We start from the raw sequence: 56,929 nt of genomic DNA, 5'->3' as shown, positions 1-56,929 counted from the left end.
GTCGTGCGCATGGGCATTCCCGGTGTGGAGTATTTCGCGCACGCCTATGAGTTGAATCCGCGCATCGCCAAGGAGTTTCTGTTCCTTGGCGAGCGCATGAACGCACAGCGCGCCCAGCAGATGGGCATGGTCAACCGCGTCGTGCCGCGCGAGTCGTTGCATGAGAGTGTTCAGGAAATCGCCGCGAAGATTGCAGCGATGCCGCGCCTCGGCCTCACGCTCACCAAGCAGGCGATCAATCACGTGGAAGAGCTGCAAGGCAAGCGCGCGGCGATGGATGCCGCATTCGCCTGGCATCACTTTGCGCATGCGCACAACGAACTCGTGAGCGGCGACCGCCTGGGCGGCTATGACGCGCGAAAGATGGCGCAGTCGCAGCGCGCGCCGGGTTCGGAGGCGAAGGAACCTACGCCGGAGAGCACGTCATGAGCGCGCTTCTGGCTGAAGTTCCAGGCACACTGCGCACGCCGCTCACGGACCTGCTCGGTTGCCGTTACCCAATCGTGCAGACCGCAATGGGCTGGGTGGCCGATGCACGCCTCGTCGCGGCCACCTGCAATGCGGGCGGTTTCGGTTTTCTGGCGGGCGCGACGCTGGAGCCGGATCGCGTGGAGGCCGAGATCCTGCGCGTGAAATCGCTCACCGACCGGCCCTTCGGCATCAACTTCCATATGTTCCAGCCCAACGCGGCGCAGGTCGTGGATCTTGCGATCCGCCACCGGCTGCGCGCGGTGAGCTACGGGCGCGGCCCCGATGCCAAGACGATTCGCCGCTTCAAGGACGCGGGCGTGCTCTGCATCCCCACGGTGGGCGCGCCCAAGCACGCGGCCAAGGCCGTCGAACTCGGCGCGGACGCGGTAACGGTGCAGGGCGCCGAAGGCGGCGGCCACACCGGCTCGGTGCCGACCACGCTGCTGCTGCCGCGTGTGCTCGACGCCGTGCAGGTGCCGGTGATCGCGGCGGGCGGCTTCTTCGACGGACGCGGCCTTGCTGCCGCGCTCGGCTACGGCGCGGCGGGCATCGCGATGGGCACGCGCTTTCTCATGACCGAGGAATCGCCCGTGCCGCGCGAAACGCTCTCGCGCTACGTGGCCGTGAAAGATCCGGCGCAGATCCGCGTTTCGGCGGCGCTCGACGGCCTGCCGCAACGCATGATCGACAACCCGTATCTGCTGCACCTGGAATCGCTCGGGCCGCTGCGCCGCACGCTTTTCGCGCTGCGCACCGCGCAGGCCTGGCGCAAGCAGAACGGCTTGTCGCTCGCGCAGATGGCGTCCATCGGCATGAAGGCGCTGCGCGAGCACGGCTACACCGCGAGTCAGACGCTCATGGCCGCGAACGCGCCGTACCTGATCCAGCGCGCGATTGTCGAGGGTCAGCCCGACGAAGGCGTGCTGCCGGGCGGGCAGGCTGCCGCGATGATCGGCGCAATCGAGCCTTGCGAGACGGTGATTCTGCGCATCGTGCGCGAGGCTTGCGAGCGGCTCGATGCGCTTGCGGCGCTGCGCGGCGAGCGCGCGCAAGCAGAAGCCGCCACGGTGCGTGCGTAACGAATATTCACCCATTCACGAGATGAGGGACGGGGACATGACACAAGCAAGCCATAACGGAACAACACAGGGGGCGACCCCGGCCACCGCCGCCCAAAATGGACGGCAGCCGGCTTTCTCGATCGCACGCGTGGGCAAGGAGGGTGCGGTAGCCGAGCTCGCGCTCGACCGCCCGCCCGTCAACGCGCTCGACAGTGAGGACTGGTACGCGCTCGCCGCCGCCATCGACGCGCTTGGCCGCGACGAGAGCGTGCGCGTGATCGTGCTGCGCGGCGAAGGCCGGGGTTTTTGCGCGGGCGTCGACATCAAGGAATTGTCGGCGCATCCCGAGCGCATCGTCGCGGTGAACGCGGGCAACTACGCCACGTTTCGCGCGGTGCACCGCAGCCCGAAGCCGGTGATCGCGGCGGTGCACGGCTTCGTGCTGGGCGGCGGCATCGGCATTTGCGGCGCGGCCGATATCGTGGTGGCCTCGCAATGCGCGCGCTTTGGCGTGCCCGAGATCGACCGTGGCGCGATGGGCGGCGGCGCGCATCTGCAAAGAATGTTCGGTGTGCAGAAGGTTCGCGCGATGTACTTCACCGGCGACATGGTGGGCGCCGACGAGGCATGGCGGCTGGGCGCGGTGGAGCGTGTCGTGCCGCGCGAGCAGTTGCGCGAGGCGGCGCTCGAACTCGCGCAGCGCATTGCCGAGAAGAGCGGCACCATGCTCGCGCTCGCAAAGGAAGCGCTCAACGGCGTGGAAGACGGCGACCTCGAAGACAAATACCGCTGGGAGCAGGGCTTCACGCTGCAGGCGTATATGTCGAACGATTCGACCGAGGCGCGCAGCGCCTTCGTGGAAAAGCGCGAGGCGCGCTTTGATGCGACCCAATCGGGGACACAATCGGGCGAGGGCCGCGCATGAAGCTCGACTACACACCGCAACAGCGCGCGTTTCGCGAGGAAATCCGCACGTGGCTCGCCGAGCACGTGCCGCGCAAGCCACTGCCGAGCTTCGACACCGAAGCGGGTTTCGCCGCGCACCGCGAATGGGAGCGCACGCTGCATTCGGGCCGCTGGAGCATGGTCACGTGGCCGCGTGAGCTGGGCGGGCGCGGCTGCGACTTGATCGAGTGGCTGATCTTCGAAGAAGAATACTGGCGCGCCGATGCACCGATGCGCGTGAACCAGAATGGCATCTTCCTGCTCGGCCCCACGCTGATGGACTTCGGCACCGACGAGCAGAAGGCGCGCTTCCTGCCCGCGATGGCCTCGGGCGAGCATGTGTGGGCGCAGGGCTGGTCCGAACCGAACGCGGGTTCGGACATGGCGGCGATCCGCTCGAGCGCGTTCCTCGACGGCGACGACTACGTGCTCAACGGCCAGAAGATCTGGTCGACGCGCGCGGTCTGGGCCGACTGGCTGTTCGGCCTGTTCCGTAGCGACTCGCAGTCCACGCGCCACCACGGCCTCACGTTCCTGATGGTGCCGCTCAATGCGCCGGGCGTGACGGTGCGGCCGATCCGGCAATTGAACGGGCAGACCGGCTTTGCCGAAATCTTCTTCGACGACGTGCGCGTGCCGGTGGCGAACCGCATCGCGGGCGAAGGCATGGGCTGGCACGTGGCGATGGCGACGGCAGGCTTCGAGCGTGGCCTGATGCTGCGTTCGCCGGCACGCTTCCAGCGCACGGCCGAGGCGCTGCGCGAATTGCTGCTCGCGCATCCCGAGGCGGCGCGGCGCGACCCGTCGCTGCGCCAGCGCGTGGCCGCCGCGTGGATGGACGCGCAGGCGTATGCGCTCTCCACCTACATGACGGCGAGCCGCTTGCAGAAGGGCGGGCATATCGGCCCGGAATCGAGCACCAACAAGGTGTTCTGGTCGGAGCTGGACCTACGGATGCACCAGACCGCGCTCGACATCCTGGGCGCGCAGGCGGAGGTGATGCCGCACGGCGACGAAGCCCACGCGCGACTGGGCAACTGGCTCGACGGATTCCTGTTCGCACAGGCCGGTCCGATTTACGCGGGCACTAACGAAATCCAGCGCAACATCGTCGCCGAACGCATGCTGGGCATGCCGCGCGGGTAGCGAAAACAACGACGCAGCCATTCGCTGCCGCATGCCGTTCGATTCGGAATGCTGATGAATCGAAAAAGGGAGACATATGGACTTTTCATTCGACGAAGATCAGGAAGCGCTGGCCGATTCCGCGCGCCGCTTCTTGATGACCGAGCTCACGCCGGAATTGCTCCGCGAACTGTGGGAGACCGAAAGCGGACGCTCGGAGCCCCTCTGGGCGCAATTGGCGGCGCAGGGCATGACCGCTGTATCGGTGCCGGAGGAGCAGGGCGGCCTGGCCATGTCGGCCGCCGAATGGGCGTTGCTCGCGCAGACCTGGGGGTATTTCGGCGGCGCCGACACGCTCATGGACACCGCGTTCGTGACGGTGGCGATGCTCGCACGGCTCCCCGCGAGTGACTGGCGCGACACGCTGCTTGCGCAGATCGCGGCGGGCAATGCGCGGGTGGCGCTCGGGCATCCGGTGAATCCGCACGTTGCCGACGCGCACGTCGCCCACGTGCTGCTGTGCGAGCGCGACGGCGAGTTGCATCGCGTGGCGCCCTCGGCTTGCACGCGCAAGGCCGTGCAAAGCATCGATCCGTCGCGGCGCATCTTCGAGCTTCAATGGACGCCCGGCCCGTCGACGCGCATCGCAACCGCAGCCGAAGCCGCGCCGATTCTCGACGCCGCGCTCGATCACGGCGCGTTCGCGGTGGCCGCGCAATTGCTCGGCCTCACCCAGCGCGTGCTCGACGCCGCCATCGACTACACCTCGCAGCGCAAGCAGTTCGGCAAGCCCATTGGCGGGTATCAGGCCGTCAAGCACCTGCTCGCCGATGTCGCGATCCGCTATGAGTTCGCGCGCCCCGTGGTCTACCGCGCAGCGTGCGCGCTGGCGACCGACGACCCGCAGCGCGCGCTCTACGTCTCGCACGCGAAGCTCGCCGCGCTGGAAGCCGCGCAACTGGCCGCGCGCAACGCCATCCAGGTGCACGGCGCGATGGGCTACACGTGGGAGCTCGACCTGCAAATCTTCGTCAAGCGCATCTGGGCGCTCGCGGGCAACTGGGGCGACGCCACGTTCCATCGCGAGCGCGTCGCCAGCACGCTCATCGACGCGCATACGCCCATCGGCCCCGCGCGCACCTTCGAACTGGAGTGACCATGAAACAAGCCTATATCGTCGACGCGCTGCGCACGCCCACGGGCCGTCGCAAGGGCACGCTCGCGCCGGTGCACGCCGCCGACCTGGGCGGCTTCGTGCTGCAGGAACTCGTCAAGCGCAACGCGATTCCCGCCGAGGACTACGACGACGTCGTGTTCGGCTGCGTGGATACCATCGGCCCGCTCGCCGGCAATATCGCGCGCACCTGCTGGCTGGCCGCAGGCCTGCCGCTCACGGTGCCGGGCGTGACCGTGGACCGCCAGTGCGGCTCCTCGCAGCAGGCCGTGCACTTCGCGGCGCAGGCCATCATGAGCGGCACGCAGGACGTGGTGATTGCGGGCGGCGTGCAGACCATGACGCAAATCCCCATCTCCTCGGCGATGACGGCGGCGGTGCCGCTCGGCTTCACCGACCCGTTCTCGGGCAGCAAGGGCTGGCGCGCGCGCTTTGGCGATGCGCCGGTCTCGCAGTTCGACGCGGCCCAGCGCATCGCCGATCACTGGAACCTCTCGCGCGAAACGATGGAGCGCTACGCGCTGGAAAGCCATCGCCGCGCGGTGGCCGCGATCGAGGAAAAGCGCTTCGAGCTCGAGGTCGTGCCGTGCTTCGGCCTCTCGCGCGACGAAACTCCGCGCCCCGACACCACGCTCGAAAAAATGGCCTCGCTCGAACCGCTGATGCCGGGCGGCTCGCTCACGGCGGCCGTGTCGAGCCAGACCTGCGATGCGGCGGCGGCGTTGCTGATCGTCTCGGAAGATGCACTGAAGCGTTACGGCCTCACGCCGCGCGCGCGCATCCATCACCTGAGCGTGCTGGGCGACGACCCGCTCTGGATGCTGACTGCGCCCATTCCCGCCACGCGCCACGCCCTGAAAAAAACGGGCCTCGCGATGAAGGACATCGACGCAGTGGAGATCAACGAGGCGTTCGCTTCGGTCGCGCTCGCCTGGCTTGCCGAAACGGGCTACGACGCGGCGCGCACCAACCCGAATGGCGGCGCGATTGCGTTGGGGCATCCGCTGGGCGCGACGGGCGCGCGTCTCATGACGACGCTGCTGCACGAACTCGAACGCACCGGCGGTCGATACGGACTCCAGACGATGTGCGAAGGCGGCGGTCTCGCGAACGTGACCATCATCGAACGCCTTTGAACGCGGCATAGCAAGAGCAACACTACGAGAGGTCAGGTATGGGAATCTGCAAGGGACGGACCGTGATTGTCACGGGCGCGGGCGGCGGGCTGGGGCGCGCGTACGCGCTGGCGCTGGCGGAGCAAGGCGCGGCGGTGGTGGTCAACGACGTGCGCGAAGACGCGGCGCGCGCCGTGTGCGAGGAGATCGCGCAGGCCGGCGGCCGCGCGCTCGCGAACGCCGACGACATCACCCGCATGGACACGGCGCAGCGCATCGTCGATGCCGCGCAGGAAGCCTTCGGCACGGTGCACGCGCTGGTGAACAACGCGGGCATCTGCCGCGACCGCATGTTCACGAGTATGACCGAGGACGATTGGGACGCCGTCATGCGCGTGCATCTGCGCGGCCACTTCTGCCTCGCGCAGATTCTCGCGCGCGGCTGGCGCGACGCTGCCAAGGCGGGCACGCCGGTGGCGGCGCGCATCGTCAACACGAGTTCGGGTGCGGGGCTGCAAGGCTCGATCGGGCAATCCAACTATGGCGCGGCCAAGGCCGGCATTGCGGCGCTCACGCTGATGCAGTCCGCCGAGCTCCAGCGCTACGGCGTGTGCGTGAACGCGCTCGCGCCGGCGGCGCGCACCGCGATGACCGAGGCCGTGTTCGCCGACGTCATGAAGAAGCCCGAGGATGGCGGCTTCGACGCCTTCGATCCGGCCAACGTCGCGCCGCTCGTGGTGTGGCTCGCGAGCGAGGCATCGGGCGAGGTGACGGGGCAGGTGTTCGAGGTCTCGGGCGGCATGATCGCGGTGGCCGAGGGCTGGCGCACGGGCCCGAGCGTGGACCGTGGCGCACGCTGGCCCGCGCACGAAGTGGGCGCGGCAGTGGCGGCGCTGGTCGAGCAGGCGCGGCCCGCACAGCGCGTGTACGGAAGCTGACGCCATGGACCTGGTACTCACCGAAGAGCAGGTCATGATTCGCGACAGCGCGGCCGAGGTGCTCGCGCAGCAGAGCGCATCCGCCGACGTGCGCCGCGCGATCGCGCGTCATGCGGGCTACGACGCGGCGCTCTGGCAAACCGTGGCGGCGGAACTCGGCTGGTGCGGCCTGAGTGTGCCGGAGCACGCGGGCGGCGCGGGGCTGGGCGCGACGGCACTCGTGCTGCTGATGGAGCAGCTCGGGGCAAGGCTTGCGTGCGTACCGTACTTCGGCACGGCGGTGCTGGCCGCGCAGGCGCTCGCGCGTTGCACGGGCGACCCGGCCGAAGCCGATGCGGATGAGGGTTCCGAGGAAGCCGTGCGCTGGCTCGCGCGCATCGCGGCGGGCGAGACGCGCGCCGCGCTGGCGATTGGGCATGCCGCGCCGTCCGACGCGGGTGAATGCCAGGCCGTGAGCGTCGAAGCGCATGAAACGCCCGACGGCTTCCGCCTGAGCGGCACGCTCGCTGCCGTGTTGGACGGCGTGATGGCCGACCTGCTGCTCGTGCCCGCGCGCCTGGCCAATAACGATAGCGGCGAGATCGCGCTGTTCGCCGTCGAAACGGCGCAAGCGGGCGTCGCGCGCACGCCGCTCGCGACGCTGGACACCACACGTGCCTTTGCCGGCATCGTGCTGGACGACGTGCAGGTCATGCCCGCCGCGTGCCTCGCGCGCGGTGTTGCGGTGCGGCGCGCGCTCACGGAAACGGCATGGCTTGCGGCGCTCGGGCTTGCGGCCGAGCAGTTGGGCGGCGCGCAGCAATGCCTCGACCTTACGCTGGCCTACACGGCGGAGCGCGTGCAGTTCGGACGCGCCATCGCCTCGTTCCAGGCGGTCAAGCACCGCTGCGCCGAAATGCTCGTGGCCGTGGAGGCGGCGCGCTCTGCGGTGCTCGGCGCGGCGGCTGCGTGGGATGCCGCGCAAGGCGTGCCCACGGCTGCGCTGTACGCCGATATTGCGGTCGCCAAGGCGAGTGCGAACGACGCGTTCCGCTTCTGCGCCCAGGAAGCCATTCAACTGCACGGCGGGGTGGGATTTACCTGGGAGTACGATCCACAGCTTTATTTCAAGCGCGCACAGGCTAGCGGTGCGCTGTTCGGCTCGACGTCGCAACTCTATGGCTGGCTCGCAGGTCACGTGATCGACGGCGCGAGCGGCAACGCTGCGGTCGAACCCACGAGCGCAGCGGCTCTTGCAGGAGCGAACGCATGAACGCACGCATCGATGCGAATTTCAACGCGAATTTCAACGACCAGAGCGGTAACCGCGAAGCGCGCCTGCGCGCCGGGATTGCCGCCTGGATGGCCACGCACCTCACGGGCGAATTCGCGTGCCTGCGCTACCGTGGCGGCCCCGGCGACGAGGACGCATTCCCCGAGCTGCGCAAGGCATGGGAGCGCGAGCTTGCCGAGGGTGGCTGGACCGGCCTTGGCTGGCCCGTGGAAGCAGGCGGGCGCGGCTGGAGCATTGCCGACCAGGTGATCTTCCACGAGGAATACGCGCGCGCGGGCGGCCCGGGCCGCATGGGCCACATTGGCGAAGGGCTGCTCGGCCCCACGCTGATCGCCTGCGGCAACGCCGATCAGCGCGCCCGCTTCCTGCCCGGCATCCTCGCGGGCTCGCAGTTCTGGTGCCAGGGCTATTCGGAGCCCGGCGCGGGCTCGGACCTCGCGAACGTGCGCACGCGCGCCGAGCGTCAAGCCGACGGCGCGTGGCGCATCGACGGCCAGAAAGTCTGGACCTCGCTCGCGCACGACTCCGAGTGGATTTTCGTGCTCGCGCGCAGTGACCCGCAATCGCGCGGCAACAAGGGCCTCTCGTTCTTCCTCGTGCCGCTCGACCAGCCCGGTGTGGAAATCCGCCCGATCCAGCAGATGAACGGCGGCGCGGAGTTCAACGAGGTCTTCTTCGACGGCGCCCGCGCCGAAGCCGCCGACCTCGTGGGCGAGCCCGGCGACGGCTGGCGCATCGCCATGACGCTGCTCGGCTTCGAGCGCGGCATCTCCACGCTCGGCCAGCAGATGCAGTTCATCCGCGAGCTCGACTGGGTGATCGAGGCCGCGCGCGAGGCGGGCGTGGCCGACGATCCGGCCATTCGCGCGCGCATTGCGAAGGCGTGGGCCGGGCTGCGCACGATGCGCTACAACGCGCTGCGCATGCTCGCGAGCGCGGGCGAAGGGGGCGCGGGCGAAGGGGGCGCGGCGTCGGGTGTGCTCGACAAGTCCTCGCTCATCTACAAGTACTACTGGTCGAACTGGCACCGCGATCTGGGCCAGCTCGCCATGGACGTGCTCGGCGAACGCGCGAACCTCGTCGATGCCAACGACGCGAAGCGCAGCCGCCTGCAGGGCGTGTTCCTGTTCTCGCGGGCCGACACCATCTACGCCGGCACCAACGAAATCCAGCTCAACATCATGGCCGAGCGCGGGCTCGGCATGCCGAAAGAACCCAGAGGTCAAGCATGAACGTTTCTCAAGGTCTCGCCATTGCGCCGCCCTATGTGGCGGGTCATCAACTGCTCGCGGGCAAGTCGGTGCTCATCACCGCCGCCGCCGGTGCCGGCATCGGCTTCGCGGCGGCCCGGCGCAGCGCCGAGGAAGGCTGCCGCGCGCTGTTCATCTCCGATATCCACGAAAAGCGCCTGACCGAAGCCGTGGCCAGGCTGCGCGATGAAACCGGTCTGGACGCCGTTTATGGCCGCCTGTGCGACGTCTCCAACGAGGAACAGGTGAGGGCGCTGGTGGCCGAAGCCGAGGACAAAACCGGCGGCGTGGACGTGCTCGTGAACAACGCGGGTCTGGGCGGCTCGTGCCGTCTAGTCGATATGGACGATGCGCAATGGTCGCGCGTGCTCGACATTAGCCTTACCGGCACGTTCCGCATGATGCGTGCGATGTTGCCCCACATGCAGGCGCGCGGGCGCGGCACGATCGTCAACAACGCGTCGGTGCTGGGCTGGCGGGCGCAGGCGGAGCAGGCGCATTACGCGGCTGCCAAGGCCGGTGTGATGGCGCTCACGCGCTGTGCGGCGCTGGAGGCCGCGCCGCATGGGGTGCGCATCAACGCGGTGGCGCCGAGCATTGCGCTGCACGATTTTCTGAAGAAATCGGCTCCGGCCGAATTGCTCGAACAACTGGCCTCGCGCGAAGCATTTGGGCGCGCAGCCGAAGTCTGGGAGGTGGCAAACGTGATGGTGTTTCTTGCAAGCGACTACGCGTCGTATATGACTGGCGAAGTGCTCTCCGTGAGCAGCCAGCAGGCATGATGAGCACGCTCGACGTTTCCGCCGAAGCCACGCCCGTGCGCGTGTTCGCGCAGCCGGGCGAGCTGCTCGATGCGGTGGGCGAGCGCCTTGGCGCGAGCCCGTGGTTCGACATCGACCAGGCGCGCATCAACCAGTTCGCCGACGCCACGCTCGACCATCAGTGGGTCCACGTGGACCCGGCGCGCGCCGCAAGCGGCCCGTTCGGCGGCTGCATCGCGCACGGTTATCTCACGCTCTCGCTCGTCAACTATTTCCTGCCGCAAATTGTGCGCATCGACGGCGCGAGCATGGGCGTGAACTACGGCTGCGAGCGCGTGCGCTTTCCGGCGCCGGTGCGCGTGGGCGCACGGGTGCGCGGCGTGGGCGAGCTGCTGCGCGCCGAAGCGCTGGAAGGCGGCGTGCAGGCATGGATCCGCGTGAGCGTGGAGATCGAGGGCGAGGCGAAGCCTGGCTGCGTGGTCGACACCATCAGCCGCTATTACTTCTGACTCCGTATTTATCTGATCCGAAACAGGAATGCATTCGATGAACGAAGCCGTGATTGTCTCCGTGGCGCGCACGCCCATCGGCAAGGCCTACCGGGGTGTTTTCAACGATACCGAGGCGCCCGCGCTGGGCGGCCACGTGGTGCGCGCGGCGGTAGAGCGCGCGGGCCTGGAAGGCCGTGAGATCGACGACGTCATCATGGGCTGCGCCGCGCAGCAGGGCACCCAGGGCTATAACATCGGCCGTCTTTCGGCGATTGCCGCCGGGCTGCCCGCGAGCGTGCCGGGCATGGCGCTCGATCGCATGTGCTCGTCGGGGCTCATGTCGATCGCGGTGGCCGCGCGCAGCATCGCATGCGGTGACGCCGACATCGTCGTGGCGGGCGGCGTGGAGTCGATCACGCTCACGCAGAACCGTCACAAGAACAGCTACCGCGCGCGCGCCGAAAGCGTGCTCGCGCAACAGCCCGCGGCCTATATGGCGATGATCGAAACGGCGGAGGTGGTGTCGCGCCGCTACGGCATCAGCCGCGCCGACCAGGATGCGTACTCGCTCGTGAGCCAGCAGCGCACGGCGGCGGCGCAGGCCGCAGGGCGCTTCGACGCCGAGATCGTGCCGCTCGACGTGCGCCGCGCGCTCTTCGATAAAGAGGGCAATGTCACCGGCCACGAAAACGTGCGCGCCGAACGCGACGAATGCAACCGCGCCGAAACCAGCGCCGAAAGTCTTGCCGCGCTCAAGCCGGTATGGAGCGGCGGCGAAGCCGTTGCCCAGGGCGAATTCATTACCGCAGGCAATGCCTCGCAGCTTTCGGACGGCGCGGCGGCGGTCGTGGTGATGAGCGCGCAAAGCGCCCGCGCGCGCGGCCTCACGCCGCTGGGCACGTTTCGCGGCCTCGCGGTGGCGGGCTGCGAAGCCGACGAGATGGGCATCGGCCCGGTCTTCGCGGTGCCGCGACTGCTCGAGCGCCACAAGCTCACAGTCAGCGATATCGGCCTGTGGGAGCTCAACGAAGCCTTCGCGTGCCAGGCCATCTATTGCCGCGACAAGCTCGGTATCCCGATGGAGCGCCTGAACGTGAACGGCGGCGCGGTTTCGCTCGGTCATCCGTTCGGCATGTCGGGCGCACGCATGACGATGCACGCGCTCATCGAGGCGAAGCGGCGCGGCGCGCGGCTCGCCGTGGTGACGATGTGCATCGGCGGCGGCATGGGCGCGGCGGCGCTGTTCGAAATCGCGGCGTAGACCGCGCGAACACGCAGTACAGACAGTACAAGTAGTACCCCAATGAAGCAGCAGTAAAAAAACGCACTACCTGGAGGAGACACTCCGTGAAAACTACGCTTCCCGGCCTGCTGATGTCGGCGGCGGTGCTGGGTGCGGCGCTCTTCGCGTTCGCGCCGCGCCCCTTGCCCGCATTCCCGGCCAGTACCATCGCAGCCAATCATCTGCAGATCAACGGCCTCGCGCAGGCCGGCTCGCGCGCCGTTGCCGTCGGCGAGCGCGGCGTGATCCTGCTCAGCGACGACGCCGGCGCAAGCTGGCGGCGCGCCACGGTGGACTCCAAAGAGCCGTCCACGTTGACCCAGGTGTTCTTCGTTTCGCCGCGCACCGGCATTGCCGTGGGCCACGACGGCGTGATCCTGCGCACCGTGGACGGCGGCGAGCACTGGCAGCAAACCCACTTCGATCACCGCCACTCCGACCCGCTGCTCGCGATCTGGGGCCAGCCGAACGGGCCGCTCTTCGTGGCGGGCAGTTTCGGTCAACTCCTCGTGTCGCATGACGAGGGCGCAACGTGGAGCGTCGAGAAGACCCCGGCCGAAGACCGCCATCTGAACGCGATCGCGGGAGACGGCAAGGGGCGCATCGTGATCGCGGGCGAGACCGGCACGCTGCTGGTGTCCAACGATAACGGCGCGACCTGGGACAAGCGTTCATCGCCCTATGCGGGGTCGCTGTTCGGCGTGCTGCCGCTCGCCGATGGAACGTGGTTCGCCTACGGCATGCGCGGCAACGTGCTGCGTTCGACCGACGGCGGGCAGACGTGGGCGCATGTCGACAGCGGCGTGGGCGTCTCGTACTTCGGCGCGGCGCAGTTGAATGGCGGCCGCCTCGTGCTGGTCGGGCAGGGCGGCGCCATCGTCACCTCCGACGACGCGGGTGAGCATTATGCCGTGCGCAAGGTGGGCGGCGTGCAGAGCCTGGCCGCCGTGCTGGACGAAGGGCAGGGCCGCCTGCTGGTGGCCGGCGAGCCCGGCGTGATGCGCTGGACGCTGCCCGCGCAGACCGTGCCCGCGCCGCGCGATATCGCCAACATCGGCGCCAACACCGGCGCCAATGGCAAGAATGCCGCGAAGCTCGCGGGCTCCGAAGCCACCAAGGACGCATCGCCCAACCCACCCGCGGCCGCCCAGGCCAACGCGCCTTCCTGAAATGGCGGCGTTGTGAGTTCTTTCCGCTGCTCCAGTTGCACTGGTTCGCAGTGCAAACCGTTGTGCCATTCGTTGTGAGACGCACCATGACCGCCTCTACCCGCTCCACCGCGCTCGCGCGCTTCGTCGACCGCTGTGCCGGCGCCATCATGCGCCACCGCCTCGTGCTGCTCGCCGTGTGCCTCGCGCTGACCGCTGCCTTTGGCGTGTCGGCCACACGGCTGCGGCTCGACCCGGGCTTCAACAAGATGATCCCGATGGAACACCCGTACATGCAGGTGTTCAACCGCTACGCCAGCGCGTTTCCCGGCGCGAACACCGTGCTCGTGAGCCTGCGCTGGAAAGGCCAGGGCGACATCTATAACGAGCAGTTCATGGACGAACTGCGCCACGCCACCGACGACGTGTTCTTCATCCCCGGCGTGAACCGCTCACGCGTGTTCTCGCTCTTCACGCCGAACGTGCGCTACACGGAAGTGACCGAAGCGGGCTTTCGCGGCGACGTGGTGGTGCCGGGCCAGTTCAGCAGCGCCCACCCCGAGGATCTCGCCAAGGTGCGCCGCAACGTGGCGCGCTCGGGCCAGATCGGCCGGCTCGTGAGCAACGACCTCAAGTCGGCGCTGATTCGCGCTGAACTGCGCGAGGCCGATCCCACCACCGGCAAGCGGCTCGACTATGGCCATGTAGCGAAGCAGCTCGAACAGATTCGCGCGCGCTACGCCAACCAGAATGTGGAAGTGGACATCATCGGCTTCGCCAAGCTGGTGGGCGACGTGGAGTCGGGCATCGCGGGCGTGATGGTGTTCTTCGGCATCGCCTTCGCGGTGACCGCCGCGCTGCTGCTTCTCTACACCCGCTCGCTCAAGACCACGGCGCTCGCGCTGTGCGTTGCGCTGCTGCCGGTGGTGTGGCTGCTGGGCGCGCTGCCGATGCTCGGCCTCGGCATCGACCCGATGTCGATCCTCGTGCCGTTCCTGATTTTCTCGATTGGCGTCTCGCACGCCGTGCAGATGACCAACGCGTGGAAGCAGGCGCTCGCCACCGGCCTGTCTTCCGTCGATGCCGCGCGCGACGCGTTCCGCAAGCTGTTCGTGCCGGGCACCGTGGCGCTGCTCACGAATGCGCTGGGCTTCATGGTCATCATGCGCATCCAGATCGACATCGTGCGCGAGCTCGGCATTACCGCCTGCCTCGGCGTGCTGCTGATGATCGTTACCAACAAGGTGTTCCTGCCGATCCTGCTCTCGTACACGCAACTGGAGCGCGGTGCGCTTGCCCGCGCTCAGCGCGGTGCCGCGCACGCGCAAAACGGCGGGTGGGCGCGCTTTGGCGTGTTCGCGAAGCCGCTGCCGGCGCTGGGCGTGTTCGCGGTGGCGCTCGTGCTGCTCGCGTTCGGCGCGCAGGCCTCGCGCGGTCTGCAGATTGGCGACATCGGTTCGGGCGCGCCCGAACTGCGCGCGAACTCGCGCTACAACCTCGATAACGCGCGCATTACGAGCCAGTACAACATTGGCGTCGATGCGCTCGCTGTGATCGTGGAGACCAAGGGCTACGACGATGCTTGCCTCCATTACCCGGTCATGAGCGCCATCGAGCGCTTCGAGATGCAGATGCGCGGCGTGGCCGGCGTGCAGTCGGTGGTGAGCGTGCCGTCGCTCGCGAAGGTGTCGATTGCGGCGTTCAACGAAGGCAACCCGCGCTGGGCTGCGCTGCCGCGCTCCGCCGATGGCCTCACCCAGGGTTCGAGCGCGTTCGACCCTGACAGCGGCATGAACACTGAGAACTGCCAGGCGATCCAGGTGCTCATCTACACCGACAACCACGAGGGCAGCACGATCGCGCACATCGTCGACGAGATCAAGCGCTTCGCGGCCGAGGACGAAACCAAGGGCGTGGCCTTCCGCCTCGCGGGCGGCAACGTGGGCGTGATGGCGGCCACCAATGAGGCCGTGGCCGACGCCGAAATCGCCATGCTGCTCTCCATCTTCGGCGCCATCGCACTGCTGTGTCTCGTGACGTTCCGCTCGTGGCGCGCGGTGCTGTGCGTGATCGTGCCGCTCACGATCGTTTCGATCCTCTGCAATGCGGTGATGGCGAAGCTCGGCATCGGCCTGAAGGTGGCGACGCTGCCCGTGATCACGCTGGGCGTGGGCGTGGGCGTCGATTACGGCATCTATCTCTACGAGCGTCTGCAACACGAAGTGCGCGCGGGTGCCAGCCTGCCCGAGGCGTTCGGCGAGGCGATGCGCCAGCGCGGCACCGCCGCGCTCTTCACGGCCGCCACGATGTTCATCGGCGTGGGCACGTGGGCGGGTTCGGCACTCAAGTTCCAGGTGGACATGGGCGTGCTGCTCGCCTTCATGTTCCTCGTGAACCTGTTCGGCGCGGTGTTCCTGCTGCCTGCGCTCGCCGCCTGGCTGGGCGTGGAGCGTGCGGAGCGGCGCGCAGGCGAGCGTGCCGCGAGCGTCGCAACCGCAACGGGCGTCGCTACGCCGGGCGTCGAGGCCGCAGCCCGTCACGCGAGCGTGAAAGAACCCGCGCATGCACGCTCCTGAAGCCCTTCATCAGCAAACCTGAATAACGTAAAGCATGCGCCGCGCGGAACGACCGTGCGGCGTCCACTCAAGGAAGGAGAACCCTATGTCCGCACGTCCGTACAAGATCGAAGCGCAGCCGCTCGTGCAGCGCTATGCCCGTGGCTGGCACTGCCTTGGACTCGCGAACGACTATCGGGACGGCAAGCCGCATACGCTCAACGTGTTCGGCCGTCGCCTGGCCGCCTTCGCCGATTCGACGGGCCAGATTCGCGTAGTGGACAGCTATTGCCCGCACATGGGTGCGGACCTCTCGACGGGCCGCGTGGAAGGCGACACGCTCGTCTGTCCGTTCCACGGCTGGAAATGGGATGGCGACGGCCAGTGCCAGTCCATTCCCTATTGCAAGCGCATTCCGCCCAAGGCGAAGATCGGCGCGTGGCGCACTTGCGAGCAGAACAAGCTGCTGTTCGTCTGGCACGATCCCGAAGGCGGCGAGCCGCCCGAGAGCGTGGCGATTCCGCCCATTCCGGCTTGCGAATCGGACGAGTGGTCCGACTGGGTCGTGGACAAGATGGTGATCGGCACGAACTGCCGCGAGCTGGTGGACAACATCTCCGACATGGCGCACTTCGCGACCGTGCACGGCGCGCCGGTGGACTACTTCGCGAATCTGTTCGAGGAGCACAAGGCCACGCAGTTGCTCGTGGGCCGCAGCGCGCGGCTGGGTGACGATGAGCTGATTGCGCTCTCCACCTACTTCGGCCCGGCGTATCACATCACGGAGATGTCGGGAACAAGCGGCGGCCACCCGATCAACTCGATCCTGCTGAACTGCCACGTGCCCATCGACATGAACAGCTTCGAGCTGCGCTATGGCGTGATCGTCAAGAAGATCCCGGGCCTTTCCGAAGAGCAGAACATGGAAATTGCGCGCGCCTATATTGCCCAGGCGCAGGCGGCGTTCTATGAAGACGTGGTGATCTGGGACAGCAAGACCCGCATCGACAATCCGCTGCTTTGCGAGGGCGATGGCCCGCTCTATCAAATGCGCGACTGGTACAACCAGTTTTATCTCGATGCCGCCGACGTGCGGCCCGCGACTCGCGCACGCAAGGTCTTCGAGATCACGGTGAACGAGGGCGGCTCGGTGCCGCCGCTGCATCACGTGTTCGAAGGCTGAGCACAAAAAGCTGGAGTGCGAGGAAGGGGCGCGGCGCGGGCCGCGCCCGATTCATTTTCGAGCACTTTGCCGGCGCAGGTTCACGCCGGCGCAGTCAGGTCCTCACTGCATATTCGGTGCCATCGTGGGGGTGGTTTGGCCTGGCGTCGTACCAGGGGCTGCTGCAGCAATACGGGCCTGGGCTGCGTGCAGGTTGGCAGGATACTGGTTGTCGCGCCCAGTCGATCTGTAGCCGGCTTGCCGAAGCTGGGCTAATTCCGCGCGCACCTGGGCACGCGTGAGCGGCCCATTGGATGCCTGGGGTGCTTGAGCGAAAGAAAGGGCCGGTACAAGCAATGCAGCCGCAAACGCGGCCAGTTTAAGTGTCCGATTCATCGTCTGTGCCTCCAGCTAGTGAGGTATCAGCGCTGTGGACCCGGGGCGGGGCAGCGGCTGGCACAGCTAGCTTGAGGGCGCAGACTTAAGGAACAGTTAACGAGCGACGGGCGCCAGGCAATTGCGGCAGAAAACACCGCGTTGGCTGGCGCCCTGATGGTGCTGGAAGCAAGGGGCTGGAGGCGACGCCTATATCGGCGCTTTCCAGCCTTCCTGCTTTCCCGTCGCGCATACCCGCCAGCGCGGAGCCGGCGGCTGCGCTCATTGAGCCTGGAGTACCGGAGCAACCTCCTCACTCATGCCCGAGAACCAGCGCTTTCTCATGGGCGCGAGAATGAACTTGGCCGACACGCCCGCGACGATCGACACCACGGCGGAGCCGATCAGCACGTGCTCCCACGACCCGCCGGCAGCCACCAGCGACGCGATCGGAACGAGCAGCGACGCCGTGCCCTTGGCGGTATAAAGCGTGCCGGCATTGGATGCCGCGTATTTGCTGCCGAACGTATCCGCACAGATCGCGGGGAAGATCGAGAAAATCTCGCCCCAGCACAGGAAGATCAGCGGCGCGAAGATCAGAAATGCGTACGGATCGTGACCGTAAGCATTCATCCCGAGCAACGCGAGCCCTTCTCCGACGAACACGATCAGCATGGTGTTTTCGCGGCCGATCTTGTCGGACAGGAGGCCACAAATGGGGCGCGTCAGCCCGTTGAGCAAATTGTCGACCGAGAGCGCCAGCGTCAGCAGGGGCAATGTCGCGCCAAGGAATTGCACGGGGAGTTTCGCGAAGCCAAACGATTTCGCAATCGGACCGAGTTGCGCCGTGGCGATCAGGCCGCCGGCCGCTACGAGCACGAAGAGCAGATAGATCATCCAGAAGAGCGGCGTTTTGACCATCTGGCCCGGCGAATAATCGACCTTGCTCATCACGACGCGCGCCACCGGTTTGATGCCGGGACCCGGATTCGGGCGAATCAACGCGATGCCCAGGATGAAGATCGCGATGCCCTGAATGACGCCGAACACGAAGAACGTGTGCCGATACCCGGAATCGTGAATCATGTTCGCGATCGGAATGACCGTCAACGCGGCGCCGGCGCCAAAGCCCGCGGCGGTCAGGCCGGCGGCGAGCCCGCGCCGGTCCGGGAACCACTTGAGCGCGTTGCCGACACAGGTGCCGTACACGCAGCCCGCGCCGAGGCCCGCGATGACCGAGGCGGCGTAGAGCATTGGCAGCGTGGTGGCGAACGAGTCGATCACCCAGCTAAGCGCGACGAATACGGCACCGGCCATGACGACGGGGCGCGGGCCGAAGCGGTCCACCAGCCACCCCTCGACCGGCACGAGCCAGGTTTCGACCAGAATGAAAATGGAGAATGCCGTTTGAACCTCGGCGGCGCTCCAGAGATTCTGGGTTTTCATTGGGACAACGAATAGTGTCCACGCATATTGCAGATTGGCGACGAGCGCCATGCAGGCAATGCCGATGAACAGTTGAGTCCAGCGGTTTCCGAGCAAGGGCTTACCTGCCGGCGAGGCAGCGGATGACATGACGACTTCTCCCACAAATTAAAGGTCGGGTGACGGCTCGCGTCGATGCGATCTTCCGCGATCTCGCGCGCCGCACCGTGTTTCATTCATGCAGCACAGGCGCCGCACGGGCGAGGCAGGAGACCATGCCGCTGCGCCACCCGAAGCCGGCGTGCGATATCAGGACTTCTGCTCGTACACCCCGACCTTGTTGCTTTCGTTGAGATAGACGTAGACGCGATGGGTTGCCGTGTCGACCGTCAGCGTGTGGACCTTGGGCTCGGTCTGGATGTGGTCGATGACCTGATTCGTGTCCAGGTCGACCACTTCGAGGTTGCCGGTTTTGTCGCCGATGAACGCGCGGCGCTTGTCGGTGTCGATGGCCGTCTGGTCCACCGCGCCCGCGACGTCGATGGTCGTGACGAGCTTGCCCGTCGCCGGGTCCACCACGAGCATCTTCTTGTCGCTGGTGCCGAAGATCAGGTGATTCGTCTTGCTGTCGTACACGCCGCCCTTGGCCGCGCCCTTCAGGCCGAAGTCCCATACCGCCTCGATCTCATGGGTATTCGGATTGATCACGTCGATCTTGCCGCCAACGGGTTGATACAGGCGGTCGGTGGAGGCAACGTAGAGCGCAACGTCCGGGCCGTCCTTGTCGTCCTCGGGCTTCAGCTTGAACGTCGTGGTGAGTTTGTACGGCGCCTTCGGCTCAAAAACGGCTTCGTTGTTGCTGTCGTCGTTTGCGAGCAGGATGGAGCCCGTCTTCGTGTCCACATTCACGCCGTCGGGGGTCTTGCCGCCGCTGTCGACGGAGGCGACGCGGTCGAACGAGTGTTTGTCATAGACGATCAGCTTGCCCGTGGTCGCATCGGTGACGTAGGCGTGGTTCGCGTCGAAGTCGATGCCGTTGCCGGAATCGACGCCCGAAAGCGTCTTCTTGATCGCCATGGTCTTCGCATCGATCACGACCACATTGTGATTGGGCGACTGGGACAGCCAGACCGCGTGGGTGTCCTTGTCGTAGGTGACCCAATCGCCGTGACCGCCCTTGCTGCCGGGCAGATCGATCGTTTTGACGAGCTGGTACTGCGACGCCTGCGCGTAGGTCGCGACGGCGCACAACCCCATTGCGGCGAGACTGATCGTCAACGCTTTGTGTTTGAAAAAAGCCATGTTGCCTCCAGTAGAAAATGAACGCGTTTTTTTGTGGTTTTTATCGACTACCTTGAATGCGACTTCAGAACTTGTGCGTGATGCCGATGATCGCCACGACCTGCGAACGGGTGCTCGAACTCGCGGCGAGATCGCCTACCGTGCCGCCTGCCGCGACGAGCTCGGAACCGTCCTCGCTGAACGTCGTGCCGCTCGCGTGGGAATACGCGACGTCCGCATAGAGGCTGGTGCGCTTGCTCAACGAGTAAGTTGCGTTCGCACCGACGTTGTTGTAAGTGGCCGAGGACGCGCCGCTCGAGTGCGTGTACACGTAGTTGAGCGCGCCGGACAGCGCCGGGGTGAATTGATACTGGAGCGCCGCGCCGCCAACATTGAATGTTTCGGTGCGGTTGAAAGCGCCGTAATCCGTGTACGGCTTGTACTGCGCGTTGCTGTAGCGAATGTTGGCGGTCAGGTTGCCGATGACATACTGAGCCGCGACCTGGACGATCTGCCGGGAGCCGAACATGGGCGTCGCGCCAAAGAGGGGCACGACCGAGTTAGTTTGCGTAAGGTCCGCTGCGCCAGTGCCGTTGACATCGTTCTTCGAGAACAGATAGCCAGTGGCGAGCGTCAGTCCGCCATGGTTGTACGAGGCGGCCGCCCCGTACGAGTGGCCGCCGGTGGTATTGCCGGCGATTCCGCCCACCCCGTACATCAGCTCGTACTGGAATCCCGCGTAGGTCGGGCTCGCGTACTTGATCGAGCTATTGATCCACACTGAGTTGTCGTTGTTGTCGGCATCGCCCGGTGTGGTGAAAACGGGTCCCGCGAAACTGTCGCCGGTAATCGGCTGAATCAGGTCGACCGTTGGATCGAATTGCCGTCCCATCGTGAGCGTGCCGTAGGCGTCGCCGCTAAGACCGACGGTGGCCTGGTGGGCGAAAATGCGATTGTTCGACAGCGATCCGTGGGTGATGTCGAAAGAGCTTTCCAGGGTGAAGACCGCATTGAGGCCGCCACCGAGGTCTTCCTTGCCTTTGAGGCCCCAGTACGTCGATCCATTGTCGGCGTTCTGCATTGCCACGAGCGAGTGGCCGCCCGTGTTGTTGTAGTAGGCCGCGGCCTCGTCGATTGAACCGTACAGCGTCACGCTGCTCTGCGCGTGCGCCGCAGCCGATGCCGATGCGATAAGGACTCCGATAAAAATGGATCGGTATCTGAAATTGACCACAACATCTCCTTGCATTAGTAGTAGTTTGTAATGCGAATTTAAGAAAAGAAAATTCGGTGCCGAAGATCGATACTTGGGAACGGATGGAGGTACTCCAACTGCAGCTTTGCGCAGCCGCATCGGCAGTCGTTTTTTGCGTCGTGTCGAACGCACTCACCGGGGATACGCAGCGGGCATCAATTGCTCCGGATCGAACTTTGAGGGCGCGCCAAGCTTAAGGACAATCGAATAATCTTATGCGGACGATAAGAGGGAGCTTATGACTGAAAGCCGTTTAAATGATCGAGGATTACGATCTGGCTGCAGTGCTGCCGTTGCGCGCCCGGGCAAACAACCACGCTATTTTCTGGAGAGCACCGTGGGGAGCGGCTGGCGGACATCTTGACGATTGCCGAGGCCGGCCCACGGTCGTGGATTTCGTTTGATCGTCGTAAAGGAAAACGTAATGAGGCAAGAGCGCTGGTAACGCAAGGTTCCGCCAGTGCGGATCGCTGGTCAGGGAATTCACTGAGCGTTTGTCTGCTTTAAAAAATCCGCTAAACCTTAAGCTGTTGCAAATCGGTGGTGCTGCTTTCATGGAAAGTTTTTCTTAACACGGTCAATTCATGCGGCAATCGCGATATATCGCATCGAAATTATTGGCTGGCAGTGCATTGAATAACGGGGAACACCATGCGCATATTGCTCGTGGGCGATGACGCATCGATAGACGGTGAATTGCAGCGCGGCTTGCACAAGGAGGGCTTCGCCGTCGACTGGGCGGAGCACGGGGACTCGGCCATGCTGGCGCTTGGCACCACCTCGTATGGCCTGGTGCTGCTCGATATCGGCAGCTCCGGAAAGCATGGGCTCACGCTGCTCGCGAGGTTGCGCCGGCGAAACGATGCAACGCCGGTGATCGTGATTATCGCTCGCGATGCCGTGCCGGACGGGGTCGCGGGCCTCGACGGGGGCGCCGACGATTATCTCGTCAAGCCGTTTGCGCTCGACGAGCTGCTGGCCCGCATCCGCGTCGTGAACCGGCACCAGACGGGCCGCGTGCAACCCTTGCTGCAAGTGGGCGCGCTGCGGCTCGACCCCGCGCAACACCGCGTATGGCTAGGCGAGCGGGAGGTGCCGGTGACGACGCGCGAGTTTGCGCTGTTGCAGGAACTCATGCGCGATCCCGCTATCGTCGTCACGCGCGCGCAGCTCGAAGAACGCCTGTACGGATGGAACGAGGAGATCGAGAGTAACGCCATCCAGGTGCATGTTCACAATCTGCGTCGCAAACTGGGTACCGACGCAATCCATAACGTGCGAGGCGTGGGCTATCGCATCGGGGCGCTCGCATAGCTCCATGACTGGTGAATCGACAAGCCATCGGGATGACTGGAGACCAATGTGAGGGTGCTACTGGTTCAAGATGACGATTCGATCGCACTGCAGATCGTTTCGGTAATGCCTCTCATGGGGCATGAGATCGACTGGGCGAGCAGTGCCTACGAGGCCGAATTGAGCTTGCAATCGCAATCTCACGATCTTGTGCTGCTCGACTTCGGATGCGCCTGCCTGAACTCGTTCGATCTGTTGCGGCGTTATCGCAAGCGCGAAGCTCAAGCGGCTGTCGTTGCCTTGATTCCTCAAGGTTTATTCGCGAGCCCCATGGTCGTGCTGGACAGCGGCGCTGACGATTACCTCATGAAGCCGTTCGAGCTGGAGGACCTGAGAGCCCGGGTTAGGCTGTCAATGCGGCGTCCGTACCGCCTTCAAGGCAGGGTGGCGCTCGGAAATTTGTCGGTGAACTCGCTCGATCATTCGGTATTGCTCGATGGCCTGCCGGTTTCGTTGAGGCCCAGCGAATACCGGATTCTGATTGCGCTGGTCAACGAGCCCACGCGGGTATTCACGCGCTCGGAACTGGCATTGCACCTCGACGGGCAACCGCGCGCGGCGCTGGACAACAATGCCGTGGATGTGGTCGTCCACGGCTTGCGGCGCAAGCTGGGTGCGGAGAAGGTCGTGACGGTGAGAGGCGTCGGCTATCGGTTGTGCCAAAGCGCGTGAGCGCTATCAAGCAACAGCAGCGCAACAGCAGCGCAACAGCAGCGCAAAAGCACGATTCCCGGCGCGAAGGTTTTTCGTAGCATTCAACCGTTGCTGCTTTCCCGCGAATTCACGATTCGACGATCGGCTCGGGTGGATGCGCGTTCCTCAAATCTTCGAGGAAGGCCTGCACGATCGGATCGTGGCTGCTGCGCTTTTGCGTAACCATGTGAAACGTCACCTCGTAGGTCAGCTTCGCGGGGTTGAGCGCCGCGAGCCGCCCGCTGCGCACGAGTGGCGCCGCGAATTGCTGCGGCAAGTAGCCCAGGTGATGGCCCGAGAGAATCAGGAGCGACACGGCCTCCATGTTGTCGGCCTGCGCGGTGACCTTGCTCGCGCTTGTCGAATGTTGCGCCTCCGGCGTGGGGTAGGTGCGCCAGACCCATTCGTGGTGAGCGGCTTCGGCGGGAGAGAGCTTGCCCGCGCGCTCGAACAGCGGATGGCCGCGCCCGCAATACGCGATCTGCCGCTCGATAAAGAGCGGCGTGTATTCGAGCGTGGGCACGCGATGCCAGAAATAGCCCACGGCAATCTGAATGTCGCCATTGAGCAATTGCTCTTCAAGCTCGCCGGGCGATTTCACGGAGATCGAGAACCGCACCGCTTCATCGCGCTGCTTGAACGAGGCGATGGCCTCGCTGATGCGCGCGTTCTCGCCAATCGGCGCGTGGCCGATCAGGCCGATCGCCAGGGTGCCGACCAGCTTGCGGTCGAGGTGCCGCGCCTTGAGCGCGAATTCCTCGGCGGCGGCGAGCAGCGTAATGGCCAGGTCGTACATGCGCTCGCCCTTTTCGGTCAGGCGAAAGCCGCTGCGGCCGCGCTCGCACAGCCGGTAGCCCAGGCGCGTCTCGAGCGTAGAGAGTTGCGCGCTGATGGTGGGCTGGCTCACGTTGAGCGTCGTTTGCGCGACGCTCACGCCGCCGGCTTCCACCACGGCCACAAAAACGCGCAGCAGGCGCAGGTCGAGGTCGGTCAGGTTGCCGAGCATGGCTTCTCCGGGAAATTCATCGATACATAGCAGTTTATCAATGTGAACAGTGGGGAATCGTTATTTATCTTTGCTTGACGGATGCTTAAAACTGCGCCTGTAGCCGATTCGCACGATACGGCAGGGTCAATGAGAACATGGAGCGCAGATATGTCTGAACAATTCTTCCAGCCCCTCGGGGGCAACGTCATGCCGCGCTGCGGCGGTATCGCGACGATGATGCGCCTGCCGCAGGTCGAGAACGCCAAGAACCTGGACGCCTGCTTCGTGGGCGTGCCGTTCGATCTGGGCACCTCGAACCGCACCGGCGCGCGCTTCGGCCCGCGCCAGGTCCGCAGCGAATCCGTGCTGCTGCGCCCCTACAACATGGCGACGCGCGCGGCGCCGTTCGACTCGTTGCAAGTCGCCGACATTGGCGACGTGGCGATCAATCCCTATAACCTCGCCGATTCGATCACGCGCATCGAACACGCGTACGACGCGATTCTCGAACACGACTGCCGGCCGATCACGCTCGGCGGCGACCACACCATCACGCTGCCGATCCTGCGCGCGATCCATCGCAAGCATGGTCCCGTGGGCCTGATTCACGTCGATGCGCACGCCGACGTGAACGACACGATGATGGGCGAGAAGATCGCCCACGGCACGCCGTTCCGCCGCGCCGTAGAAGAGGGGCTGCTCGATTGCAACCGCGTGGTGCAGATCGGCCTGCGCGGCACGGGCTACGAGGCAGAAGACTTCGACTGGTGCCGTCAGCAGGGCTTCCGCGTCGTGCAGGCCGAGGAGTGCTGGAACCAGTCGCTTGCGCCGCTGATGGAAGAAGTGCGTGCGCGCGTGCAGGGCGGCCCGGTTTATCTGAGCTTCGATATCGACGGCATCGACCCGGCCTATGCGCCTGGCACTGGCACGCCGGAAATCGCGGGCCTGACCGTGCCGCAAGCGCTCGAAATCATTCGCGGCACCTGGGGCGTCGACATCGTCGGCGCGGACCTCGTGGAAGTCGCGCCGCCGTACGACCCGTTCGGCACCACGGCGCTGCTGGGCGCGAACCTCGCGTTCGAAATGCTTTGCGTGCTGCCGGGCGTGAAGCGCCGCGCGTGAGCGGGCAGTAGCGAAACAGCAGCGAAGCAGCAGAAGAGCAGAACCATCAGGAGACTAGTTGCATGACACCACACGAGCACGCCGGCATCGCGACGGCAGGGGGCGAGGGCGTGGAGATCGAAAGCCATTCGATCGACTACATCCCCGAAAGCGAACGCCACGCGAAACTCAGTAGCCAGGGGCCGTTCTGGTTCCTTGGCAACTTCCACTTCTTCACGATCTCGATCGGCTTCGTGGGCCCGAGCATGGGGCTCTCGGCCGGCTGGACGACGCTTGGCGGCGCGCTCGGCATCATGTTCGGCACCATTTTCATGGCGTTCCACGGCTCGCAGGGGCCGGAAATGGGCCTGCCGCAGATGATCCAGTCGCGCGCGCAGTTCGGCTATCGTGGCGTGGCGCTCGCGCTGCTCGCGACGCTGTTCGTGTTCGTGGGCTTTAACGTCGTCAATGTCTCGCTGATCATGAGCGGGCTGAAAGAGGTGTTCGGTCTGAGCCCGGCGCTGGTGGCGGTGGTCGCGGCGGTGGCGGGCGGGCTGCTCGCGGTCTTCGGGCACGACGTCATGCACAAGGCGTTCAAGTGGGCGCTGATCGCGACGCTGCCGCTCTATGCGCTCGTCACGCTCGCGCTGCTGTTCGGCGTGGGCAAGGGTGGCGCCGGCGCGGCGAGTGCCGCGACCGCAGTGAGCGCGGCTGGCGCGCATGCGGGCTTCAACTGGGTGGCCTTCATCACGCAGTTCGCCATTGGCGCGAGCTACAACATCTCGTATGCGCCTTATGTGTCCGACTATTCGCGCTATCTGCCGAAGCACACGAGCCGTGCGAAGCTGATCTCGGCGATTTTCCTGGGCGCGTCGCTCTCGGGTACGTGGATGATCGGCCTGGGCGCGTGGCTCGCGCAGCAACTGCAGGCCACGGACGCGCTCGTCGCGCTTAACCAGGTGGGCGCAAAGTTGTTCCCGGGCTGCGGCGCAATTCTGGTGGTGGTGTCGGTGGCGGGCTTCCTGCCCATCATCGCGCTGAACACCTATAGCGCGATGCTCACGCTGCTGACCGGCGTGGACTCGTTCCGCAAGATCCAGCCGACGCGCCGCGCGCGCGTTGGCGCGGTGCTCGCGATCAGCGCGATCGTGCTCGTTTGCACGCTCTCGATCCCGGGCAATGGCGTGGCGCTGCTCAACACGTTCCTCGTGCTGATGCTGTACTTCCTCGTGCCCTGGACCGCTGTGAACCTGGTCGATTACTTCTTCGTGCGCAAGGGCCGCTACGCGATCACGCACTTCTTCACGCCGAACGGTATTTACGGCGCATGGCAGGTGCGCGGGATTGCGGCGTACCTGGTGGGATTCGCGGCGATGATCCCGTTCTTCTCCATCGTCGATAACGAGTCGGGCAAGGAGATTTTCGTGGGCTACTTCGCGCACCAGATGAGCGGCGTCGATCTGGCCTGGCTCGTTGGGTTGATCGTTGCTGGCGCAACCTATTACGTGCTCAGTCGCTCGCTCGATCTCTCGGCCGAGGAAAAGGTCATCCGCACGATCGGCGAGCGCGACATCCTGGCGATGACGCGTCAGTCGGCGGAGCATTGATCGTTCAAAGCCGGCCTTCGCGCGAACCCTGAAAGAAACGCGGTGATATGCTCGCCGCGTTTCGTATGGGTTCGGAGAGGCGATGTCGGGAATGGAAGCGCGCTGGCGCAGCTAGTGCCGTATCAGGTGGTGCTGGCCGTTGTGCTGATTTCGGTGTTCGTCATGATCTGCGCTTTCGCCGCGAGCCAGTGGCTGACGCGGCGTCGCCGGCGCTATCACCTCTGGCTCATCGAACTGGTTCTGCTCACCAAAGTTTCAACCCCTGCGCCACTGCGCCGGTTGAATCGCCGTATGCAGAGACCCCCTCACTCCGTCACAGCAACAAGATAACCACGGCGGATTTTCTCCACGTCTACATGCAGCACATCGGTCAGATAGTGCTGCATCCCGCCATAACGCGTGTCGATCACCTCCATCGCCGCGCCAATGTAATCGGGGTCGACATTGAGCAGCGGTTGCACGACCTCCGGTTCCACGCCGATCTTCTGCAACTGCGCCACTGCCCGCGCGTTGCCCGCCGCGTTATGGCGGTTCGACTCCAGATAGTTCGCCATGACCGTGGCGCGGTCCACGCCGAGCGCGGAAAGCAGCAGCACCGTCGCGAAGCCCGTGCGGTCCTTGCCGGCGGTGCAGTGGTACAGCAAGGTTTTGTCCGCCTCGGCGAGCTTCAGGAAGCGGGCGAACTGTGGCTGGTAATCCTGCGGAAACCGGCGGTAGAGATCGACCATGAACTGGTGCATCTGTTGCGGGGTCGAGCGCTTGAGCATCGGCACGACGCTCGCGGGCGAGAGGTCGCCTGCGAGAACGGGATCGGCTATCCAGGGAAAGCGCTCGGCGAATGCGGCTTCAGCCGACGTTTTTTCACTGGTGGCGCGAAAGTCCACCACGTCGTCAAGCTGCAAGGATGCGAGGCGCGCGAAATCGGCGGGTGTGCCGAGCGCGGGATTGCCGCTGCGATAGAGGCGGTGCGGCGCGATGCGGTGGCCATTTGCGCCAATGAGCCCACCGAGGTCGCGCAGGTTCTGCACGTGGTCCATGGCGATGAGCTTGTCGGTGTCGGTTTGTTCGGTGACGATGTTCATGCCGTTAGTGTAACGAGTTTCGCTAGCGGCTACAGGTCCGACCGGCGTGGGCGTCGCACTTTGAACGGTCGCGGCGTGAGCGGTCGCGCTCGTGGCCAGCATGGTGGCCGCTGCTAACGACAGCCCGGCGACCCAGCCACAAAAAAGGCGGAGAAATGGTTGCATGGACGATCAACAATGACAGAAAAAAAGCGCGCGCCGTCTAATTCCGGCGCGCGCTTCATGACGCGGGCGCATTGCAAGCCCCGCAAAAAAACTACTCAATAGCCATCACTCAAGCTGCCACCGCCAAACCTCGCGCACGCGCCATGTTGATCGCCGTATCCTCGATCATGTCTTCCTGCCCGCCCACGAGGCGCTGGCGGCCCAACTCCACGAGGATGTCGCGCGCAGGCACGCCATACTTTGCCTCGGCGCGCTTCGCGAACAGCAGGAACGACGAATAGACGCCCGCGTAACCGAGCGTGAGCGCGTCGCGGTCAACACGGATTGGCGTGTCCATGATCGGCAGCACGAGGTCTTCGGCCACGTCGGAGATCGCGTACACGTCCACGCCCGTCTTGATGCCCATGCGATCGCACACGGCCACGAACACTTCCATGGGCGTGTTGCCCGCGCCCGCGCCAAGCCCGGCCGCTGCGGCGTCGATGCGACGCGCGCCGGCCTCGATGGCCGCGAGCGAGTTCGCAATGCCCATGGCGAGATTGTGATGACCGTGAAAGCCCAATTCGGTTTCGGGTCGCAGCGCGTCGCGCACGGGCTTGAGCCGCGCGGTCACGTCGTGGGGGAGCATGTAGCCCGCCGAGTCGGTGACGTAGATGCAGTTCGCGCCGTACGATTCCATCAGCTTGGCCTGCTCGACCAGCAGTTCGGGTGGCGCCATGTGCGCCATCATCAGGAATCCTACGGTGTCCATGCCGAGCTCGCGCGCAAGGCCGATATGCTGGCCGGAGACGTCGGCTTCCGTGCAGTGCGTGGCCACGCGAATCGTATTCACGCCGAGCGAATGCGCCATGCGCAGGTGATCGACGGTGCCGATGCCGGGGATCAGCAGCGCCGAGACCTTGGCCTGCTTCAATTCGCCGATCACGGCTTCGAGGTAAGCCTCGTCGCTATGCGCGGGGAAGCCGTAGTTGACCGATTCGCCGCCCAGGCCGTCGCCGTGCGTGACTTCGATGAGCGGCACACCCGCGGCATCGAGTCCGCGCGCGATGCCGCGCATCTGGTCCAGCGAGATCTGGTGGCGCTTCGGGTGCATGCCGTCGCGCAGCGTCATGTCGTGCACGGTGATGCGCGTGCCCGCGAGCGGGTGCAGGGGTGCTGCGTTGCTTTGTTCGTTGGTGGTTTGCATCGTGACTCCCATCGTGTCGGTTTCAGGCGGTCGTGGCGGCCAGCATCTGCTCGGCGAACACTTCGCCGGTGCGGGCGGCGGCGGCCGTCATGATGTCGAGGTTGCCGGCGTAGCGCGGCAGGTAGTCGCCCAGGCCGGCCACTTCCATGAACACGGAAACGCGCTTGCCGTCGAACACCGGGCCGTTCTTGAGCGTGTAGCCCGGCACGTAGCGGCGCACTTCTTCCACCATCTTGTGCACCGAAGCGGTAATGGCTTCGACGTTGGGTTCGTCCTCGGTGAGGCAGTGGATCGTGTCGCGCATGATGAGCGGCGGCTCGGCAGGGTTGATCACGATGATCGCCTTGCCGCGCTTCGCGCCGCCCACGGTTTCGATGGCGCGCGCCGTGGTGCGCGTGAATTCGTCGATGTTCTTGCGCGTGCCGGGGCCGACCGAGCGCGAAGACACCGTCGCGACGATCTCGCCGTAGGCCACGGGCTGCACACGCGCGACTGCGTGCACGATGGGGATGGTGGCCTGGCCGCCGCAGGTGACCATGTTGACATTGAGCGTGTCGCCCAGGTGCTCGCCGAGGTTCACGGGCGGCACGCAGAACGGGCCGATCGCGGCGGGCGTGAGGTCGATCACGCGCACGCCGCGCGCGGTCAGCTTGTCGGAGTGCTCGCGGTGCACGTAGGCCGAGGTCGCGTCGAAGACGATGCGGATCTGATCGGCTTCCAGGTGCGGCAGCAGGCCGTCGATGCCTTCGGACGTCGTCTTCAGGCCCAGTGCCTGGGCGCGCGCGAGCCCCTCGGAGGTCGGGTCGACGCCGACCATCCAGACCGGTTCGAGCACGGCGCTGCGGCGCAGTTTGTAGAGCAGATCGGTGCCGATGTTGCCGGGGCCGATCAACGCGCATTGAATCTTGCTCATGGAGTTTTCCTTGTTCATGGGGTCTTCAAAACCGTTCGAGCTGGGCCATTGGGCTTGGGCCATTGGGTCTGCGGAGGATTCATGCCTCGTTCAGACGAAGCTCACCTCGCAGCCGCCAATGCCTTCGATGCGCATCGAGAGCCGGTCGCCCGCGCCCACCGGAATCAGCGCGGCCAGCGCGCCCGAGAGCACGACTTCGCCCGCGAGCAGCGGCATGCCGAGTTCGCCGAGCGTGTTGGCGAGCCAGGCCACGGCGTCGGCCGGGTGGCCGAGCGCGGCCGCGCCCACGCCTTCACCGGCGTTGACGCCGTTTTTCTCGATGCGCATGCGGCACGCGCCGAGATCGACGTCATGCGGCGCAACGCGTTCGGAGCCGAGCACGTAGACGCCGCTGGAGGCGTTGTCGGCCACGGTGTCGCCGATGCGGATCGCCCAGTCGCGAATGCGTGAATCGACGATCTCGAAGCACGCGCCCACGGCTTCGGTCGCTTCGAGCACGGCTGCGCGGTCCACGCCCGGGCCGCGCAAGTCGCGGTGCAGGTAAAACGCGATTTCGCCTTCGGCGCGCGGCTGGATCAGCGTGTTGGCCGCAATGGCCGCGCCGCTTGCGTACTGCATGTCGGAGAGCAGCATGCCGAAGTCGGGCTGGCGCACGTCGAGCATGTCCTGCACGGCTTTGCTGGTAACGCCGATCTTCTTGCCGACCACGACAGCGCCCGCTGCCATGCGGCGCGCGATGTAGTGTTGCTGGATGCGGTAGGCGTCGGCGAGCGCGAGTTCGGGCAGGCGCGAAGTGAGCGGCGCGATCGGCATGCGTTCGAGCCAGGCCGCGTAGAGCGCGTCGCCTAGCGCGGCGTGTTGGGCAGGGGTCATGTCGGTGGCGTTCATCGTGAATGAGGAAAAAAAACCCGCATACGCTCAGGCGTGGGCTTGAGGTATGCGGGCAAGCTCGCGAAAGGAACTGCTTAGACGCCGTCGCCGCGAATCGCGTCGGGCGAGTAGTAGGCCTCGTTCGACTGGTTGTTGGGCGTGAGGATCGGCATCGGCTCCTGGTTCGACAGGCGGTCCGCGTAATAGGCGCCCGAGATCAGGTCGTGATAGAACACCGACGTCGCATAGAAGGTCTTGGCGTCGAATGCGTAGACCGTCGGTGCGAAGTTCGTGCGCCACAACGTTCCGCGCGCGTCATAGTTGTCGGCGGCCACGGCAGCCCAGGTGTCCTCGTCCAGGTAGATCACGCGCTTGGCGTACTGGTGGCGGAAGCCCGGCTTGAGCGTGGCCTGGAGCACCCATACGCGATGCAGCTCGAAGCGCATGTCCTGCATGTCTTCATGACCCTTCGTAAGCAGCGCCGTGTACTTGATCGACGGGTCCATCAGCTTGTAGTTGTCGTACGGTACGTAGACTTCGCGCTTGCCAACGATCTTCCAGTCGTAGCGCTCTCCCGAGCCGTTGAAGAGGCGGTCGTCGTCCACGGTGCGGAATCCGCCCGGCCCCTGGGGCTGGTCGAAGCCGAACTCCGGCGACTGGCGCACGCGTCGCGTGCCCGGGTTATAGGTCCACGTGCGGCGCGTGTCCGAGCCTTCCTGGTCCCACATTTCGTAGCCCGTAATGATCGTGCCACGATCCGAAAGCGGCAGTGCGACGGTCATACGGAAAAAGCTGCGGCCGTTGAGACTGTTCTTGGGGTCGTACTGCGCGGCCGCGCGCGGGCCATAGATCGAATACTTCACCTTGCCCCACGCGATATTGCCGTCCGGGTAGACCACGGCCTGGTCGTAGGTGGCGTTCTCCGATTCGATCATCGAAGAGAAGCGCAGATTCCACATCGCTTCCACGCCGTTCTTCGGCACCGGGAAGGGCACTCCGGGCGGGAAGTCCTTCAAGCCGTTCTGGTCCTTCGTCATCGTGGTGTGGGGCGCGTATTCCTTGATCGCCTTGTACACGGACTCGGGCGCGCCGAAGTCGCGATGGCTCGGGTAGACGGTGATCTTGAACGTATCCGGGTACTTCTTGAAGAGCGCCTTCTCGCCGTCGGTGAGCCGCGCGGCGTACTGATCCATGTTTTGCGCGGTGATCGTGAAGAGCGGCTTGTCGCTCGCGTACGGGTCGGGGTAGCGCTCGCCCGGCTTGTAGTTCACGGTCGACGGCGCGCCGACCCACTTGCCGGTCCAGGCCGGGATCGTGCCGTCCGCGTTGCCGGCGCGCTCGGCGCCGAACGGCGTAAGCGTGGTGTCGAGCTTGGCGATGTCTTCGGCGCTCGTCTTGGCGAACGAGCCGGTGGCAAGCGCGACGCCTGCGGCGATAGCGCAGGCTTGCATGGCGTAGTGAAAGGTGCGACTCATATCCATTCCTCTTGCAGTAAAGATACGGCTGGATCAAAAGCCTCAAAAGCGGGCGCCGAACGGTACGGCGCCGTGGCTTCAGAAGGAGTACGTAGCGGTTGCGAGAACGTAATCGCGGTCGGCGAGCTGACGCATGTTGGGGTCCGGCTTGCCCAGGAACTTCGCGTAGACCAGCCCGAGCTTGAGGTTCGAGAGGCGCGTGAAGTTCACACCCACGGTGACGCGGTGGTCGCCCACGCCGGTGAGCGAACCGAGTGCGCCCGAGAGCGCCGAGGTGCCCGTGAAGTCGTCGGAGTAGGTGAGCGGCACGTCGAGGTCCCAACCGTTGAAGACGTTCTTGTAGCTGAGCGTCCAGGCCACTTCGTAGGCCGCCGCGTTGCGCGAGTTCGCGAGCGTGGTCGAGCCGTACACGGGTGTGACGTTGCCGGTGTGCACGTACGAGACTTCGGCAACCAGCGTTTGCGAGGCGGCGAGGAACGTCGGCCCGATCGTGTAGATGGCCGAAAGGTTCGACTGCCAGACGTCGCCGCGCGTGGCGGTCGGGCCCGTGGGTGCGTTCACGAGCACGGCGGCGCCCTGGCGGTACGAGGTTTCGCCGGCCACGTTCACGCCGGACACGTCGGTCGAAAAGCTCAGGCCGGTCAGCTTGATGTGATCGAAGTACTTTTGCTGATACTGGAGCGTCGGGTAGTAGCTGAACACCACGCTCGGGTTCATGTCGTTGTAGTGCAGGTAGTACGCACCGATTTCGGTGTCGCCGAACACGCGCCAGCGCGCGCCCACACCCCACTGGTCGTAGTTGTTCGGCTTGATGTCGCCGCCGCGCGGAATGATTACGCCGCCCGGCCCGATCAGGAATTGTGCGCCCGGCCCCGTGATGTCCGAGTAGCTGAAATAGCTGCCCGGCGCGGTGAGCTGGTTGTGCTCGAACGCGAACTGCCAGTAAGCCATCAGGCTGAAGTCGGGGTTGATCTGCCATTGCGAGGAGATCTGCGGCACCGGCAACAGGATGTCTTTCACTTCGGCGCCGGCCACATACGACTTGGTGGCGTCGGCGGGGCCTTGCGCGCCCGCGATGTTCGGGAAGAACACACTTTCGCCCCACGCCAGCACCTGGTCGCCCACCTTCACATTGAGGTTGGTCTGGCCGATATGGAAGGTGTTGTACACGTAGGCCGCGAGCAGTTGCGGCCGCGCCCCGGCCCAGTAGCTCGTGTCGCCCGTGAACTGGTTGTACGTGCCCGAGTGGTTGACCGTGAACGGCTCGTCGTTGTAGTTCGGACGGTGATAGACCTGGTCGTAGAACGCATCCGCGCGCACGAAGACGCCCCAGTCGTCGTGCTTGAGGTTGACCTCGCCCAGGATGTTGGCCTGGTTCTCCATCAGCTTGCCGGCCTTCTGGAAGTTGCGGTCGCCGTCGTCGCCGTTGATGTTGCTCGGGCTGAGCAGGTCGCCGCTCGCTGAGCGTGTGCGCATGCCGAGCCCGTAGCCGAGCGTGAAGTTGTAGTCGAGCGTGGTGTTGTTGCCGAAGTCGATCTGGTCACCCGCCCACGCGCTCGTTGCGGCGCTCACGCACGCGGCTGCAAGGGCGAGCCGGCAGGCGGCGGTGATCGGTCGTAACGCACGCGGTGTGTCGATTCTCATTGTGTCTCCTCTGATGGCTCCGTGATGGCTCTTACGTGGCTCTTGCATGGCACTACTGGCGTTGCAATGTTTTGCCGTGGCGCTTCGAAAGTTCGCCCCAGAGGCGGTCTTGCGAACCGGGGCTTTGTTGTGGACAGAGGTTAGGGCGCTTATGCGAGGTGAGAATCGTCAATACGGACTAGTTGGTTCCCCTCAGTGTTGAGAGCGTGGCCGCACAACGTGCATCGATTCGTGCTTATGCACTGCCGAATGCCTTGCCCGCTTCGGTCGCGGCGAGAAAGGCGGGCACTTCGCCGCCGCCTTCGAGCACGAGATTCGAGCCCGATGCGTACGACGCGTGCCCGGAAGCGAGAAAGAGGCAGGCGTTGGCCACGTCCGCGGGTGTGGCGAGGCGACCTGCGGGCACGGTGGCCGCCGCTGCGTGCAAACCCTCTTCGCCTACGTGGTCCGCTGCGGCGGCATCGGTGTGCACGAGGCTCGGGCTCACCGCGGCCACGCGCACCTTGGGCGCCCATTCGACGGCGAGCGAGCGTACGGCGTTGATCACGCCGGCTTTCGCGGCCCCATAGGCGGCTGTGCCGGGCGAGGGCCGCAGGCCGCTCACGCTGCCCACGAAAAGCAGCACGCCGCCTTCGGCCTGGCGCTGCATCACGGCGTTGGCGCGCTGGGCGAGCCACAGCGGCGCAATCAGGTTCAACCGGATCACCGACTCCGTGAAGCGCGGCGACGCCTGCGCGGCGAGCACGAACGGCGCGCCGCCCGCGTTGCTCACGACCACGTCGAGCCGGCCGGTCTCGGCCTCGATGCGCGCAATGAGCGCGTCGATGGCGTCGATGTCGCGTACGTCGGCGGCGAGTGCGCGCACCGGTGGCGCGGCGGTGGCGTCCGCATGGGTGCTTTTGTCCGCGGCGTGGTTTGCGTCCGCGTTTTCCGTCACGCTGCGTCCGCAGACGTAGACGGTCGCGCCGGCGTGCCGGAACGCCTGCGCGATCGCCGCGCCGATGCCGCGCGTGCCGCCCGTCACGAGCACGGTCTTGCCTCTGAAATCAAAGGGTGTCATGGGCCTCGTCTCCTGAATGCGCCGATCTGCGCCGATATGGGCTGGTAAGTGTCGAGGCCGATGGTAGGGGAAATGCCGGAGCGCTTCTTAGTCTGAAAAGACGATGCGGCGCACCTTGGCGCCCCCGATGATCGGCATGAGAACAGGAGACAAGCGCATGACGACAACGCCGAACATCGCTCTACCCGCCGGCACCATTGGATCTTTTACCGATGTGCCGGGCGGCCTGAGGCTGCATCATTTCGAAGCCGGCAGCGGCGAGCCCGTGGTGTTCATCCACGGCAGCGGCCCCGGCGCGAGCGGCCTTAGCAATTTCCGCCATAATTACGCGCCCATTGCGGCGGCGGGCCACCGTGTCATCGTGGTCGACCTGCCGGGCTATGGGGCGTCGTCCAAGCCCGCCGATGCCGAATACACGCTCGACTTCTTCGTCGCGGCGCTGCGCGAGCAGTTGGTGGCGCTGGGCGTGGGCCGCGCTACGCTGCTCGGCAATTCGCTGGGTGGCGCGATCGCGCTGAAATACGCGCTCGATTACCCGGACGACGTGAAGGCGCTAATCATGATGGCGCCCGGCGGCGTGGAGGAGCGCGAGACGTACTTCCGCATGGAAGGCATCCAGAAGATGGTGGCGCTCTTCACCAATCGTCAGATGAACCGGCAGACCATGCGTTATCTGCTGGAATTGCTGGTGCACGATCGCGCCCTCGTGACGGATGCGCTTGTGGAAGAGCGCCTGAAGGTGTGCGAAACGCAGCCGCCCGAAGTGCTTTCGACCATGCGCGTGCCCAACCTCACGGAGCGTCTCGTGGAATTGCACTGCCCGGTGCTGGGTTTTTGGGGCACGCAGGACCGCTTCAATCCGGTGAGCGGCGCGATGCAGTTTCTCGAGCATTGCGAAGACGCGCGCTTCGTGCTGATGAACCGCTGCGGGCATTGGGTGATGGTGGAGCACCGCGAATACTTCAACCGCGAATGCGTGGATTTTCTCGCCGATCTCGGCAAGCGCACGCAGCAGGCGGAAACAACGAACGAAACACAGGACAAGGAGACGGCATGACGGCTGCACAACCCCAGGTGCAACAACTGTTCGACCTGAGCGGCAAGGTTGCCGCGATCACGGGCGCGGCGCGCGGGATTGGCGCGCAGACCGCGCGCACGCTCGCCTCTGCGGGCGCGGCGGTCGCGGTGCTCGACGTCTTGCCGCAAGGCGAGGCGCTTGCGGCCGAGATTGTCGCGGCGGGCGGCAAGGCCCATTTCTGGCGGCTCGACGTGACGCAGGAAGCGGACGTGCAGCGCGTGTTCGGCGAGATCGTCGCGCGCTTCGGTCGGCTCGACGCGCTGGTGAACAACGCGGGCATCGAAGGCGCGAATGTGCCCACGCACGAAATCACGCTCGAGCAATGGCGTCAGGTGATGGACGTGAACGTGACGGGCGTGTTCCTGTGCACCAAGTACGCGATTCCGGCCATGCAGCAGGCGGGCGGCGGCTCGATCGTGAATGTCTCGTCGATGTACGGGCTCGTGGGCGGGCCGGACGTGCCCGCGTATCACGCGTCGAAGGGCGCCGTGCGCCTGATGGCGAAAACCGATGCGATGCTGTACGCCGCGCAGAACATTCGCGCGAACTCGGTGCATCCGGGTTTCATCCGCACGCCGCTGCTCGAAGAGGCGTTCCAGAAGATTGGCGACCCCGAGCAGATTTTCGGGCAGATGAAGCAGATGGTGCCGCTCGCGAAGATCGGCGACCCGCAGGACATCGCGTCGGGCATCCTGTATCTCGTCTCGCCGGCGGGCCGTTACGTGACGGGCGCCGAACTCGTGATCGACGGCGGCTATACCGCACGCTAGGAGCCTGCATGTCGAACGACACCGAACACATGAAGGCGCGCTTGCGCGAATACGTGGAGGCATTCAACGCGAACGACGCGGCGCGCGTTACCGCGCTGTTCGCCGACAACGCCACGGTCGAAGACCCCGTGGGCACGCCGGTCAGGCGCGGGCGCGCGGAGATCGACGCGTTCTTTGGCCACGCCACCACGGTGGGCGCGCGGCTCGAACTGGTTGCGCCGCCGCGCGGCTCGCATGCAAACGCGGCCACCATCACGTTCAAGGTGCATATCGCGGGCCCGGATGGCACCGCGCATATCGACGTGACCGACGTGATGGAGTTCGATGCGTACGGCAAGATCGTGAGCATGCGCGCCTACTGGGGCGCGGATGACTATCACCGGGCGGGAGCGGCTTGAGTTCGTTCTGAACCCGACAACGGGGGCGCGCGCCGCGGGAGGGTCCGCGGCGCACTGACTGTCCCCGCTTATTCGTCCATCAAGCGCGCGCGCACCTTCTTGCCCTTCACCTTCCCCGCGTTGAGCTTGCTCACCGCCTTGCGCGCAATGCTGCGCTCCACGGCCACGTAGGTCGAAAAATCCGTGACGTTGATCTTGCCGATCTGCGCGCCGCTAAAACCCGCTTCGCCGGTGAGCGCGCCCAGCACGTCGCCGGGACGGATCTTTTCCTTGCGTCCGCCGAGGATCTGCACGGTTTCCATCGGCGGCAGCAAGGGTGCGTCGCTGGCGGGCGTGAGCGCCGCGAGCGGCTGCCATTCGACTTCGCGCTTGAGCGCCTGCTCGATGCCGCCCACGCGGCCCATCTCGTTCATGCTCGCGAGGCTCAGCGCCCAGCCGTCCTGATCCGCGCGGCCCGTGCGGCCGATGCGGTGCACGTAGACCTCGGGGTCGGGCGTGACATCGACGTTGATCACGGCTTCGAGCTGCGCAATATCCAGACCGCGCGCGGCCACGTCGGTGGCCACGAGCACGGAGCAGCTGCGGTTCGCGAACTGGATCAGCACCTGGTCGCGCTCGCGCTGATCGAGCTCGCCGTGCAGCGCCAGCGCATGAAAGCCCTGCGCGCGCAGTACATCGAGCAGATCGCGGCATTGCTGCTTGGTGTTGCAGAACGCGATCGTGCTAACCGGGCGGTAGTGGTTCAGCAGCAGGCCGACCGCGTGCAGGCGCTCGTCGTCGGCGACTTCATAGAAGCGCTGGCGGATCTTGCTGTTGTCGTGATGCTCTTCGAGCTTCACTTCCTTGGGATTGCGAAGGAATTGCTGGCTCAGCTTCCCGATGCCTTCGGGGTAGGTGGCAGAGAACAGCAGCGTCTGGCGTTCCTTGGGGCATTGCCGCGCCACCTTGGCGATGTCGTCGAAGAAACCCATGTCGAGCATGCGGTCCGCTTCGTCGAGCACGAGCGTGTTGAGCGTATCGAGCGAGAGGATGCCACGCTCCAGGTGATCCATGATGCGTCCCGGCGTGCCGACGATGATGTGCGCGCCGTGCTCGAGGCTCGCCGCCTGCGGCTTCATGGGCGTGCCGCCGCACAGCGTGAGCACCTTGATGTTTTCTTCGGCGCGCGCGAGCCGGCGGATCTCCTGCGCGACCTGATCGGCGAGCTCGCGCGTGGGGCAGAGAATCATCGCCTGCACGTCGAGCCGGCGCGCATCGAGCTTCGCGAGCAGCGCGAGCGAAAAGGCGGCGGTCTTGCCGCTGCCCGTCTTGGCCTGGGCGATGAGGTCGTGGCCCGCGAGCGCGATCGGCAGGCTGGCGGCCTGGATGGGCGTCATTTCGACGTAGCCGAGCCGCGTGAGGTTTTCGAGCGCGGCGGGCGCGAGCGCAAGCGCGCTAAAGGGCGTGGCGGTGGGTGTGTTCGTCATTCGTGGTCTCGCGCCCCAGGGGCGGATGGCGCGCGGCGGTTGCCCGAGGGGCGCGGCGCGGCGGGGATGGATCGGGCGGCGATGGCGGCATCGCGCGTGGCGCAATTCTAGCCGATGCGTGCGGGAGAGCGTTCCGTTTGTGGAAGGTCAAGGGGATGGATCTTTCCCGCGGCTTTATGCGCGGCGAATTGGCGTGCCAGTCGAATTTAGGAATTTTCGTGTTTCAAGCTAAAAATGGCTTGTAGAAGATAGTTGCCGGGTAACTCTACGCGAGGCATCGGCATGATTTCCTCCACCGAACGGTTCCGCACACTCGGCCTGCGCGGGCGCCAGGACGATATGTCGTGGAAGCAAGACGCACGGCAACTCGCGCGCGTGAAGCTCGAAGCCGAATACGGCGCGCGGCTGCGCGCGAAAGGCCGGGGCCGGCTGCGCGGCATCGAGGTGGGCAAGACATTCGGGCTTACGCATCACCCCCACGCGGCGGCGAACCGCGACTATCTCGTGCTCGCCTGCACGCTGGACATCCACGAGGCCGGTATCGTCTCCGACGCGACGCGCGACTATGTGGTCGATGCCTCGTTCGATCTTCATCCCGCTGGCGAGCCCTATCGCATGGCGCAGGTCACGCCGCGCCCGCGCATGGAAGGGTTCGAATACGCGGTGATCGTGGGGCCGCGCGGCGCCGAAATCCATGTCGATGAATATAACCGCCTGCTGATCCAGTACGCGTGGGACCGCGACGGCAAGTTCGACGGCGCATCGTCGATCCGGATGCGCGTGGCGCAATCGTGGCAGGGCGACCAGATGGGCACGGTGATGCATGGCCGCTGCGGGCAGCAGGTGCTGGTGGGCTACGTCAACGGCGATCCGGACCGGCCCTTCGTGGCGGCGTCCGTGCCGGATGTGAACAACATGCCGGCGTGGAAGCTGCCCGAAAACCACGCGCTGAGCGGCATCGTGAGCGGCAGCCTCGGGCACGGCATCACGACCAATCATCTCGCGCTGGACGACACGAAAAACCGGCAGCAGGCGCAGCTTGCGAGCGACCACGGCAAGTCGAGCCTGAGCCTGGGTTACAACACGCGCATCGACGGCAACCAGGGCCGGCAGGACGCGCGCGGCGAGGGGCTGGCTGTTCACGAGCTTCGGGCGCGAGAAGGCGGCGGGCAAGGCCAGGGACATGGACGAGACGCACGCGCGCCTGAGCGAGGCAGGCGGTATTCACGAAGCGCTGGCGCAGCGCGCACAACAGCACGGCGCGCAGGAGGCGACGGGCAACCAGACGGACGTGACGCGGGCCATCCACTACGCCAACGCGGCGCTGCGTGGCAAGGGCGGCGGCGAGTTCCCCGGGTTCGACAGCCCGGATATTGTGATCTCCAGCGCGGCCAGCCTGCACGCCACGGCGGAACACAGCACGCACCTCGTGAGCCGCGAGGACATGGCACTCACGGCGGGCAGAAATATAGCCATTGCGGCGGCGAAATCACTGTTCGTTTCGGTGCAGCGCGCGGTGTCTTTGTTTGTCTGCCAGTCCATGAGTTTGATTGCTCGTGAGCGCGTGCGTATCGAATCGCGCACGGACGGGGTCGACGTGAGCGCGCCGGGGCACTTGCACAGACGACTATATCAATACCCTCAAGGTCGTCGGGGCAATCTGAAATGAGTCGCACCGTTACTGATGTTCAGCGCAACGCCATCTTCCGCATGGTCGATGAAGTCATGGCGATCATGCGTGACAACAAGCCATTCAATCCGGATAGTGGCGTATTCGGGAGAATTCGTTCGTCGGAAAGTGAATCTGGATATCCGGGCGCTCGTTACTCGTTCAAGAATGTGGAAATACCTCCCGCAAGCATCGAGTTCTTGACCGAGTCTAATCCCCTCGATTATTCCGAAGACGGAATGCAGGTACCCGTCGTTCCGATTCATTTCAAGCTGGATTTCGGCCCGTCAATCTATGGCATAACCGAGGAAATACTCAAAGAAAGGCTCGACCTCGCCGACTACTGGATCGACTGGGATGGGACAAGACAGGAAGGAAACGTAATGCCGCCAGCTCCGGGCCTGTTGATGAAGCCCTACCGGTACCGCGCGAGAACGCATGCCGACAGCCGCTTCCCCGTCGACGTCGAGATTGTATATGGCCTTCCAACAGGCGATGAGCCGAAATACATGCTCTCTCTAATGTTCCTCACCATCGAGCGCGCCTATAAGCCTGTCACTTCGGACGACCGCAGAAGAATACGCGAGGAAAGGGAGCAACGCGCGCATGAAATCTTCAGCAAGCCGGAGGCGGCCAAATGACCCCGCGATTCAAACACACGATCTCGCGGATCCGCCACGCCTCATCGGCCGCATCGGCAATCGCGGAAGAACATTGACCCGCACCTGGACCCCACAAGAGATTGCACTACTCGGGGCAATGTCCGATGCCCTGGCCGCCAGGAAAATCGGCGGCATTTCATTTGCCACCGCGCAAAAGAAGCGTCGGGAATTGGGCATTCCTCCTGCTGCGCCGGCGCATCGCTCATGGCCGCCAGAGCACATCGCCATGCTCGGCGCGCTACCCGATAGTGAAGTGGCGCGGCTCACGGGCCGCTCGACCCGGGCCGTCAATCAGAAGCGCAACCAGCTCGGTATTCCTTCGGCACAGCGCAAAGGCATCCAGCGCGTCCAGCGGCACAGCGCGCCGAAGCAGCAAGAGACGCCGCCGCCCATGAAAAAAGCGGGGATTTCATAATCTCACCCGCGCGAATGCTGCGCGCCCACCTCTTCAAGATCGAGATCGCGCTCGATCATATGCAGCATCTCATCGTTGATGAGTCCCGCGCGGTGCAGCCGCAAGACTTCCGCGCGGCCCGCGCTCACGGCGGCCAGCACGACGTCGTAATGCGCGGTGCGGACATCATTCGGTAGCGCGGGTGCGCTCTCGAACGTGCGCGAAATATTGGCCCGATACGTGTACTGCTCCAGCAGACGCGGGTGAATCACGCTGCCGTCCGGCCCGTGCACGAGCGGCAGGATGGCTTCCAGCTGCACCGCGAGCAGCCGTGCCCATGCTTGCGGCTCGGTGAGGTAGCCGGCGGTGGCTTCCTCGTCCTGCAGCGGTTTCACGATCCGGATCAGCGGGCCGATGGTCAGGCCTTGCAGCAGCACCGTGAAAAGAATCACCGCGAACGCCGCGAACAGGATGAGGTCGCGCCCGGGCAGTGACTCGGGCAGCGTGAGCGCGATAGCGAGCGTGACCACGCCGCGCATGCCGGCCCAGCTCACCACGGCAGCCGAGCGGAAATCGGCGGCCGCTATGCGCCGTGGCGCGAAGCGATGCACCAACACGCGGATCGTCTCCAGGCCGAACGCCCACACGCAGCGCGATAGCACGACCGCCGCGACAACGGCGAGCGCGGCCGGGCCGAGCTGCGCGATGGCCTCGCCCGCACCGCCGAGCCGGTGGATCACGCCGCGCAGCGATAGCCCGATCAGCACGAATACCAGCGCTTCGAGCACGAATACGAGCACTTCCCAGAACGCCGTGCCGCGCATGCGCACGCGCGCGGAGAACACCTCGTGCTGATGCCAGCCCAGATACATGCCGCACGTGACGGTGGCGATCACGCTCGATACGCCGGCCATTTCGCCTGCGATGTAGCTGAACCAGGCGGCGCTGACGCTGGCGGTAATGATCAGATAGTCGTCGTCGAGCAGGCGCAGCAGGGTGACCGTGAGGTAGCCCACGAACCAGCCGATGGCGATGCCGCCTAGCGCGAGTCCCGAGAAGCTCAGCAACGCGCCCGACGTGCTGAACGCGCCCGTGAGCGCGGCGGCCACGGCGAGGCGGAACAGCACGAGGCCCGCGGCGTCGTTGAGCAGGCTTTCGCCTTCGAGCAGCACCATCAGGCGGCGCGGCAGCGCGAGGCGCTCGAGCACGGCTTTCGCGGCCACGGCGTCGGGCGGCGAGACCACCGCGCCCAGCGCGAAGCACACGGCCCACGGCAGCGAGGGCGCCATCCAGTGCGCCACGAGGCCGACGGCCCAGGTGGTGAACGCCACCGCGCCAATCGCGTACAGCAGGATGGGCGTGATATGCCGCTTGAAGTCGGCCCAGACGAAGAAATAGGCGCCGTCCATCAGCAGCGGCGGCAGGAACACGATGAGGACGAGGTCGGGGTCGATGACGACGGGCGGCAGCCCCGGTGCGAACGCCATGGCCGCGCCGCCCACCAGCAGCGCGGCGGCGGGCGGCAGGCGCAGGCGTTTGGCAAGCAGCTCCAGCGCGACGATGGCGATGAGCGAAAGCAGAACGAGCTTGAATGCCGAGACTGCCGACATGGTCTCTCCCGTGAAATGCCGGATCGATGCAATGGATCGGCAGGGCGGCTTCAGCTCTCCGCAAGAACCTGCTTGATGGCGTTCTCGAAGGTTTCGACAGGCTGGCCGCCGCTCACCAGATACTTCTGGTTGAGGATGATGGCCGGCACCGACTGGATGCCCATCGTCTGCGCGTGTTGTTCTTCCGCGCGGACTTCGTCGGCATAGGCGCCGCTTTGCAGCACGGTGCGCGCCTCGTCGGCGTCCAGTCCCACCGATTGCGCGGCGTGGACCAGCATGTCGTGGTCGCTCGTGTCCTTGCCTTCGCCGTGATACGCACGCAGCAGCGCGAGCTTGAGCGGCAACTGCTTGCCCTGGAGGCTGGCCCAATGCAGCAGGCGATGCGCGTCGAAGGTGTTGAAGATGCGTGTGCGCGGCCCGAACGTGAAGCCCACACTCGCGCCGCGCTCGCGAATCGCTTCCTGCGTTTGCGCGATCTGCTCCGGTGTGCGGCCGTATTTCTTGCCGAGATAGTCGACGATGGTCTCGCCGCCCGGACCCATGTCCGGATTCAGTTCGAACGGGTGCACGGCGAGGGTGGCGTCGACGGTGTTGCCCAGATTCTTCAGCGCCTGGAGCAGCGAGGAAAGGCCGATCGCGCACCAGGGGCAGGCGATATCGGAGACAAAATCGATTTGTAGCGCTTGTTTCATGGCGTTTCCGATGGAGTGAAGGGGGATGCCCTGGATTCTCGCACGTCCTCGTGGACCATGATGCAAGCTGTGCCGCTCGCGCGAGCGCCTAGGCGTTCACATCGACGACGAGCCTTCCGCGCACGCGCCCTTCGAGCAGATCGCTCGCGGCCGGAATGGCTTCGGCAAGACCGATCTCGCGCGTGATCGTGTCGAGCGCATTCAGATCGAGCGATTTGGCCAGCGCCTGCCAGGCAAGCTGGCGTTCGGCGAAGGGCCGTGTCACGCTATTCACGCCGATGAGACTCACGCCGCGCAGGATGAACGGCGCAACCGTCGTGGGCAAGTCCATGCCCTGCGCGAGGCCGCATGCCGCCACGGCGCCATCGGCGCGCAGGCTCGCGCACACGTTCGCGAGCGTATGGCCGCCGACCGAATCGATGGCCGCTGCCCAGCGTTCCTTTTGCAGCGGCTTGCCCGGCTCGGAAAGCGTCGCGCGGTCGATGACCTCGGCCGCGCCCAACTGCTCCAGGTACGCGGCTTCCTGAAGCTTGCCGGTCGAGGCCACCACACGATAACCGCGCCGCGCCAGCAGCGTAATCGCAAAGCTGCCGACGCCCCCGCTCGCGCCGGTCACGAGCACCTCGCCGTGGCCCGGCCCGATGCCATACCGCTCGAGCGCGAGAATACAGAGCATCGCGGTATAGCCCGCCGTGCCGATCGCCATGGTCTGACGCGCGCTCAGGCCCTGTGGCAACGGAATCAGCCAGTCGCCTTTCACGCGGGCCTTTTGGGCGAGGCCGCCCCAATGCTGCTCGCCCACGCCCCAGCCGTTCAGCACGACGGTATCGCCCACGGCATAGCGCGGGTCCGCGCTTTGCGCGACGGTGCCGGCGAAATCGATGCCCGGCACCATGGGAAAGCTGCGCACGACCGGGCTCTTGCCGGTGATCGCGAGTCCGTCTTTGTAGTTGAGCGTGCTGTATTGGACGTCGACGAGAACATCCGCATCAGGCAGACGCGGTTCGTCGAGTTCGGCGATACGCGACGAATATGATCCGGATTCCTTATCAATAAGAATGGCTTTGAACATGGGGCCTCGTTGATGAAACGAAAGAGAAAAGGGGCAGGCCGAAGCGTTTCTTTGATCCACTACTGCGTGGATTTCAGCCCGGCGATAAAACCTCGGAAAAACGTATCAAGCGGTGCAGCGTCGCGCACCAGTCGCGCGCGCAGCACGGCGCCTTCCCAGCCGATCCAGAAGAACGCGGCCTGCGCGTCGAGATCGGCATGCTTCGGGATCGCGCCTTCGCGCCGCGCATCGCGCAGACAGGCGACCACGCGCGCCTGCCAGCCTTGCAGGACATCTTCCAGGCGTTCCCGAAAGTCTTCGGGAAGCACGTCGACTTCCACGCCCAGGTTCCCCACGAGGCAGCCTCGCGTGAAGTCATGACGCGCCATGCCCGACTTCGCGTCTTCAACGAACGCGCCGAGCCGTTCCAGCGCGGGACGCGTTTCATCGAGCAGCCAGCGGTCGAGCTTCGCGCAGAAGTAGCCGTCGTAAGCGGCCATGAGTTCGCGGCCGAAGGCTTCCTTGCTCTCGAAGTAGTGATAGAACGAGCCCTTCGGAATACCGGCGCGCTTGAGCATGGCGTCGAGCCCCGTGGCAGCGAAGCTTTGCCCGGTCAGCATTTCCAGGCCCGCGCGAATCAGCAATTCGCGCGTGTCGGCGTGAGCGCGCGGGTCTTTCGGCGGGCGGCCGCGGCGCGGCTTGACGGTTGGATCGTTCATGAACGCGATATTAGACTGATCGTCTCGAAAATTCAATGGCCGCGTTTCAGGGTGTCCACCGCTGCACCACCACGCTGCTGCCGTTGTAATTGTCCTTCGTAATCACATACTGCCCGCTGGAGGTTAAATACGCGCGCAGGCCATACATCGAGTCCACGTCGTTGCCCACGTCCATGGTGGCGGGATTCGCGTTGATCAGCGTGGTGACCTGCTGGCCTGTCGTGAGATCGAACACGTCGATATTCGGCACGGTATGCACATAGCCGACAAACAGATAGTTGCCCGCTGCCGCCATCGATTTGGGATTGGCGCTGGTGAGGTTGATGACCGGTCCCGGCGTGCGATTGCCTGCTCCCCAGCCGTGATACACCTCGATGTGGCCGTTCATGGCGGTCCAGTCCCAGTTTCCAGCCAGCCCTTGCGCGAGAATCATCGTGTCGCTTTCCGGTTGATAGACGATACGCGTGATCGGCCGCGCGCTCATGGGCGTCGAAAGGGTGATGGCGGGGCCCCATGAGGGTTTGCCTGTGCCGTCGAAACCGGAGAGCGGGTAGTGATAGATGTGGTTCGTGCGATCGAGCCCAGCCCACACGTCGCCCTTGCTGTCGATGCAGAAGCCGCCCGTGACGGCGATTTTCGTATTGAACAGCGTGCCGGGCAATGAGCCGTCGGGAATCGCGATGTAACCGCTCGCGGGATTGAAGTGGAAGAAGTAGAAGATTGCAGGGTTCTGGCCGGACGCCACGAGAATGCGATTGCCGCCCACCGAGGCGAGCTGGCCGAAGTGCTCGTCGCGCTGAGTGTCGTTCATGTTCAGGCGCGGGTCGTTCGGGTAGGTGAAGGGATCCACCGTATTGGCGACGAAGGTGCCGCCCGCCGTGCCCGTGAATATCGCCGTGCCGCTATAGAACAGCGTGGCGTCGGTGGCTGGATCGGGCGCGGCCACACCTTCGAAGTTCAGCGCCTGGAGCTTCCAGAGCAGATTGCTGTTGGGATCGTAGGCGTGAATATCGGTGCCGCCGTTGCGGCCGAGGTCCCACGCGCCACCCCAAGGATTGTTGAGCACGTAAAGGTTGCCGGCCGTGTCCTTGCCAATGCCCGTGATGCGCGTGAAGCGTTTGGCGCCCACCTGGCCTTTGGTGCCAGTCGTGGTGTCCAGGTAGCCGCCCGTCACGCCGAAGGTGCCTGTGAGCGTGGGCACGCCCGCGAGGCTGTAGAGCTTGATATTCATGTCGGGGCCTTCGTCGCCAACCATTAGCAATCCTGTGGATGCATCGACGTAGAGCGCGGAGGGCTGCGCGCCCGCGGGCATCTGGATCGTCTGCAATTGCGCGCCCGTGGGGCTGAATTCCACGATCGTTCCAGCGCTCATTTGCGCGACCCAGACGTTGCCCGCGCTGTCGAGCGCGAGCGCGCCCGGGCTCGCGATGGGGATATCGCGCTGCCACGCGCCATCAGTCGTGAAGACGCGCACGCGGTTGCCGGGGAAGTCGCTCGCGTAGAGCAGCGCGTTTTGCGTGGCGAGGCCCGTGATGACATCGGCGCGGCTGATCGACTTCGATGCGCTCACGTTGATGGTCAGGTCGCGCTGGCCGCTCGCGCGGTTGTAGCGTCCGACCGTGCCGCTGCCATAGGCGGTGCCAGCCTGCATGGCGGCGAAGATCGAGGTGGAGTTGCCGGTGATGGCGCCGCCCTGGAATTCGTTATGCAAGCCGATCGAGCCGATGCTCTTGCCGTTCTGATAGATGGCCATGCCGCCTTCGTTCTCGTCCCAGAACGATGCCGTGTAGATGACGCCTTCGGGCGCGACCCACATCGAGCGTGCGCCATTGCCCACGTGTGCCGCGAGGGTGCCGTAGGTGTTGGCGAGCCAGTCTGTGGTGTATTGCTGCGCGTGTGCATCAGGCGCGAGTGTAGCGACGGACGTGGCGAAAATCGCGGTCGACAGCAGCGCGCAAAGGTGCGTTTTGTTCTTGTTCATGAAAAAATTCCTGATACAACGAGTTCGAATCTGGTCGAGAGGCGAGGCTTGCCGGGTGCGGCGGGCGCATCAGCAATTGGCGTGCCTGGGCCGAAAAGAGGCCAGGAAAGCAATGTCGCCGTACTCGAGAATTCTCCGCGTTTATTAACGGGATTTAATTCAACGGGCATGCGGCGTATTTTTTATTGCATTTTGTTTACGCCGACTTTTCGCGTGATGAAATGTTGGCGGAGCGATGTACCGGCGCGAGCCATTTCGATGCAGAATGCTTGTTTTTGGCAGGTCCGGCCATAGGTATGGAATCCATGTCTGAAAACAGGGACAGCAAGCCAGTGAAAACGGAATTCGTCGAAGCGAGCAGCGCCCGCGCGGACCTGCTTTGCTACCTTGTGGCCGTTGCCGCGTCGTCTTACGCCCTGACGCAGGAGTGGCGCGTCGATCATGTCGTTTCGTGCTGCCGCGAATGGCTGCAAAAGGGCGGCCTGACGATGCATTGGCTCGATCGCGTCCGCCTCGGCCAGTTAGCGCTCAAGATCGCAAGCCGCGACTTGCTGGGCGCCGGCATTGCCGTGCGGCTTTCCAGCGTCTCGGTTCTGTTCACGAACGACATGGAACTCAATGAGGCGTCGACCATGGTGCAGCGCATGATGTCGTTGTGTCAGGCCAATCTTTGAAAAATCGCGGCGCAAGCCGCCATATCCGGGCTATTCAACGCTCAAGCGCTCTCCGATCCGCGCGGCTGCGGCACGAAGATCATCCAGATGGCGCGCCGCCATATCCTCGACCTTAAAAAGCCGTTCGAACCAAACGATATTGACGCAGCCGGCAATCGAGCCATCGGGCGCCTCGATCGGCACGGCGAGCGCGGACAGACCGTCGTTGTACTGCGCACGCGACTGGTTATACGAACCGCCAAAGTTGCGTTCACGCGAACCATACCCAAGCCGCCGTGTTTCATTAATCAACTGCCGGACATAACGCCCGTCATGCGCACGCTCATCGCCGGGCCGCTGACCCGCACGCAAGGCTGCGAGCAGCGCCTCGCGCTCCTCATCAGGGCAAAACGCCAGATACGCGCGTCCGACCGCCGAGCGCAGCATGTTGATCTCATATCCGAGCTTGTCGCGGTTGACGAGGAAGTACGAGCGCGTACGGTTCGACTCGCACAGCGCCATCGTCGTGCCGCGCCGCACGGCGAGATCCGATGGCCAGAGAATGCGACTCTGCAACTGATCCAGTTCCGGTGCCGCGCATTCGATCAGGTGGTCCACTCTGTCGATGCGCCGCGCGCGCGCCTGCAGCGTGTAGCTCGGGCGAAACAGCCCGTCGGCCAGCCGCTGCCAGATCAGCCCCTGCCGCTCTAACGTCAGAAGAATGCGTAGCAGCGTGGCCTTCGCAATGCCGGTGTGCAGATGCAGGTCGTGCAGGCTCGCGGCCTGCAACTCTTGCAGGGTCTTGAGCGTGACGAGGCCTCGTTCGAGCGCGTCGATGGTTTTGACTTTCGGCGACCACATGGCCAAATCCTTTGCGTTTCACTGAGTGAAATCTTCTCAGAAATTGCTGGGTCGCGTAAATGGGCTGTTCTACGCTTGCCTCAACTCAAGGAGACAAGCGATGGAGACAGTCAGGAACATCCTGTTCGTCATGTGTGATCAGTTGCGCTGGGACTACCTGTCCTGCTACGGCCACCCGACGCTGCAAACGCCCAATATCGATGCGCTCGCGCAGCGCGGCGTGCGCTTCGAGCGCGCGTACGTGCAAAGCCCGGTTTGCGGGCCGTCGCGCATGTCGTACTACACCGGCCGCTACGTGGCGAGTCATCGCGCGTACTGGAATTTCGTGCCACTGCCCGTTGGCGAACTGACGCTCGGCGACTACCTGCGCACGCGCGGCATGCGTGTCGCGCTGGCGGGCAAGACCCACATGGTCGCCGACAGGCCGGGTATGGAGCGGCTCGGCATGACCCATGAGTCGCCGGGCGCCGTACTGCTGGAAGAGTGCGGCTTCGAGCCGTTCGATCGCGACGATGGCATTCACCCCGGCCTCTTCGGCAAGCGTGTCGAAACGCCGTACTGCGAGTACCTGCGCAGCAAGGGCTACGAAGGCGACAATCCCTGGCATGACTATGCAAATTCCGCCGAGGGACCGAACGGCGAGATTCTGAGCGGCTGGAAGATGCGCCATGCGTCGAAGCCGGCGCGCGTGAGCGAGGAGCACTCGGAAACGCCGTACATGATCGACCGCGCAATGGCGTTCATCCGCGAGCAGGGCGACGCGCCCTGGTGCTTGCACCTGAGTCTGATCAAGCCGCATTGGCCGTACATGGCGCCGGCGCCCTACAACGATATGTATGGCCCCGAGCATGTGAAGCCCGCCGCCCGCACGCTGGACGAGCGCGAGCAGCCGCATCCGGTGGTCGGCGCGTTCATGCACCACGACGAGAGCGTGAGCTTCGCGCGCGACGAGGTGCGGGAGACGGTCATTCCCACCTACATGGGGCTCGTGAAGCAGATCGACGATCACCTCGGCCGCCTGTTCGCGTTCCTGCGCGAAACCGGACGCGACCAGGACACCATGATCGTGTTTACGAGCGACCATGGCGATTACCTGGGCGACCACTGGCTCGGCGAGAAGGAGCTTTTTCACGATGCATCGTCGCGCGTGCCGCTCATCGTCGTCGATCCGCGCCCCGAGGCCGACGCCACGCGCGGAACGGTCGAGCGGCGGCTCGTCGAGGCAATCGATCTGCTGCCCACGTTCCTCGATGCAGCGGGCGTGGAGATTCCCGGTCATATCGTCGAAGGGCGCTCGCTGCAGCCGCTGCTGCATGGCGCAACCGGCGTGACGTGGCGCGATGCCGTTTTTAGCGAGTTCGATTATTCGTTTCGTTCGCGTACGCGCACGCTGCTGGGGCGCAGTCTCGACGGCTGCCGCTGCTTCATGGTGTTCGACGGCCGCTGGAAATACATCCATTACGACGGCTTCGCGCCGCAACTGTTCGATCTCGCGGCAGACCCCGACGAACTGAACGACCTGGGCCGCGATGCGCAACACGCGGGCGTGCGCGCCGAAATGCATGAGCGTCTGTTCGACTGGCTGCGCCACCGCACCTTGCGGCAGACCGCGCCCGCACGCTTCGTCGAGCGCTGGACGGAAGTTTCCGAGAAGGGCGGCATTCTGCTCGGCGACTGGTGACGGCGGAACGTGGCAGGACGTAGCGGGAAGGGGCGCCGCCCCCCACAGCGGTAGAGCAGGCAAATAACTATTCGTACATGCAGGAGACAACATGTATCGCCTCATCGCAGCCCATCTTGTGGCGCTGGCGATGGCGTTGCCAGCCATGGCGCATGCCGCCACGACGCTGGTCGTCAACGCCTTTTTGCCGCCACAGCATATCTTCAACGTCGAGGTCATGAGGCCGTGGGCCGAGGACGTCGAGCGCGTCACGCAGGGGCGCGTGAAGATCGTCTTTCCGCCCACCAGCATCGGTTCGCCGCAACAGCAGTGGGACGTCGTGCGCAAGCGCATCGTGGATGGCGCCTACATTTTCAACGGCCTCATCCAGAACAAGGCAAGTCTCGTGCAGCTCGCGCATCTGCCGCTCGGCTCCTCGTCCGCCGAGGGCATGTCGGTCGCGCTCTGGCGGACCTACGAAAAATACTTCGAGCAGGCCGGCGAGTATCGCGACGTTCATCTGCTCGCGCTCGTGGTGTTTCCGGCAGGTGAAATCTATAGCCTCAAGAAACCCGTCACGTCGCTTCAGGCGATACAGGGCGTGAAATATTGGGCACTGCCAGGTGTTGCTTCGACGCTGATGGATCGGGGCGGCGCGGGCGTGGTCGCCACGCCCGCCGCGAAAATGAGCGAGCTGGTGGCGGGCGGCACGGTGGACGGCTTCGTCGGCATCCCCGAGATGGACGCTGCGCGCTTTAACGTGGTCCGCTATGCGCGCTACGAAACGACGGTGCCGGGCGGCATCACCGCGCCGAGCTTTTCGCTGTTCGTGAACCGGCAGGTGTGGGCGTCGATCTCACCGGCCGACCGCGCGGCCATCACCGCGCTTTCGGGTGAGGCGTTCGCGCGCCGCATGGCCGTGATCGACGCGTCCAACAACCTTGCGCGCCAGGAGGCCGTCGCGAACGGGCTCAAGTTGATCTTGCCGTCACCGGCCTTTGTCGACGCGCTTCGCGCGCTGGCGCAGCCCATGGACACGCAATGGGTCGCCCGCGCGGACCAACTGCACGTTGACGGCGCCGCCGCGCTCGCCTACTACCGCAACGAAGCAAAGCAGGAGGCAAGATGAGCCTCAGTCAACCATTCGATGTCTCGCCTCTGCCCGAAGCGATCGCCCCGGCCGTGCGCGAGAGATTTGCCTCGCGCTGGCTGAGGCGCGTGCTCGGCACAGTCGTCGCGCTCGTGCTGCTCTCGATCATGGGGATCACGTTCTGCGATGTGTTCATGCGGTACTGGTTCTCCGCACCCATTCGCGGCGCATCCGAGATCGTGCGCTTTGCCATGGCGATCCTCATTTTCTCGGCGTTTCCGCTCGTCACGCTGAGCCAGCAGCACATCACGGTGAACCTGCTGCACGGCCGCTTCGGGCGTCTCGGCAGCTGGCTGCAACACCTGTTCGTGCTGCTCGTGAGCCTTACGGCAGTCGGCATCATGACCTGGCAGCTCGCAAGCGATGGCGCCGACCTTGCGCGCAACCGCATCACCACGACCGTGCTGGAATGGCCGCTCGCGCCGCTCAGCTACTACATGAGCGCACTTTCGGGCGTCACGCTGATCGTGCTGCTCGCGCTCATCGCTGACCACTTCGCCGCGCTCGGCCGCAAGGAAACGCCATGACACTCGCACTCTCCGGCTTCGCCGCCGTGCTTCTGTTTGCATTCGTGGGGGTGCCGCTCGGCTTTGCGATGCTCGGCATCGGCGTGGGTGCGTTTGCGCTGATTCGCGGCTGGGAGCCCGCGCTCGCGATGGCCGGCATGACCATCGCCGACCTCGCGGCCAACGAGAATCTCTCCGTGCTGCCGATGTTCATCCTGATGGGCACGTTCATCTACAAGGCCGATCTGGCCGAGGAACTCTACGACGCGGCCAACGCATGGATCGGCCACTTCAAGGGCGGCCTTGCGCACGCTACGGTGCTGGCCTGCGCCGGCTTCGCGTCGATGTCGGGCAGCTCGATCGCCACAGCGGCCACCATGACCAAGGTGGCGATGCCGCCCATGCGCCGCCACCGCTACGCAGACAGCCTCGCGGCGGGCTGCGTGAGTTCGGGCGGCACGCTGGGGGCGTTGATTCCGCCGAGCTTTCCCTTGCTCATTTACGGCGTACTGACCGATCAGGATATCGGCAAGCTGTTTATCGCGGGGATCGGCCCGGGATTGTTGCTGGGCTCGCTGTTTCTGCTCTCGATCTGGTGGACGGTGCGGCGCGATCCCGCCAAAGGCCCGCGCGGCGAGCGGGTGGACTGGCCCACGCGCTTCGCCAAGCTCGGCAAGATCTGGGGCGTGCTCGCGTTGTTCCTGATCGTGGTGGGCGGCCTGTATGGCGGCATTTTCACGGCTACCGAAGCATCGAGCGTGGGCGCGACCGGCGCGCTCGCGTTCGCGGGGCTGCGCCGCAAGCTGAGCTGGGCGCTCTTGTTCGAGTCGCTCGTGGAAGCGGGCAAGACCACCGCGATGATCTTCGCCATCGCCTTCGGCGGCATGGTGTTCGCAAACTTCATCACGCTCTCGGGCCTCACCGCTACGCTGGTTGCCTGGATTCACGCGCTGCATTTGCCGCTGATCGGCGTGATTGCGGTCATCACCTGCATCTACATCGTGCTCGGCTCGCTCATGGAAGCGCTGGCGATGATGCTGCTCACCATTCCGGTGTTCGCGGCGGTGGTGCAGCCGCTTGGTGCGAACATGATCTGGTTCGGGATTTACGTGGCGATGATGATGGAGATCGGCATGATTCATCCGCCCGTGGGCATGAACGTGTTCATGGTGAAGACCATGCTGCCGGAGTTGTCGATTCGCACCATTTTTCGCGGCACCGTGCCGTTCCTCTGCGCGAACATCATCGCGCTCGTGGTGGTCATTCTCGTGCCGGGCGTGGCGCTCGGGCTGGTTAATCTCATGCGCTGAATGCTCACCGCCAGGCGCGCAAGCGCACGTCTACCCGTGATTGTCCTGGGGTGGCCGCGTCGCGCCAATACCTGCTGCACGCTCCACTCACGGCGCCCCGGCCGCCTTGCCTGGCGGCCTGGCGCGCCCGATTGTTTGCGATTCGCGAATGACGTATTCGGACCTTATCCGGTACTGATTACGGGGCGCTTGCGACTATCTTTGCGACGTCGATGCCGATGTCGAAAGCGTCCAGCGTAATGGCGCACGTCGCGTCGGCCACCGTTTTCGAACATGACCGATGGCGCGGCACCCGGCCGGCCCAAGGAGACAGAGATGAAACCGAACACATGGGACACGGCTTACGAGCGCAAGGCCGTGACATTGCTGGCGCTGGGCTTCGGCCTCGTGGGCCTCGACCGCTGGCTGATCGCGCCGCTGTTCCCGTCCATCATGCAGGACTTGAACCTGAACGCCCAGGACGTGGGCAACTGCATCGGCATACTCGGCCTTTCGTGGGGCGTGTTCGCGGTGGTCATGGGCGGCATGTCCGACAAGGTGGGCCGGCGCAAGGTGCTGATTCCGGCGATCATCGCGTTCTCGCTGCTCTCGGGCTTTTCCGGTCTTGCGGGCAGCTTCGTGAGCCTGCTGGCCGTGCGCGCGCTGATGGGCGTGGCCGAGGGCTCGTTCTGCCCGACGAGCTTCGCGGCCACGGCCGATGCCTCGCACCCTAAGCGCCGCGGCTTCAATCTCGGGCTGCAGCAAAGCGGCTTCGCCTTGTTCGGGCTCGCGCTCGCGCCGATTATCGCCACGCAGTTGCTGGGCATGATGAGCTGGCGATGGGTGTTCGCACTCGTCTCGGTGCCGGGGCTGATTCTCGGCCTGCTGATGTACCGGGTGATTCGCGAACCGAAGGCCGTCGCGACGCCTGAAGCCGGCGGGCCCGAGCGTGGCCACTGGCGCGACGTGATCCGCAGCCGCAATATTCCCGTGGCGATGGTGGCGCTCTTTTGCGCGATGACGGGCGTGTTCGTGCTCGGCGCGATGCTGCCGCTCTACCTCATGCAATACCTCAAGCTCGACACGCAGCACATGGGCGTGGTGGCGTCGGCCATCGGCTTTGGCGGTTTCATCGGACAGTTCGGCCTGCCGGGGCTTTCCGATCTACTGGGCCGGCGTCTCGCCAGCGTCATCGGCTTCGTGGGCACGGCGATCATGCTGATCGTGTTTCGCGGCCTCGGCGCGCAGCCGCTGGAACTTTTCGCGGTGCTGTTCGCGGCGTCGTTCTTTACGCTGGGTCTCGTTTCGCTGCTTTCCGGGCCGATCGCCACCGAGGCGGCACCGCTCGGCATGATCTCGACCTCGATCGGTCTCGTTGTGGGCGCGGGTGAAATTTTTGGCGGCGGCGTGGCGCCGGCACTGGCCGGCTTCGTGGCCGCACATTTCGGTATCCAGAACATCTTGTGGCTGCCCATTGGCGCGGTCGTGCTGGGTGTGCTAGTGAGCCTGCTGCTCAAGGAAACGGCGCCGGCCATGCTGCGCCGCCGCGAGGCAGCGGTCTCTGCCGCGCAGATCGCCGTTACCGGGCAGGCCGAGTAATCACAACGGGTCATTCACGTTGTCCTCTCCCGCCACGCCGCCGATGCCGCCGCGGCGCGGCGGAATAGAGTCGGGCCCTATACTTGGATGGCCCGAACCCATAAAGAAGAGAGGAGCATGGACCGATTCCTGAGTATTGAAGCGTTTGTACGCGTGGCGGAAACGAGCAGTTTTGCGGAAGCAGCCCGGCAGATCGGCGTGACCAGTTCGGTGGTGACGAACCGTATCCAGCAACTGGAGAAGTTCGTCAACGCGCCGCTCTTTCATCGCAGCACGCGACATGTGCGCCTCTCCGAAGTCGGGGAGGCGTTTTATCGCGAATGCGCGGAGGTGGTGGGGCGCGTGAACGAGCTGACCGACCAGATGCGCGAGCTGCGCGCCACGCCCACGGGGCGGCTGCGCATCCAGATACTGCCGGGTTTTGCGCTGGGTCATTTCGGTGCGCCGCTTGCCGAGTTCAATCGGCGCTATCCGGGCATTCAGCTCGATGTGATCGTCAACGACCGCGTGGTCGATCCGATCGAAGAAGGCTTCGATGTGGCGTTTCAGATCTTTCCGCCGATTTCCGAGTCGCTGATCGAGCGACGGCTCTTTACGGTGCGGCGGCTCTTTGTTGCCACGCCCGCTTATGTGGCGGAGCATGGCGCACCCCAACATCCGCGTGAATTGCTGCAGCACACCACAGCGCTTTATTCGGGCTATCCGTCGCGCAATCGCTGGACGATGACGCGTGGCGATGAGGTCGTGGAGCTGGAGCTGCCTGGCATGATTCGCTCGAATTCGGTGCATTTGTTGCGCGATTACGCGCTTACGGGCGGCGGCGTGGTGTGCCTGCCTACGCTTGTGGCGAGCGCTGCGCTGCTCGAGGGCGCGCTGGTGCCGATCCTCACCGATTACCACCTTTCTTCGTTGAGCTTTGCGGCCGTGTATCCGTCCACTCAGCGCCAGGCGCTGAAGGTGAAGGCGCTGGTGGAATTCCTGGCGGAGTATCTGGGCCCCGAGCCCGCGTGGGACGTGCCGCTGATCGAGCGCGGCTGGGTGCGTTGACGCCGGGTTCACGTTGCGTCAACGTTTGCTTTGATCGCGATCACCTTTGATTATTTGCGAAACGCGAATGCCATAGTCGCCCGGGCGCCGGTTGTTGTCTGTGCGCAGTGCTCCTAAAGTTGAACGCAACGACACCTTCCAAAACAGGAACAGGAGACAGCCATGACCGATACGTCATTCCACACCGTGTTCGGCTCGCTCGAGCAATACCGCAAAGGCGAGATCGAAATCACGAGCGGCGACGCCCGCCACTATGTTTTCTCGAACGTCTTCGAAGTCGCCGCGCAGTCGGCGCCCTACGAGAAGGTCGTGGTCGGTAAGAACCTCGAATACGTGATCGAGGTGTTGCGCACGGAAGGTCAATCGAGCTGGTTCGCCTGCGCTCACGATGAGTTCGCAATCCTGATGGACGGCGAGGTGCGCATCGACTTCATCAAGCTCGATCACCCG

The 56,929-nt window shown here is 65.0% G+C and carries 52 protein-coding genes (2 of these 52 only partly in view); 33 read left to right on the top strand and 19 right to left on the bottom strand.

Features of this window, described 5'->3' with window-relative positions:
• The 15 genes from HV773_RS10615 to HV773_RS10545 all read left to right on the top strand — a co-directional run.
• A protein-coding gene (locus HV773_RS10615; protein ID WP_175195108.1) for an enoyl-CoA hydratase crosses the window boundary here: on the top strand, positions 1–429 show its final stretch. The gene continues 471 nt to the left of window position 1, outside the view; 429 of the gene's 900 nt are visible here — the last part of the coding sequence; its start codon lies beyond the left edge, outside the window; the stop codon is at positions 427–429.
• Entirely contained in the window at positions 426–1,550 is a 1,125-nt protein-coding gene (locus tag HV773_RS10610) for an NAD(P)H-dependent flavin oxidoreductase (RefSeq protein ID WP_175195107.1), read from the top strand. The genes HV773_RS10615 and HV773_RS10610 overlap by 4 nt, the downstream gene beginning before the upstream one ends.
• Before the next feature lie 37 nt (positions 1,551–1,587).
• Positions 1,588–2,457: an enoyl-CoA hydratase family protein gene (locus tag HV773_RS10605; RefSeq protein WP_175195105.1), complete on the top strand. Its 870-nt coding sequence runs from the start codon at positions 1,588–1,590 to the stop codon at positions 2,455–2,457.
• Positions 2,454–3,623, top strand: coding sequence for an acyl-CoA dehydrogenase family protein (locus HV773_RS10600; RefSeq protein WP_175195104.1), 1,170 nt, complete (start codon positions 2,454–2,456; stop codon positions 3,621–3,623). Before HV773_RS10605 ends, HV773_RS10600 begins: the two co-directional genes overlap by 4 nt.
• 76 nt (positions 3,624–3,699) lie before the next feature.
• Positions 3,700–4,758 (top strand): acyl-CoA dehydrogenase family protein, encoded by a 1,059-nt coding sequence (locus HV773_RS10595; protein ID WP_175195103.1) that lies wholly within the window; start codon positions 3,700–3,702, stop codon positions 4,756–4,758.
• Positions 4,759–4,760: 2 nt separating this feature from the next.
• On the top strand, positions 4,761–5,912 hold the full coding sequence (locus HV773_RS10590; RefSeq protein WP_175195102.1) for an acetyl-CoA C-acetyltransferase: 1,152 nt from the start codon (positions 4,761–4,763) through the stop codon (positions 5,910–5,912).
• Between the two features lie 38 nt (positions 5,913–5,950).
• Positions 5,951–6,829, top strand: a complete 879-nt coding sequence (locus HV773_RS10585) for an SDR family oxidoreductase (protein ID WP_175195101.1) — start codon at positions 5,951–5,953, stop codon at positions 6,827–6,829.
• A 4-nt stretch (positions 6,830–6,833) separates the two neighbouring features.
• Complete coding sequence (locus HV773_RS10580; protein ID WP_175195100.1) at positions 6,834–8,081, top strand: acyl-CoA dehydrogenase family protein; 1,248 nt, start codon at positions 6,834–6,836, stop codon at positions 8,079–8,081.
• Positions 8,078–9,334 carry an acyl-CoA dehydrogenase family protein gene (locus HV773_RS10575; RefSeq protein ID WP_175195099.1) on the top strand — a complete coding sequence of 419 codons (1,257 nt, stop codon included), beginning with the start codon at positions 8,078–8,080 and terminating at the stop codon, positions 9,332–9,334. Before HV773_RS10580 ends, HV773_RS10575 begins: the two co-directional genes overlap by 4 nt.
• Positions 9,331–10,134, top strand: a complete 804-nt coding sequence (locus HV773_RS10570) for an SDR family oxidoreductase (protein WP_175195098.1) — start codon at positions 9,331–9,333, stop codon at positions 10,132–10,134. Before HV773_RS10575 ends, HV773_RS10570 begins: the two co-directional genes overlap by 4 nt.
• Positions 10,131–10,622, top strand: coding sequence for a MaoC family dehydratase (locus HV773_RS10565; RefSeq protein ID WP_175195096.1), 492 nt, complete (start codon positions 10,131–10,133; stop codon positions 10,620–10,622). Before HV773_RS10570 ends, HV773_RS10565 begins: the two co-directional genes overlap by 4 nt.
• A gap of 37 nt (positions 10,623–10,659) precedes the next feature.
• Positions 10,660–11,865 carry an acetyl-CoA C-acyltransferase gene (locus HV773_RS10560; RefSeq protein WP_175195094.1) on the top strand — a complete coding sequence of 402 codons (1,206 nt, stop codon included), beginning with the start codon at positions 10,660–10,662 and terminating at the stop codon, positions 11,863–11,865.
• 86 nt (positions 11,866–11,951) lie between these two features.
• Positions 11,952–13,055 carry a WD40/YVTN/BNR-like repeat-containing protein gene (locus tag HV773_RS10555; protein WP_175195092.1) on the top strand — a complete coding sequence of 368 codons (1,104 nt, stop codon included), beginning with the start codon at positions 11,952–11,954 and terminating at the stop codon, positions 13,053–13,055.
• 86 nt (positions 13,056–13,141) lie between these two features.
• Positions 13,142–15,610: an efflux RND transporter permease subunit gene (locus HV773_RS10550; protein ID WP_175195090.1), complete on the top strand. Its 2,469-nt coding sequence runs from the start codon at positions 13,142–13,144 to the stop codon at positions 15,608–15,610.
• A gap of 85 nt (positions 15,611–15,695) precedes the next feature.
• Positions 15,696–16,772: a 3-ketosteroid-9-alpha-monooxygenase, oxygenase component gene (locus tag HV773_RS10545; RefSeq protein WP_175195088.1), complete on the top strand. Its 1,077-nt coding sequence runs from the start codon at positions 15,696–15,698 to the stop codon at positions 16,770–16,772.
• A 102-nt stretch (positions 16,773–16,874) separates the two neighbouring features.
• On the opposite strand, the gene HV773_RS10540 is transcribed toward HV773_RS10545, so the two are convergent.
• From HV773_RS10540 to HV773_RS10525, 4 genes are all read right to left on the bottom strand, one after another.
• Positions 16,875–17,147 (bottom strand): DUF4148 domain-containing protein, encoded by a 273-nt coding sequence (locus tag HV773_RS10540; RefSeq protein WP_175195086.1) that lies wholly within the window; start codon positions 17,145–17,147, stop codon positions 16,875–16,877.
• Positions 17,148–17,408: 261 nt separating this feature from the next.
• Positions 17,409–18,701, bottom strand: a complete 1,293-nt coding sequence (gene oxlT / locus HV773_RS10535) for an oxalate/formate MFS antiporter (RefSeq protein ID WP_175195084.1) — start codon at positions 18,699–18,701, stop codon at positions 17,409–17,411.
• A 159-nt stretch (positions 18,702–18,860) separates the two neighbouring features.
• On the bottom strand, positions 18,861–19,853 hold the full coding sequence (locus HV773_RS10530) for a YncE family protein (RefSeq protein ID WP_175195081.1): 993 nt from the start codon (positions 19,851–19,853) through the stop codon (positions 18,861–18,863).
• A gap of 64 nt (positions 19,854–19,917) precedes the next feature.
• Positions 19,918–21,066 carry a porin gene (locus tag HV773_RS10525; protein ID WP_246282265.1) on the bottom strand — a complete coding sequence of 383 codons (1,149 nt, stop codon included), beginning with the start codon at positions 21,064–21,066 and terminating at the stop codon, positions 19,918–19,920.
• Positions 21,067–21,738: 672 nt separating this feature from the next.
• Here HV773_RS10525 and HV773_RS10520 point away from each other — a divergent pair.
• Positions 21,739–22,401, top strand: coding sequence for a response regulator (locus HV773_RS10520; RefSeq protein WP_175195078.1), 663 nt, complete (start codon positions 21,739–21,741; stop codon positions 22,399–22,401).
• A 48-nt stretch (positions 22,402–22,449) separates the two neighbouring features.
• A complete protein-coding gene (locus HV773_RS10515; RefSeq protein ID WP_175195076.1) occupies positions 22,450–23,112 on the top strand; it encodes a winged helix-turn-helix domain-containing protein in 663 nt (220 codons plus the stop codon).
• A gap of 109 nt (positions 23,113–23,221) precedes the next feature.
• Here the strand turns inward: HV773_RS10515 and HV773_RS10510 are convergent, their stop codons facing one another.
• Entirely contained in the window at positions 23,222–24,139 is a 918-nt protein-coding gene (locus tag HV773_RS10510; RefSeq protein WP_175195074.1) for a LysR family transcriptional regulator, read from the bottom strand.
• Between the two features lie 150 nt (positions 24,140–24,289).
• Here HV773_RS10510 and speB point away from each other — a divergent pair, with 150 nt between their 5' ends.
• Both speB and HV773_RS10500 read left to right on the top strand, forming a co-directional pair.
• Entirely contained in the window at positions 24,290–25,243 is a 954-nt protein-coding gene (speB, locus tag HV773_RS10505) for an agmatinase (RefSeq protein WP_175195072.1), read from the top strand.
• A 62-nt stretch (positions 25,244–25,305) separates the two neighbouring features.
• Positions 25,306–26,829 carry a purine-cytosine permease family protein gene (locus tag HV773_RS10500; RefSeq protein ID WP_175195070.1) on the top strand — a complete coding sequence of 508 codons (1,524 nt, stop codon included), beginning with the start codon at positions 25,306–25,308 and terminating at the stop codon, positions 26,827–26,829.
• A gap of 305 nt (positions 26,830–27,134) precedes the next feature.
• Here the strand turns inward: HV773_RS10500 and HV773_RS10495 are convergent, their stop codons facing one another.
• The 7 genes from HV773_RS10495 to HV773_RS10465 all read right to left on the bottom strand — a co-directional run bounded on the left by HV773_RS10495 (position 27,135) and on the right by HV773_RS10465 (position 35,224).
• Positions 27,135–27,911, bottom strand: a complete 777-nt coding sequence (locus tag HV773_RS10495; RefSeq protein WP_175195068.1) for a tyrosine-protein phosphatase — start codon at positions 27,909–27,911, stop codon at positions 27,135–27,137.
• A 274-nt stretch (positions 27,912–28,185) separates the two neighbouring features.
• On the bottom strand, positions 28,186–29,262 hold the full coding sequence (dmpG, locus tag HV773_RS10490) for a 4-hydroxy-2-oxovalerate aldolase (protein WP_175195066.1): 1,077 nt from the start codon (positions 29,260–29,262) through the stop codon (positions 28,186–28,188).
• Between the two features lie 22 nt (positions 29,263–29,284).
• Positions 29,285–30,175, bottom strand: a complete 891-nt coding sequence (locus HV773_RS10485) for an acetaldehyde dehydrogenase (acetylating) (RefSeq protein ID WP_175195064.1) — start codon at positions 30,173–30,175, stop codon at positions 29,285–29,287.
• A 90-nt stretch (positions 30,176–30,265) separates the two neighbouring features.
• Positions 30,266–31,048 (bottom strand): fumarylacetoacetate hydrolase family protein, encoded by a 783-nt coding sequence (locus HV773_RS10480; RefSeq protein WP_175195062.1) that lies wholly within the window; start codon positions 31,046–31,048, stop codon positions 30,266–30,268.
• A 92-nt stretch (positions 31,049–31,140) separates the two neighbouring features.
• A complete protein-coding gene (locus tag HV773_RS10475) occupies positions 31,141–32,520 on the bottom strand; it encodes a DUF1329 domain-containing protein (RefSeq protein ID WP_175195059.1) in 1,380 nt (459 codons plus the stop codon).
• A gap of 78 nt (positions 32,521–32,598) precedes the next feature.
• Positions 32,599–34,164: a DUF1302 domain-containing protein gene (locus tag HV773_RS10470; protein WP_175195058.1), complete on the bottom strand. Its 1,566-nt coding sequence runs from the start codon at positions 34,162–34,164 to the stop codon at positions 32,599–32,601.
• 235 nt (positions 34,165–34,399) lie between these two features.
• Positions 34,400–35,224 carry an SDR family oxidoreductase gene (locus tag HV773_RS10465; RefSeq protein ID WP_175195056.1) on the bottom strand — a complete coding sequence of 275 codons (825 nt, stop codon included), beginning with the start codon at positions 35,222–35,224 and terminating at the stop codon, positions 34,400–34,402.
• A 157-nt stretch (positions 35,225–35,381) separates the two neighbouring features.
• On the opposite strand from HV773_RS10465, the gene HV773_RS10460 reads away from it, so the two are divergent.
• Genes HV773_RS10460 through HV773_RS10450 form a run of 3 tightly spaced genes read left to right on the top strand, consistent with a single transcriptional unit; the run spans position 35,382 to position 37,470 of the window.
• Complete coding sequence (locus tag HV773_RS10460) at positions 35,382–36,281, top strand: alpha/beta fold hydrolase (RefSeq protein ID WP_175195054.1); 900 nt, start codon at positions 35,382–35,384, stop codon at positions 36,279–36,281.
• Entirely contained in the window at positions 36,278–37,072 is a 795-nt protein-coding gene (locus HV773_RS10455) for an SDR family NAD(P)-dependent oxidoreductase (RefSeq protein WP_175195052.1), read from the top strand. The genes HV773_RS10460 and HV773_RS10455 overlap by 4 nt, the downstream gene beginning before the upstream one ends.
• An 8-nt stretch (positions 37,073–37,080) precedes the next feature.
• Entirely contained in the window at positions 37,081–37,470 is a 390-nt protein-coding gene (locus HV773_RS10450; protein WP_246282264.1) for a nuclear transport factor 2 family protein, read from the top strand.
• Between the two features lie 68 nt (positions 37,471–37,538).
• Here the strand turns inward: HV773_RS10450 and dbpA are convergent, their stop codons facing one another.
• The gene (gene dbpA, locus HV773_RS10445; RefSeq protein ID WP_175195050.1) at positions 37,539–38,936 is read right to left on the bottom strand and encodes an ATP-dependent RNA helicase DbpA; all 1,398 of its coding nucleotides are present in this window, start codon (positions 38,934–38,936) and stop codon (positions 37,539–37,541) included.
• Between the two features lie 282 nt (positions 38,937–39,218).
• On the opposite strand from dbpA, the gene HV773_RS36810 reads away from it, so the two are divergent.
• The 3 genes from HV773_RS36810 (at position 39,219) to HV773_RS10425 (ending at position 41,682) form a co-directional block, all read left to right on the top strand.
• On the top strand, positions 39,219–40,496 hold the full coding sequence (locus HV773_RS36810; RefSeq protein ID WP_246282263.1) for a type VI secretion system Vgr family protein: 1,278 nt from the start codon (positions 39,219–39,221) through the stop codon (positions 40,494–40,496).
• A gap of 105 nt (positions 40,497–40,601) precedes the next feature.
• Entirely contained in the window at positions 40,602–41,246 is a 645-nt protein-coding gene (locus HV773_RS10430) for a hypothetical protein (protein WP_175195047.1), read from the top strand.
• Positions 41,212–41,682, top strand: coding sequence for a hypothetical protein (locus HV773_RS10425; protein WP_175195046.1), 471 nt, complete (start codon positions 41,212–41,214; stop codon positions 41,680–41,682). The genes HV773_RS10430 and HV773_RS10425 overlap by 35 nt, the downstream gene beginning before the upstream one ends.
• Before the next feature lie 2 nt (positions 41,683–41,684).
• Here the strand turns inward: HV773_RS10425 and HV773_RS10420 are convergent, their stop codons facing one another.
• From HV773_RS10420 to HV773_RS10400, 5 genes are all read right to left on the bottom strand, one after another.
• Entirely contained in the window at positions 41,685–43,271 is a 1,587-nt protein-coding gene (locus tag HV773_RS10420; RefSeq protein ID WP_175195044.1) for a Na+/H+ antiporter, read from the bottom strand.
• 50 nt (positions 43,272–43,321) lie between these two features.
• Complete coding sequence (locus HV773_RS10415) at positions 43,322–43,963, bottom strand: DsbA family oxidoreductase (RefSeq protein WP_175195043.1); 642 nt, start codon at positions 43,961–43,963, stop codon at positions 43,322–43,324.
• 88 nt (positions 43,964–44,051) lie between these two features.
• Positions 44,052–45,035 (bottom strand): acrylyl-CoA reductase (NADPH), encoded by a 984-nt coding sequence (gene acuI / locus HV773_RS10410; RefSeq protein WP_175195042.1) that lies wholly within the window; start codon positions 45,033–45,035, stop codon positions 44,052–44,054.
• Between the two features lie 59 nt (positions 45,036–45,094).
• A complete protein-coding gene (acuR, locus tag HV773_RS10405) occupies positions 45,095–45,733 on the bottom strand; it encodes an acrylate utilization transcriptional regulator AcuR (protein ID WP_175195041.1) in 639 nt (212 codons plus the stop codon).
• A 46-nt stretch (positions 45,734–45,779) separates the two neighbouring features.
• Positions 45,780–47,714, bottom strand: a complete 1,935-nt coding sequence (locus HV773_RS10400; protein WP_175195040.1) for an SMP-30/gluconolactonase/LRE family protein — start codon at positions 47,712–47,714, stop codon at positions 45,780–45,782.
• Between the two features lie 305 nt (positions 47,715–48,019).
• Here HV773_RS10400 and HV773_RS10395 point away from each other — a divergent pair, with 305 nt between their 5' ends.
• On the top strand, positions 48,020–48,388 hold the full coding sequence (locus tag HV773_RS10395; RefSeq protein ID WP_175195253.1) for a hypothetical protein: 369 nt from the start codon (positions 48,020–48,022) through the stop codon (positions 48,386–48,388).
• 30 nt (positions 48,389–48,418) lie between these two features.
• On the opposite strand, the gene HV773_RS10390 is transcribed toward HV773_RS10395, so the two are convergent.
• Positions 48,419–49,228, bottom strand: a complete 810-nt coding sequence (locus HV773_RS10390; RefSeq protein WP_175195039.1) for an IclR family transcriptional regulator domain-containing protein — start codon at positions 49,226–49,228, stop codon at positions 48,419–48,421.
• Between the two features lie 100 nt (positions 49,229–49,328).
• On the opposite strand from HV773_RS10390, the gene HV773_RS10385 reads away from it, so the two are divergent.
• The 7 genes from HV773_RS10385 to HV773_RS10355 form a co-directional block, all read left to right on the top strand.
• Entirely contained in the window at positions 49,329–50,909 is a 1,581-nt protein-coding gene (locus HV773_RS10385; protein WP_175195038.1) for an alkaline phosphatase family protein, read from the top strand.
• Positions 50,910–51,000: 91 nt separating this feature from the next.
• Positions 51,001–52,017, top strand: coding sequence for a TRAP transporter substrate-binding protein DctP (gene dctP / locus HV773_RS10380; protein WP_175195037.1), 1,017 nt, complete (start codon positions 51,001–51,003; stop codon positions 52,015–52,017).
• Positions 52,014–52,565 (top strand): TRAP transporter small permease, encoded by a 552-nt coding sequence (locus tag HV773_RS10375; RefSeq protein ID WP_175195036.1) that lies wholly within the window; start codon positions 52,014–52,016, stop codon positions 52,563–52,565. Before dctP ends, HV773_RS10375 begins: the two co-directional genes overlap by 4 nt.
• On the top strand, positions 52,562–53,854 hold the full coding sequence (locus HV773_RS10370) for a TRAP transporter large permease (RefSeq protein WP_175195035.1): 1,293 nt from the start codon (positions 52,562–52,564) through the stop codon (positions 53,852–53,854). Before HV773_RS10375 ends, HV773_RS10370 begins: the two co-directional genes overlap by 4 nt.
• A gap of 315 nt (positions 53,855–54,169) precedes the next feature.
• Positions 54,170–55,432: an MFS transporter gene (locus HV773_RS10365; RefSeq protein ID WP_175195034.1), complete on the top strand. Its 1,263-nt coding sequence runs from the start codon at positions 54,170–54,172 to the stop codon at positions 55,430–55,432.
• Between the two features lie 117 nt (positions 55,433–55,549).
• Positions 55,550–56,479 (top strand): LysR family transcriptional regulator, encoded by a 930-nt coding sequence (locus HV773_RS10360; RefSeq protein WP_175195033.1) that lies wholly within the window; start codon positions 55,550–55,552, stop codon positions 56,477–56,479.
• Positions 56,480–56,641: 162 nt separating this feature from the next.
• Positions 56,642–56,929, top strand: partial view of a cupin domain-containing protein gene (locus HV773_RS10355; protein ID WP_175195031.1) — the 5' portion only. It continues 207 nt past the right edge of the window; only the first 288 of its 495 coding nucleotides appear in the window; it begins with the start codon at positions 56,642–56,644; the stop codon falls past the right edge of the window.

It is taken from the genome of Paraburkholderia caffeinitolerans (genome assembly GCF_902859945.1).
Taxonomy (GTDB): domain Bacteria; phylum Pseudomonadota; class Gammaproteobacteria; order Burkholderiales; family Burkholderiaceae; genus Paraburkholderia; species Paraburkholderia caffeinitolerans.
The sequence above is the reverse complement of the archived record's forward strand: the minus strand, read 5'-3'. Positions and strand labels throughout refer to the sequence as shown.

Coding starts and splice junctions, on each gene's coding strand:
- acuR (WP_175195041.1), bottom strand. CDS start 45,733: ATGAACGATCCAACCGTCAAGCCGCGCCGCGGCCGCCCGCCGAAAGAC.
- HV773_RS10500 (WP_175195070.1), top strand. CDS start 25,306: ATGACACCACACGAGCACGCCGGCATCGCGACGGCAGGGGGCGAGGGC.
- HV773_RS10465 (WP_175195056.1), bottom strand. CDS start 35,224: ATGACACCCTTTGATTTCAGAGGCAAGACCGTGCTCGTGACGGGCGGC.
- HV773_RS10375 (WP_175195036.1), top strand. CDS start 52,014: ATGAGCCTCAGTCAACCATTCGATGTCTCGCCTCTGCCCGAAGCGATC.
- HV773_RS10460 (WP_175195054.1), top strand. CDS start 35,382: ATGACGACAACGCCGAACATCGCTCTACCCGCCGGCACCATTGGATCT.
- HV773_RS10590 (WP_175195102.1), top strand. CDS start 4,761: ATGAAACAAGCCTATATCGTCGACGCGCTGCGCACGCCCACGGGCCGT.
- HV773_RS10370 (WP_175195035.1), top strand. CDS start 52,562: ATGACACTCGCACTCTCCGGCTTCGCCGCCGTGCTTCTGTTTGCATTC.
- HV773_RS10385 (WP_175195038.1), top strand. CDS start 49,329: ATGGAGACAGTCAGGAACATCCTGTTCGTCATGTGTGATCAGTTGCGC.
- HV773_RS10470 (WP_175195058.1), bottom strand. CDS start 34,164: ATGAGAATCGACACACCGCGTGCGTTACGACCGATCACCGCCGCCTGC.
- HV773_RS10485 (WP_175195064.1), bottom strand. CDS start 30,175: ATGAGCAAGATTCAATGCGCGTTGATCGGCCCCGGCAACATCGGCACC.
- HV773_RS10610 (WP_175195107.1), top strand. CDS start 426: ATGAGCGCGCTTCTGGCTGAAGTTCCAGGCACACTGCGCACGCCGCTC.
- dctP (WP_175195037.1), top strand. CDS start 51,001: ATGTATCGCCTCATCGCAGCCCATCTTGTGGCGCTGGCGATGGCGTTG.
- HV773_RS10390 (WP_175195039.1), bottom strand. CDS start 49,228: ATGTGGTCGCCGAAAGTCAAAACCATCGACGCGCTCGAACGAGGCCTC.
- acuI (WP_175195042.1), bottom strand. CDS start 45,035: ATGTTCAAAGCCATTCTTATTGATAAGGAATCCGGATCATATTCGTCG.
- dmpG (WP_175195066.1), bottom strand. CDS start 29,262: ATGCAAACCACCAACGAACAAAGCAACGCAGCACCCCTGCACCCGCTC.
- HV773_RS10570 (WP_175195098.1), top strand. CDS start 9,331: ATGAACGTTTCTCAAGGTCTCGCCATTGCGCCGCCCTATGTGGCGGGT.
- HV773_RS10560 (WP_175195094.1), top strand. CDS start 10,660: ATGAACGAAGCCGTGATTGTCTCCGTGGCGCGCACGCCCATCGGCAAG.
- HV773_RS10430 (WP_175195047.1), top strand. CDS start 40,602: ATGAGTCGCACCGTTACTGATGTTCAGCGCAACGCCATCTTCCGCATG.
- HV773_RS10550 (WP_175195090.1), top strand. CDS start 13,142: ATGACCGCCTCTACCCGCTCCACCGCGCTCGCGCGCTTCGTCGACCGC.
- HV773_RS10600 (WP_175195104.1), top strand. CDS start 2,454: ATGAAGCTCGACTACACACCGCAACAGCGCGCGTTTCGCGAGGAAATC.
- HV773_RS10595 (WP_175195103.1), top strand. CDS start 3,700: ATGGACTTTTCATTCGACGAAGATCAGGAAGCGCTGGCCGATTCCGCG.
- HV773_RS10580 (WP_175195100.1), top strand. CDS start 6,834: ATGGACCTGGTACTCACCGAAGAGCAGGTCATGATTCGCGACAGCGCG.
- dbpA (WP_175195050.1), bottom strand. CDS start 38,936: ATGACGAACACACCCACCGCCACGCCCTTTAGCGCGCTTGCGCTCGCG.
- speB (WP_175195072.1), top strand. CDS start 24,290: ATGTCTGAACAATTCTTCCAGCCCCTCGGGGGCAACGTCATGCCGCGC.
- HV773_RS10455 (WP_175195052.1), top strand. CDS start 36,278: ATGACGGCTGCACAACCCCAGGTGCAACAACTGTTCGACCTGAGCGGC.
- HV773_RS10415 (WP_175195043.1), bottom strand. CDS start 43,963: ATGAAACAAGCGCTACAAATCGATTTTGTCTCCGATATCGCCTGCCCC.
- HV773_RS10495 (WP_175195068.1), bottom strand. CDS start 27,911: ATGAACATCGTCACCGAACAAACCGACACCGACAAGCTCATCGCCATG.
- HV773_RS10575 (WP_175195099.1), top strand. CDS start 8,078: ATGAACGCACGCATCGATGCGAATTTCAACGCGAATTTCAACGACCAG.
- HV773_RS10585 (WP_175195101.1), top strand. CDS start 5,951: ATGGGAATCTGCAAGGGACGGACCGTGATTGTCACGGGCGCGGGCGGC.
- HV773_RS10395 (WP_175195253.1), top strand. CDS start 48,020: ATGTCTGAAAACAGGGACAGCAAGCCAGTGAAAACGGAATTCGTCGAA.
- HV773_RS10400 (WP_175195040.1), bottom strand. CDS start 47,714: ATGAACAAGAACAAAACGCACCTTTGCGCGCTGCTGTCGACCGCGATT.
- oxlT (WP_175195084.1), bottom strand. CDS start 18,701: ATGTCATCCGCTGCCTCGCCGGCAGGTAAGCCCTTGCTCGGAAACCGC.
- HV773_RS10420 (WP_175195044.1), bottom strand. CDS start 43,271: ATGTCGGCAGTCTCGGCATTCAAGCTCGTTCTGCTTTCGCTCATCGCC.
- HV773_RS10520 (WP_175195078.1), top strand. CDS start 21,739: ATGCGCATATTGCTCGTGGGCGATGACGCATCGATAGACGGTGAATTG.
- HV773_RS10565 (WP_175195096.1), top strand. CDS start 10,131: ATGATGAGCACGCTCGACGTTTCCGCCGAAGCCACGCCCGTGCGCGTG.
- HV773_RS10450 (WP_246282264.1), top strand. CDS start 37,081: ATGTCGAACGACACCGAACACATGAAGGCGCGCTTGCGCGAATACGTG.
- HV773_RS10425 (WP_175195046.1), top strand. CDS start 41,212: ATGAAATCTTCAGCAAGCCGGAGGCGGCCAAATGACCCCGCGATTCAA.
- HV773_RS10475 (WP_175195059.1), bottom strand. CDS start 32,520: ATGAGTCGCACCTTTCACTACGCCATGCAAGCCTGCGCTATCGCCGCA.
- HV773_RS10480 (WP_175195062.1), bottom strand. CDS start 31,048: ATGACCCCTGCCCAACACGCCGCGCTAGGCGACGCGCTCTACGCGGCC.
- HV773_RS10540 (WP_175195086.1), bottom strand. CDS start 17,147: ATGAATCGGACACTTAAACTGGCCGCGTTTGCGGCTGCATTGCTTGTA.
- HV773_RS10545 (WP_175195088.1), top strand. CDS start 15,696: ATGTCCGCACGTCCGTACAAGATCGAAGCGCAGCCGCTCGTGCAGCGC.
- HV773_RS36810 (WP_246282263.1), top strand. CDS start 39,219: ATGATTTCCTCCACCGAACGGTTCCGCACACTCGGCCTGCGCGGGCGC.
- HV773_RS10360 (WP_175195033.1), top strand. CDS start 55,550: ATGGACCGATTCCTGAGTATTGAAGCGTTTGTACGCGTGGCGGAAACG.
- HV773_RS10605 (WP_175195105.1), top strand. CDS start 1,588: ATGACACAAGCAAGCCATAACGGAACAACACAGGGGGCGACCCCGGCC.
- HV773_RS10510 (WP_175195074.1), bottom strand. CDS start 24,139: ATGCTCGGCAACCTGACCGACCTCGACCTGCGCCTGCTGCGCGTTTTT.
- HV773_RS10530 (WP_175195081.1), bottom strand. CDS start 19,853: ATGGCTTTTTTCAAACACAAAGCGTTGACGATCAGTCTCGCCGCAATG.
- HV773_RS10365 (WP_175195034.1), top strand. CDS start 54,170: ATGAAACCGAACACATGGGACACGGCTTACGAGCGCAAGGCCGTGACA.